The organism is Pontibacter mangrovi, from assembly GCF_006385705.1.
Lineage (GTDB): Bacteria > Bacteroidota > Bacteroidia > Cytophagales > Hymenobacteraceae > Pontibacter > Pontibacter mangrovi.
The window spans coordinates 115,344-173,014 of sequence record NZ_VFRQ01000002.1 but is presented as its reverse complement, the minus strand read 5'-3'; the positions used below and the strand labels follow the sequence as shown (position 1 = coordinate 173,014).

Here is a 57,671-nt window from a genome sequence, read left to right as displayed (position 1 = left end):
AGCTCCCGCTCGAGCCCGGCCACCTGCCGCGCCTCGCAGTGGGAGTAGCCGTTTTCCACCGCGTTCAGGTAATCATAGTATAGTTGCGCCATCTCCAGCGAGTCGTCTTCAAAACAGCCTGTCTGCTCTTCGGCAGCCTGCTTCTCCGGCTCAAAAACTTTAGAAGGGTATAGCTTGTCGAGTTGGTAGATGAGGTATTTCTGGCGGGTTTTGTTTGGCTTGCCTCCGAACAGGTGCTCGATGGGCATCTCCTCGTCGTTCTCGTCATACTCTTCCAGCCCGTCCTCCACAGCCAGCGGCTCATACACAATAATGTCGTGGCCGGTAAGCTCCAGGTACTCCCCAAACTTCTCCTTCACCGGAATAAGCGTAGGCGAGTCGTAGGGCTTGTCCAGCACCTCGGCCAAATGCAGGGCCACCTCGCGGCCTTTGTCGCCGGCGGCAAACAGGATCTGGTTCAGCTGCCCGAAATCGCAGCCCAGGTAAACGAACTTATACTCGTCATCCAGCACCGTAAAGCACCAGAGGGTTATGAACTCCGTGTCATCTATCACTACCGTGTCGATGTACAGCTCGTTTATTTGTATGTAGCGAGGCGTGTAATCCTGAGCATCCATGGTGTTACGGCTTAAAGGTTTGGGCGCAGTTAGGCACTATTACTGCGTATACGGAGTTTATCTGCACATGGCAAATAATCTATATACAAATTTCACCTCAAATCTAGTCGTCGTGGCGCCGCAGGTAGTAAATCACGCCTCCTAAAACCGTTACCCCAATGCGGATGGCCCAGCTTGCGGTTTCGCCGAACTGGCTTAACCAATTGAGAACTATTAAGTTAGCGCCAGTAAACTCCAGCACCAGCGATACAAGGCCCGCTAACAGCAGAAACAGCCCGAGAAACTTCATGTAAATAGGATTTTTAGTGAAAGTATCTATTTAACAAGGCAAGACTGCGACAAATCGGCAATCTATACTTCTACCTTCACTAAATATAGAAATTTTAAAGTATAAACCAATCCTTTCTGATTTATACTTTGCGGACAGCCTGATAATATAAAAGGTTCTTGCATGGAAACCCGCCGCGGTTTTAGCGCCAGATGCGCTCGATAAAGTGTAGCGCGTTGCCATAAGCCAGCTGCTGCAGCTGCTCCTGCGGCAGCTGGGCTTTTAGGCGGTCCAGGAGGTAGGCGTAGCTGGTGCCGGCCTGCTCGTGGGCTTTGTAGTAGAAAGGGTAGCGGCTTTGGTCGGGCTCATCGGCAAAGTAAAAATAATCCGCCCCAAAGCAGATGGCGTTTTCCGCGCCGTGCGCAAAGCCATACCTTATGTGCTGCAGCAGTGCCTCCGGGTCCTCGGTGTTCACAAACTTGCGCAGAAAATTCATCCCGATCAGGCCTTGCCGGCGAACGATCTCCTGCGTTAGCTCGTCGGGCAGGTTGCGCTCGTGCGGCCACACCGGCCTGAAGTTAGAGTGGCTGGCGATAACAGGAATGTCCAGGTTCTCGGCGTCGATGTGCGTCAGGATGTCGAAAGCCAGGGCATCGCTGGTGTGGGAGAGGTCCACGGCAATGCGCCGGCCGTGCAGGTAGTCGAGCAGCATGCGCCCGTCGGTGGTGATGCCATGCGTGGGGGCAGAGGAGTTGCCGCCGCCAAAGCGGTTGGCGGTGTGGTGGGTAAAGCTGATGTAGAGGATGCGGCCGCATACTTCTATCATCTTTTCCAAGCGTTTAAAGCCCTCTTCCAGCGGCTCGTCTTCCTCGCAGAAGCCGGTAGCGTTCTCGATAGCGGCCACCATGCCGGTGCTTCCTGTCTGCTGCATAGCCTGCCGTAGCTGCGGCACGTCGGTAACGGCGGTGAGGCAGTTGTCGGCATCGGCCAGTTGCCGGAACATGTCGCGCTGCAGCCCGGCGTAGCGGGTGCTGCCGGGGCCCGTGGCCGAGTAGATGGCCATTACCTGCAGCTTCACGTTGCCCGCCACCAGCGAGGGCACGGCACAGCCGATCTCCTCTACATGGTTCATGTCGGAATTGGGCACATCGGTCAGGTATACCAGTAAATCGCAGTGCAAATCTATGATAGGGAGAGGAAAGGCTGTGGTCGGGTTCATCTGAATCTGGTTTTACAGCCTAAGATACGGCAAACTAGCCAGTGGTGGTGCAACAGGCAGTGCCAAAGTATAAAGAGCGGCTCAGGAAAAGGGTTTTACAGGCGGCTGGTCATGGGGGCTTCTTCCATGCGGGCCACGCCCTCCACCATCCAGCAGCCTTTGTAGGAGCCTTTGCGCTGCTTGGTAAGTATAAACATGAAGGCCTGCTGCTGTCCGTCTTTGCCTTCCAGCACCGCCAGTTGGTACGCATGCTTGCCATCCACCACAAGCTGCCCTGTTTTGTAACTTTTAAAGTTGATGATGGTACTGTAGGCAGGCTCGCGCACCATCAGCCGGAAATGGTTGAGGGAGCCGAGGTGCATGCGGTTGGTGGGCGAGGAGAAGTTGAACAAGGTGATCACGCCGCTGTCGGCAGGGTCGTTCTGCTGCAGGGCGCGCAGCTGTATGCTTACTACCTGGCGCGGCGAAAGCGCCTTGTCAGGCTTCATGTAGGTCCATTTGGAAGTATGAGCGATGTTGGGCCCGGCAGAAGTATAAGTGGTAAAGTAATGTTCCTCGGCAGTGGGTAGGGCCGGGAACCGCGCCCAGAACAATACCAGCAGGAGCGCCCCCAGCACCAGCATGATCTTATCAAACACATTGTCTCGCTCCTTCATAGTAAATATGTACTTTATTTAGGCCGTGAATGTTGTGGAAGACCTTGTTTTTAGGGTGGAGGTGTGGCAATTGCAGGCTAAGACCGGAAAAAGTAAAACAAAGGATACGGGCTGCGTATATGCTCATCAGGTCGTGCTTATGAAAAAAAACATACTTATAGACAAGGTAAGAAGTATAACCAGCGAGGTGCTGCGCCAACCTGCTGTGCAGCGCCTGTTGCAGCGCTACCCCAAACTGATCTCTTTTGTGGTAGCGCGGTTCGACCCGAACTATTTTATTGGGCTCCCGCTAACCCTGGTGCTGCTGGCCGGCGCGGTAAACGTGGCGCTGCTCTCTAACCTAACCGAAAGCGTGGTGGAGTCGGAGTGGATCGTGACGGTGGACAAGCACTTTACCGAGATGCTTTTCAGTGTACGGACGGAGTGGCTAAGCCAGGTGCTTTATACGATCTCCTGGCTCGGCGACAGGTTGGCGGTTTTCATAGTGGGCGCGCTTGCCTCCCTTCTGCTTTTGCTGCGCAGGCGGTGGGTGGGCTTGGTGGCTTTCTGGCTTGTGATGGGCGGCGTGGGGCTGGTGGTGCAGTATGGCAAGAAGATCATCAGTCGCAACCGCCCCGGCGCTGATTTTGCCTACTATGTCGTAGACCATTTTTCTTTCCCGAGCGGGCACGCTACCACGGCCATGGCGCTGTATGGCATGCTGGCTTACCTGCTGTATCGGCACCTAAATGTTGCCTGGCAGCGGCAACTGCTGGTTTGGGCAGCGCTGCTGTTTATCCTGCTGGTGGGCTTTAGCCGCATCTACCTGGGGGTGCATTACCTGTCGGATGTGCTGGCAGGGTACCTGCTGGGCGTGCTGTGGCTGCTGGTTGGGGCTAGCATCGTAGAGGTAGCCCAGTACCATAGGGCGAGGGAGCGCGAGCGACGGTAGTTGGCCTACTTTTTAGCTGTATCTCCGTATCAGGGAGGTATGAAACAGAGCATATATAGCTGGTCGCTGTGGCTGGCTTTGTTGGCACTTGCCCTGGTGCCCACCTCTCCTGCAAAAGCCTACGGCGTGCTGACGCACCAGGCCGTGATAGACGCCTCCTGGGAAACCAGCCTGAAGCCGCTGTTGCAGCGCCGCTACCCCTACGCCTCTGAGGCCGACCTGAAAAAGGCGCACGCCTATGCCTACGGCGGCTCCATTGTGCAGGACATGGGCTACTATCCTTTCGGCAACACGTTTTTTACAGACCTTACCCACTACGTGCGCAGCGGCGACTTTGTAGAGAGCCTGCTGCGACACGCTGATACGGTAGAGGAACTCGGGTTTGCGCTGGGTGCCATGGCGCACTTCTACTCCGACACATACGGCCATCCCATCGGCACAAACCGGGCAGTGCCATTGGTTTACCCTAAGGTCAGGCAGGAGTACGGCGACACCGTAACCTACGCCGATGATGCCATATCGCATGTAAAAACAGAATTTGGCTTTGATGTGCTGCAGGTGGCCCGAGGCAGCTACGCCCCGGAGGCCTACCAGGATTTTATAGGCTTTGAGGTGGCAGAGGAGCTGCTGGAGGAGGCATTTCTGGAAACCTATGGCCTGGAGCTGCAGGATGTGTTCACGAGCCTGAAGTTGGCTATCGGGAGCTACCGCTATACTATCCGGGGGCTGTTTCCGGAGCTGACGAAGGCGGCCTGGCAGGCCAAGAAAAGCAAAATCCAGGAGGAGGACGCCAGCATGACCCGCCGCAAGTTTGTATACCGCATGAGCAGGGCCAGCTACCATGCGCAGTGGGGGCAGGAGTATGAGCGCCCGCACTTTTTTGCGCGTGCCGTGGCCTGGGTGCTGCGCGTGCTGCCCAAGGTGGGGCCGTTGCGCCCGCTGGCTTTTGTGCCGCCACCACCGGCTGCCGAAGAGCTGTACCTAAACAGCTTCAACGTGACGGTGGATAACTACACTGCACAGGTAAAGCAGCTACGGCCTAACGCGCCGCAGTTGCACAACATTGAGCTGGACACAGGCAAGCCTTCACACCCAGATGCTTACCCGCTTACCGACGAAACGTACCACAAGCTGTTGAAGAAACTGGCGAAATCGGATTTTGAGCAGGTAAGGCCTCCGCTGCAGCAGCACATGTTGTCTTTTTTTGCACAGGCCAAAGCCCCGGCAGCGCAGGACGAGGACGATCAGAAGGAGTGGGAGGAAATACAGGAGTACCTGGTGCAGCTAGAGGGGCTTCAAGCCAACAGGTAAAAAATCCGGCTTTTGTGTTTTTTGTACTTGTTTGTGTAAGCGCCAAGACCTGGGGCGAAAGGTGCAAATAAGTTAGGCAAACCCGTTTTAGCGTAAAAATATAGCACTTAATGCAACTAAGCTCTGGATTTAACGATAAAATATACCTAAGACTTTGCTGATCGCCCTGCATGCAAGGCTGTGAAGGCACGGTCTAAATTGTATCATTTTTAAATTAGACATAAAAACTAGACCCATGGAAACAAACAAGAATAATAGCACAACCACGCAAACACAAGCGCAGGCTAAATCCAATACAACACCATCTAGCGGCACGCAGAGCAGCACAAATGCTACAACTGGCAGCACATCCTCTTCAAACAAGAGCAACAGCAGCCAGAACATGCAGGGCCGCAGCAACCAGCAGGCCACTACCGGACAGGGCGGCATGAAGAACATTCAGGACAAACTGTCGAATTTCGGTAGCTCTGCGGCCTCCACTATCAGCAACATGAGCACGAAGCAGAAAGCCATGGTAGGCGGTGCCGTTTTAGCGCTGGGCGCAGGATGGGTGGCCTTAAGCCAGAAAAACAAAAACAAGATTAAGAACCAGATCAGCTCGGCTGCATCTACTGCCAAAAATGCCATGCACGAGGCCAATGCCAAGCACCAGCAAAGCAGTAGCTCCAGCAACTCATCTGGTAACATGACTGCTAGCCGCTCTGGCTCATCTTCCGGCACAAACGCTCGCGTAAAGTAAGCTGAAGGCCTGAGGGCAATAAAGCCGGCTTCCTGATTCAGGAGGCCGGCTTTTTTATGCCGCAGAAAGTAGGAAACGGGCTAAGAAGCACGGCGGGACGATTGCCCATGCTTCAGGAGGTAATGCTGGTGGTGCTCCTCTGCCCTATAAAACGTATCGGCAGGCACGATCTCGGTTACAATCTGCCGCCCGCTAAACTCCGGCGACTGCTGCCAGTTCTCTTTCGTGGTTTCGGCCATCAGGCGCTGCTCGTTATCGTGGAAAAACACCACCGAGCGGTACTGCGAGCCAACGTCCGGCCCTTGCCGGTGAAACTGCGTGGGGTCGTGGGCCTGCCAGAATACCTGCAGCAGCTGATCGTAGCTTACCTGCTTCGGGTCGAACCTGACCTGTACCACTTCGGCATGGCCGGTGCGGCCGGAGCAGACGTCCTCATAAGTGGGGTTCGACGTGTGGCCGCCCATGTAGCCCACCTCTGTGCCTATTACGCCCGGCGTGTTCCGAAAGGCTTCTTCTATGCCCCAGAAGCACCCGGCGCCAAAGGTGGCCTTCTCTAATTGGTTTTTCTCTGATGATTCCATACTTCCTGAATGGTTATTTGTAGTGTTTGCGTTACATACGGAGGTAAGGGCTCGTACACAGCCATACCTACTATCTAAAAACTGCAGAATGAAAAAGAAGGTTATACTTCAGTTTGACCCTGCCCTGAGCCTGAGCCCGGGCGGCGACCATGTGCGCGACGGGCTCTCCACGGTACTTTGTACAGGCAACAACCTGTGGCTCAGCTGCGATGAGCGCACCACCATTGAGCGCCTTACCCTGCAGCCCGACGGCTCCTATGGCGACCACCAGTCTTTCGACCTGGAGAAGTTTATCGATCTGCCAGCCAAAGGGGACAGCGAGATAGACATCGAGGGCATGGGCATGGCCAACCACTACCTCTGGATCATGGGCTCGCACAGCCTGAAACGCAGCAAACCCAAGCGCCACCAGTCGGTGACAAAGCAGATGAAACGGCTGGCGCACGTAAAGAACGACCCGAACCGCTACCTCCTGGCACGCATCCCCATCCTGCAGGATGCCGGCACCGGCCTTTATACTTTATACCGTGAGGTGGAGAACCCCGATAGGGCAGGCCATACCTTAAGGGCAGCGCAACTGCACGGCGATAGCCACAGCAGCATCCTGACCGAGCTACTCGCCCACGACGAGCACATCGGTCCTTTTATGAGCATCCCCGGCAAGGATAACGGCTTTGATGTGGAAGGCCTGGCCATACATGGCGAGCGTATCTTTATAGGTTTGCGCGGGCCGGTGCTGCGCGGCTGGGCCATGGTGCTGGAGGTGGAGGCCGAAGAGGACAAGGAGGGGCAGCTGCACCTGAAGAAGCTGGAGAATGGCAAGCCTTACAAAAAGCACTTCCTGAACCTGCGCGGCAAAGGCATCCGGGAGCTTCGCTTCTTTGGCAAAGACTTATACTTGCTGGCAGGCCCCACCATGGACCTGGACGGCGTAATAGCCATTTACCGCTGGCCCAACGCGGTAGGGAAGCAGGAGCAGATGGTGCACAACAAGGAACTGGAGCGCCTGCAGGAGGTGCCCCACGGCACCGGCGAGAACAGCCGAAAAGACAAAGCCGAGGGCCTGGCCGTGCTGGACGAGCACCATGTGCTGGTGGTGTTCGATAGCCCCACAGACGAGCGCAAGGAAGGGGAAGATGCCGTTTGGGCCGATGTGCTGCGCGTGGTAACGTAACCTTAAGCCGGCAAAGCCCCTATACTTGTAAAAAGCCTGAAGCAGGCAATATAAACAGATAAGACTATGAACAACGCAATAAAAGCAGTGGCGGGCGGACTGGCAGGGGCCTGCGTCCTGACGCTGGTGCACGAAACGGTGCGCCGCCTGGTGCCCGATGCCCCACGCATGGATGTGCTGGGGATGCGTGCCATCTCCAAGCTAATGAAAATGTCGGGAGAGGAGCCCCCGCAGGATAAAGGGGAACTGCACAACTGGTCGCTGGTAGGCGATATCCTGTCGAACTCGGTATACTATAGCCTGGCCGGCACGGGCAAGGACGCCTGGTGGCGGGGAGCTGTGCTGGGCGCGGCTGCCGGAGCCGGAGCCGTGCTGCTGCCCGGGCCCTTAGGCTTGGGCAAGGAGCCAAGCAACCGCACCTCACAAACTCAAGCCATGACGATAGGCTACTACCTGTTGGGAGGTATGGTGGCGGCAGCCGTAGGCTATGCCCTCAGCGGCGACGAAGAAGCCGGAGAAGAAGTATAGCACATCAGCAAAAAAGAAACAGCAAAGGCAGGCGCTTAGTGGTGCCTGCCTTTGCTGTTCTAAAGTATAAAATACTCTGTATACTAATCTTGATTGATTATTGCGCATGGATTGGCTCCAAAGTTTGCCAACAGCCTAAAACCCGCCCCTAGCCCCTCCAAGGAGGGGAATCAGCCTGTAAATCTGTAAAGGCACTGCGCACGAACTAACTGATATTGGTATTATTGATTCATGTCGGTGCTGATGGTGTCGCCCATGGTTCCGCTGCCGGCGTTGTTCATGGTGTCGGCTGTTACTTCGTCCATGCGGGTGCTGTTGTCCATGTCCTCTGCCTGGGTGGCGCCGTCGGTGTCTACGCCGGTAGTGTTCTCGTTGCTGCAGCTCGTAAAGGCTGTGGCGGCCATCATGGCGGTGGCCATCACAAATGCATATTTACTTTTCATAGTTTCCGTTTTTGTTGATTAAGGTATCTTTTACGGAAGAAATCAAAATAAGTGGTAGCGGTGTTTACTCGGGCTGGTTGGCGCAGCTGCAAAGCACCTCGCGGGTAGGGTCGGCCAGTTCATAATCGGGCAGGGAGGGCTCCTTCATGTACACAACCTCCAACTGCCGGATGGGGTGCTGCGGGTGGGCCTCGTTCCAGCGGCGCATGAGGTAGTTGCAATAGTATGGCCGCATGTAGGCGTTGTGGATGAACAGGTAGTTCTCAGAGTACTTACGCCAGCGGTCGTTCTTGAACAGCGACACCACAGAAGCCGGTTTGGTGTAATCCACCTCTTTGCCTTGCTGGTTCAGGTCTATGCGGTTGCCGCCCGCTGTGTAGCCTTCCAGCACATACCAGCCATCATCCTTAAACACCACAGGCGCAAACATTCCCCAGTGCTGGTCCAGGCGCAGGAGGTAGCCAAACCAGCGGCTGCTGTCGGGGAGCTTGTAAAGCGACAGGTTAGTGGTGCTCAGGTTCCACCAGAGGCAGTAAAACAGCATGGCCGCCACCAAGCCGTTGCGCATGGGGGCCAGCAGGTGCCGGGGCAGGAGCGGCTTTCGCCAGTTAACCTGCACCTTTATACTTACTGGGCTGCTAAGCCTGCCGAAGATGTTTTTGAACTGCCCCAGCCCTGGCCTTCGGAAGGAGCCCAGCACGCGCCTGTCGAGCCAATCCATAACGGGAGCAGGCAGTAGGCCGGCCACTGAGGCAATGTTAATGAGGTAGAATAGCCCCACGAAAAGTGTCAGGCTGATGCCGATATGAAAGCCGGTGAGCACCAGCACCACCACTATCCGGAAGAAATTGTTGTAAAAAGGGATGAGCAGCAGGAAGGGCAGCAGCAGCTCGGTATACCAGGTGGTAAGGGTAAGCATGCGCAGCAGCTCGGGGTAAGGGTAAATAAGGCGCCCCAGCGGCATCAGAATCTGGTCCAGGCTGAGGGCATAGTATAAAGCGGTGCCATCGGTGTGCCATTCGGGGGAGTCTTTGAGCAGGGCGGTGCAGACGTATACCAGCCCCACCTGCACAATATACGCGATGGTGGCGGCGCTGAAGTAGGAGGTTTGCTGCGGAACCACGCCTTGTTGGCGCGCATGCACGGCATCAGCAGAATAGAACCTGCCCCAGGGCAGAAAGATACCCCAGAAAAGCAGCATCCGGAGGAGGTCGTCGCCGCCCTGCTCTATAAGCGGGTTACGGTTTTGCAGCGAGAGCAGCAGCAGCCAGGTAGCTATTGTTGAAAAGCGCGTCTTATACCCTAGCAGCAGGCTGATGGCGAAAGCGGCGGCAAGTATAAACAGGAGCGCCTGCACCTGCCAAAGGCCGCTAAGCGCGTGCAGCGAGAAGAACTGCGGCAGCCACAGGTGCTGGTGCAGCACGTGCAGCGGCAGCACGCCCATGTTGGAGTAATGGGCCTCCAGGTCGGTGGCCCGTATCGCCAGGTCCAGCAGCACAATGCCTGCTACCCAGATGCGCATCAGGGCAAGCGCCCGAAGGTCTACGGTAAAAACTTTTCGCAGGTATTGCTCCAGGTACTTCATAGGCGGCAGAGGATGCTGTTTAAAAGCGGAAAGGCAAATACCTGCCGGTGCCTGCCTTTCCTAAATATAACTGTGCGGCGTCAAGATGGCTACATGGTTGTAGTGCCTGTTGTCGTGCCCGTCGTTGTTCCTGTGGTAGTGCCGGTAGTTGTGCCGGTAGTGGTACCCGTTGTTGTACCGGTGGTAGTGCCAGTAGTCGTGCCGGTAGTCGTACCAGTAGTAGTTCCGGTTGTTGTACCAGTAGTGGTGCCGGTAGTAGTACCAGTCGTCATGCCCGTCGTTGTGCCGGATGTGGTGGTACCTGTAGTGGTGCCGGTCGTTGTGCCAGTGGTCGTACCTGTCGTTGTTCCCGTTGTTGTGCCGGTGGTGGTACCCGTTGTTGTACCGGTGGTTGTTCCGGTTGTGGTACCATAATCATCCTCGGTTGTGTCCATACCTTCGCTTTCGGTGGTGGTGCCGTCCGAGGTGGTGCAGCCTCCGATAGTTAGAGCAGCTACTGCAAAGGCAGTGGCACAAAATGTAATTAAGTTCTTTTTCATAGTCCTGAATGTTTGTTGTACAAAAGTTATATAACCATACTTTTACGCTCTATTCCGCAAAAGGTATAACAATGTGCTCCAATATGTGCGTAGTTTTAACCAGAAGGGCAGTTGAACATTTAGAATGTTGCAGGGTTGAACAGGGGTAAATGAACTATCGAGATATGAAAATAGAGAAACTATACTATGTGCAGGACGCCCTGTGCGGCTGGTGTTACGGCATGAGCCCGGTGATAGCGCGGCTGTACGAGGAGCACCGGCAGGACTATACTTTTGAGGTGCTGAGCGGCGGCATGATCCGGGGCAACAATGTGCGGCCTATCAGCGGCATGGCTGATTACATCAGGCAGGTAGAGCCAAGGCTGCAGGAGATAACCGGCGTAAAACTAACTGACACCTACCACCGCGAGGTGCTGGACAAAGGCACATACCTGACCAATTCGGAACCGCCCGCTGTGGCCATGGCCATACTTAAAGAGCAGTATCCGGAACTGCAGGTGCCGCTGGCGGCGGCCATACAGAAACTGCATTTTGAGGAAGGCAAGGACCTGAACGAAGTAGAGGCCTACATGACCGTGGTGCGCGCCTTTGGGGCCGACGAAGACGGTTTCAGGGAGAAGTTTAATGACAGCAATTACCTGGAAAAGGCACGGCGGGAGTTTGAGTTGGTGGAAAACTGGGGGATAAACGGGTTTCCGGCGGTAGTGTGCCAGGCGGGCGAAAAGCTATACCTGGTGGCGCGCGGCTACCAGCCTTACGACCAGCTTACGCAAACGCTGGAGCAGGTGCGACAGGAGGCCGCGGCGGCAGGCAAATAAGCTCTCTTATTCTAAAGAAGCGGACATCAGCCACTCGTAAGCGGAGGTAAGGTCTTCAAACACCTCAACCTCAAAGGGAAAGGGAACAACCTTCTCGTTATCTACAAAATAGCGCAGCTGCTTTTCGGCAATGGGGTCAAAGGAGTTGATAAAAGCAAAGCGCTTGAGCGGCAGCTTCCGGAAATCCGACAGGAACTCTCTCAGGGTCCAGCGCGTGTCCTCGATAGGGATGGGAGGCAGCAGGCGCCGGTCTGAAATAGCGTATGGCACACCCATAGAAGTAACCAGGTGCAGAAAGTGCCTGAGCGTGTCGCGGTATTCCTGGCTGGTGCACGCCCCATACCACTGGCTAACGATGACGTTATGGGTAGGGTAGTGCTCTATGTGGTGATAGGGAGTAGAGGATAGAACCATAGGCTACTGATTTAGAGCTACGTTTACGTTCCATAATTTTAACAAATTATCTACTGATATACAAGGAGTAAACTATAATAAAACAGTAAGATTTTAATATATAAACTCATGTCGTAACGCAGATAAAGGCTTTTAAAACCAATGCCCCAGCACGCAGCCGTTGCATTGGTTTTGTACTTTTTACAGCGCTTTACTTGGTGCGCAGGTTGTTGGCGTTGCTGCCGTCCAGCTCGCGGGTTACTTCCTCGTTTTTAGCCGCCACGTTGCCGCCTTCCTCCACGCCTTCCTGCTCTTTGTCCAGAATATCCACTCCCTCTTTCTTCACGCCGGTCAGCGGCTCGGGGTTCTCGTCTGGCAACTTTTTGCTTTCATCTGCATTGGTGATGATATCGTCTTCTTTCGGGTTTTTCATAGCTTTCTGTGTTCTGGTTATACTTGTATTAACTGCCAAAGCCGCCGCATTGTTGGCCTTTGCCGTAGGCTTTTCTGTAAAATAATCCGGCTCCGGGGCTTTTACTTTTGCGAGCCCCAACATTTTGCCTTAACTTTGGGCAATTTATACATACCGAACCATGCCTAAAGACACCTCTATTAAATCCGTTTTGATTATTGGCTCTGGTCCCATCATCATCGGCCAGGCTTGCGAATTCGATTACTCCGGCTCCCAGGCCGCCCGCTCTTTAAGGGAGGAAGGGATAGAAGTGATACTGATCAACTCCAACCCGGCCACCATCATGACTGACCCCGTTACGGCAGACCATGTGTACCTGAAGCCGCTGGAGAAGAAGTATATAATAGAGATCTTAGAGAAGCATAAGATTGACGCCGTGCTGCCTACCATGGGCGGACAAACAGCCCTGAACCTGGCCATCGACTGCGACAAGGCAGGCATCTGGAAGAAGTATGGCGTCAAGATCATCGGCGTAGACATCAAGGCCATCGAGACGACCGAGGACCGTGAGGAGTTCCGCCTGAAGATGCTGGAGCTCGGCGTAAACGTTTGTAAAGGCGAAACAGCTACCTCGTTTTTGGAAGGCAAGGAGATTGCCCAGGAAATAGGTTTCCCGTTGGTGATTCGTCCTTCGTTTACACTGGGCGGCTACGGTGGCGGTTTTGTGAACACACCCGAGGAGTTTGACACCGCCCTAACCCGCGGCCTGCACGCAAGCCCGGTGCACGAGGTGCTTATTGAGCAAAGTATACTTGGCTGGAAGGAGTATGAGCTGGAGCTGCTGCGCGACAACATCGGCAACGTGATCATCATCTGCTCCATCGAGAACTTCGACCCGATGGGCGTGCACACCGGCGACTCCATCACTGTGGCCCCGGCCATGACGCTGCCGGACACGGTATACCAGCACATGCGCGACCTGGCCATCAAAATGATGAACGGCATCGGGCAGTTTGCCGGCGGCTGTAACGTACAGTTCTCCGTTAACCCGGAAGACGACACCATCATTGCCATCGAGATCAACCCGCGCGTGTCGCGCTCTTCGGCCCTGGCCTCTAAAGCCACCGGTTACCCGATTGCCAAAATTGCCGCCAAGCTGGCCATCGGCTATAACCTGGACGAGCTGAAGAACGCCATCACCAAAACAACCTCTGCCTTCTTCGAGCCTGCCCTGGACTACGTGATCGTGAAGATCCCGCGCTGGAACTTCGACAAGTTCCCGGGCGTGAACCGCACCTTGGGCCTGCAGATGAAATCGGTGGGTGAGGTGATGGGCATCGGACGCACCTTCCAGGAGGCGCTGCAGAAGGCCTGTCAGAGTTTGGAGATCAAGCGCAACGGCATCGGTGCCGACGGAAAGGAGATGACAGACTACGATAAGCTGATTCACGGCCTGTCTAACCCAAGCTGGAACCGCCTGTTCAACATAAAAGATGCCATGCGCATCGGCATCCCGACCAGCACCATCCAGAAGCTGACAAAGGTAGACCCGTGGTTCCTGAACCAGATTGAGGAGCTGGACCAACTGGAGAAAGAGATTGAGAAGTATAACCTGAGCACGCTGCCGGCCGAGCTGCTGCGCGAAGCAAAGGAAAAAGGCTACGCCGACCGCCAGATTGCGCACCTGCTGCGCTGCCTGGAGAGCGAGGTGTTTAACGTGCGCCAGGAGTTGGGCATCCGCCGCGTTTATAAGATGGTGGATACCTGCGCCGCTGAGTTTGAGGCTCGCACGCCCTACTACTACAGCACGTTTGATGGCGAGAACGAGAGCATCGTATCTGACAAGAAAAAGGTAGTGGTGCTGGGCTCCGGCCCGAACCGCATCGGGCAGGGCATCGAGTTCGACTACAGCTGCGTGCACGGTGTGCTGGCGGCCAAGGAACTGGGCTACGAAACCATCATGATCAACTGCAACCCGGAAACGGTAAGTACAGACTTCGACATCTCGGACAAGCTATACTTTGAGCCGGTGTTCTGGGAGCATATCTACGAAATTATACTGCATGAGAAGCCGGAGGGCGTGATTGTGCAGCTGGGCGGGCAGACGGCCCTGAAGCTGGCCGAGAAACTGGACCGCTACGGCATTAAAGTAATGGGCACCAGCTACCAGGCCCTTGACCTGGCTGAGGATCGTGGTTCATTCTCTTCCCTGCTGCGCGACCTGGGCATACCTTACCCGCCGTTTGCCGTGATCGAGACTGCTGAGGAGGCGCTGGAGCTGAGCAAGGAGCTGAAATTCCCATTGCTGGTGCGCCCAAGCTACGTGCTGGGTGGCCAGAACATGAAGATCGTGATCAACGAGAAGGAGCTGGAAGCCCATGTGATCGACCTGCTGAAGGACCACCCGGGCAACAAAGTGCTGCTCGACCACTTCTTGGACAACGCCATCGAGGCCGAGGCCGACGCCATCTGCGACGGTGAGGACGTATACATCTGCGGCATTATGGAGCACATCGAGCCGGCCGGCATCCACTCCGGCGACTCGTACGCCGTGCTGCCTCCGTTCGACCTGAGCGAGAACGTGCTGAACCAGATCGAGGAGTACACCAAGAAGATTGCCGTGGCCCTGCAGACAGTGGGCGTGATCAACATTCAGTTTGCTATTAAGAACGAGACGGTGTACATCATCGAGGCCAACCCAAGAGCTTCCCGTACGTTCCCGTTCATTGCTAAGGCCTACCGCGAGCCATACATCAACTATGCTACCAGAATTATGCTGGGAGCAAACAAGGTGAAGGACTTCGACTTTAAGCCTTACAAGCACGGCTATGCCATTAAGGTGCCGGTGTTCTCTTACAACAAGTTCCCGGAAGTGAACAAGGAGCTCGGCCCGGAGATGAAATCAACGGGCGAGGCCATCTACTTCATTGACGACCTGTACGACGACTACTTCACCAAAGTATACTCCGAAAGGAATCTGTACCTGAGTAAGTAAGACCTCCCCCTGCCCCCTCCTAAAAACAGGAGGGGGTAAGTATAAAATCATGAAAGCCCTTTCCTGAAGAACAGGAAAGGGCTTTTTGTTTTTGCCTGAGTATCGTTTGGCTAAGTATGGCGCAAGCGGACGCTTGTGTCTCCCAAGAGAATAAATTCACTCCTGACCACTCAGCGTTATGGTCGCATTTACCTACAGACCTCGTGGTGTCCGAAGGTCCCGCGAGCGTCTAAAACGGTGTCTTAAACAGCACTGCCCTCTCCCGAAACAAGTTCGGGGTCTACAACTTGTCTAAGGAGGGGAGTCAGTAAATACTAATGCTGAAGTATAAATTTCAAGATTTTGTTTCTATCAGCAAAAGTAGGAACCCACCCCTCCCCCCAAGGCGAAGCCTCCCAGCCTTGAAGGGCACCAAAGCCTGAGATGCAACTATAGGTTTATAAGACTGAGCATGAACAGGAGATAGAGAGTATAGCTTGGTTCATGTTGCAGCAAACCGTAGCTAAAGTAAAGGCACAAGCGGACGCTTGCGCCAGAGATATAACCCGCAAGTATAAACCACACAACAAAAGTATAACGCACCATATCAAACAAGCCGGAACTAACCCGGAGAAACCTGCATTTCAGAACTATACTCCTTATCTTTGCACGGCACCGCCAAAAAGGCATACAACAAAAGTTTGGCAAAGGAGTTGTAAACATGTATAGGTACTGTTTTTGCAGTATACATTGCATACCTATTAAAGAGATTTCACGACGATGATCAAGTTCATATTTACCACGCTGCTCATTATTTTCTTTATCCGCATGGTGGCGCCTACACTTTTCAGGTGGCTGTTGGGGATGTTTATCCGGAAAAAGATGCGCGACGGGTCCTTTTATACCAATATGCACCAGCAGCAGCGCCAGGCGCAGCAGCAAAGCCAGAACAGCAACGGCCGTACAAAAGGCGGCGTCAAGATCGACTACATACCGGAGCAGCCAGAGCGCAAGACTTTCAACGGTGGCGAGTACGTGGATTATGAAGAAGTAAAATAAAACTGCTATCTTTCAAGCTCTATTCCGGGTTTTTGAAAGATTATGACAACTTCCTTCAACTTTAAGCGCGATGTGCTGCCACATGCCATCGCCGTACTAATTTTCCTTTTTCTAACGGCGGTGTACTTCTCGCCGGTCCTTTTCCAGGACAAAGGCCTTGCCCAGCACGATATTCTGCAGTTTAAGGGCGGCGCCAAAGAGATACAGGATTACCGCGAGCGCACCGGCGAGGAAGCGCTTTGGACCAACTCCATGTTCGGCGGCATGCCCGCTTACCTCATCCAGACGCACTTTCCCGGCGACTGGTCGGGCTACATACACAAAATCCTGACATTCGACCTGCCGGCGCTGGCAGGTAACATTTTTATCACGCTGATCTGCGCCTACATCCTGTTGGTGGCCATGGGCATGAGCTCGTGGCTGGCCATTATAGGCGCAGTGGCTTTCTCCTTCACCTCGTATAACCTCATCATCCTGGAGGCGGGGCACAACACCAAATCCCTGACCATTGCCTACATCCCGATGGTGCTGGCCGGCCTTATTTACGCGCTGCGCAAGAACCTGTGGGTGGGCGCAGCCCTGTTTGCCGTGGGCCTGACGATGAACCTGCACTTCAACCACCTGCAGATGACCTACTACATGCTGCTGTTGGTGCTGGTTTTTGCCGTGGTAGAGATCATCTACGCCGTAAAACATGGCACTGTGGCAGAGCTGCTGAAGCGCGGCGCGGTGCTGCTGGTGGCGGCCATACTAGCCGTAGGCGTAAACTTTGGCAGGTTGTATACTACCGCCGAGTATAGCGAGTACAGCATCCGGGGCAAATCGGAGCTGACGCAGCCAAATAGCGGCAACAATGTGGGCAGCGGCCTGGACCGCGACTATGCCTTTAACTGGAGCTACGGCGTGGGCGAAACGCTTACCATGCTGATCCCGGATATGTTTGGGGGCAGCAGCACTGCCTCGCTCGATACGGATTCTGAAACATACAACGCATTCCTTAAAATGGGGGCCGCACCGGCACAGGCAGAGCAGCTGGTAAAGCAGGGGCTGCCGATGTACTGGGGCGCGCAGCCCATGACGAGCGGGCCGGTTTATGTAGGTGCCATTGTGGTGTTCCTGTTTGTGCTGGGCCTCTTTATTGTGGATCGCCGCTGGACGAGCTGGCTGGTGGCCGGAACCATACTTTCCATTGTGCTGGCCTGGGGCAAGAACTTCGAAGCCTTTAACTACTTCATTTTCGATCATTTTCCGCTCTACAACAAGTTCAGGGCAGTGGCGTCGGCCTTGGTTATCGCGCAGATCACTATCCCGTTCCTGGCCATACTTGCCCTTTGGAAGCTGATAAACGAGCGCAGCGAGGTGAAGAACCTGGACAAAAAGCTGTTGATCTCGGGAGGTATAACGGCGGGCGTTTGCCTGCTGGTGGGGCTGTTTGCCGGCACTGCCAGCTTCATGTCCGACGCCGACCAGCAGCTGATTCAGGCGCAGTTCCCGATCGATGCCATCCGTGCCGACCGCGCAAGTATGATGCGCTCCGATGCCTTCCGCTCTTTGGTGTTTATACTTTTGGCCGCCGGGTTGCTATACTTCTACGTGAAGAACAAGCTGTCTGCCACAGTGGCTATAGCCGGCGTGGGCATACTGGTGCTGGTAGATCTGTGGTCGGTAGACCAGCGCTACCTGAACAACGGCGACTTTGAGCGCCGCGTGGAGGCCAACTTCTTCCAGCCAACCCCGGCCGACCAGATGATCCTGCAGGATACAGAAGACAAGGAAAGAGGCCTGAGCTACCGCGTCATCAACCTGCCGAATCCGTTTAACGATGCCCGCACGTCCTACTTCCATAAATCGGTGGGCGGTTACCACGGGGCTAAGCTGCGCCGCTACCAGGACCTGATCGACCGCCACATCTCGCAGAACAACCTGGAGGTGCTGCGCATGCTGAACACCCGCTACGCCATTACCGGAAATCCGAAGCAGCCGGTGCAGCGCGTGCCGGATGCTCTGGGCAACGCCTGGTTTGTGGAGGAGGTGAAGCCGGTACAGTCGCCGGACGAGGAACTGGAAGCCCTGACGATGTTTGATGCCGGTGCTACGGCGGTGGTAGACGTGAGCAAGTTCCCGATAGAGCGCCGCCACTTTAACCCGGACAGCGCCACTATTAAGCTGACGGCGTACGAACCAAACGACTTGAAATATGAGTATGAGGCAGCCAAAGAAGGTGTGGTGGTTTTCTCGGAGATCTATTACCCAGAAGGCTGGCAAGCATACTTAGACGGCGAGCCGGTGGATCATTTCCGGGCTGATTACGTGCTGCGCGCCATGGAGGTGCCGGCGGGCAAGCATACCATCGAGTTTAAGTTCGCGCCGAAGTCGTACTACACCGGCAATACCGTGTCGCTGATCTCTTCTATCCTACTGGTGTTGGTGGTGGCCGGAGCCATCTTCTACGCCGTAAAGAAAGAGCCGGTGGAGGAGCCGATTGTCGAGAAAGTGTAAATCGAGTTACGAGTGCTGAGTCACGAGTTCAGAGTTAAAAGAATATAAACAGAGCCTCAGCAATTGCTGGGGCTTCTTTTTTTGAAGTATAGAAGTATGGAAGAGGCACCGTTACAGAAACTGGAGGATGAGCTGCTACAGGAGAAGGGGGTGGAGCTATGGGTGAAGCGCGAGGACTTGCTGCACCCGCACATCTCGGGCAATAAGTGGCGCAAACTGAAGTATAACCTGCAGGAGGCGAAGCGGCAGGGGCACCATACGCTACTTACCTTCGGCGGGGCCTACTCTAACCACATCTCGGCCACGGCGGCGGCGGGTAAGGAGTATGGCTTCAAGACCATCGGCATCATCCGGGGCGAGGAGCATTTGCCGCTCAACCCCACCCTCCTCTTTGCCACCTCCTGCGGCATGCAGCTGCACTACATCTCCCGCGAAAAGTATAAATCTAAAGCCGAGCCGGATTTTCTGGAAGAGCTGCAGCAGCAGTTCGGCAACTTATACCTGCTGCCCGAGGGCGGCACCAACTTACTGGCTGTAAAGGGCTGCACCGAAATTGTGCAGGACATCGACCTGAAGTATGATTACCTCTGCTGCGCCATGGGCACCGGCGGCACGCTGGCAGGTATTGTGGCTGGTTTGGCAGGAGAGCGGCAAGTGCTGGGTTTCCCGGCGCTAAAAGGCGGTGAGTTTCTGAGGCGGGAGGTGGAGGAGTTGGTGCAGGCTTACAGCGGCCATGCGTACAGCAATTGGCAACTCATCACGGATTATCATTTCGGGGGCTATGCCAAAGTGAAGCCGGAGTTGCTGGCCTTTATGGAGGAGTTCAAGCAAAAGCATCATATCCCACTGGAGCCTATCTACACCGGCAAAATGATGTACGGCCTCTTCGATCTGATAGGGCAGGGATACTTTGCCCGGGGCAGCCGTGTGGTGGCGGTGCATACAGGCGGGCTGCAGGGCAACGCGGGCTTTAAAGAGCGGCTGGGGGTGCAGATTTTGTAGCATAATATTTGCATCCCCGTATCTGTACCTGAAATCATACTGGCATCCGATGCTTTTACTCCGTTTCCTTATCAAGATCTTACCCTGGGTTATACTTATCTCGCTCGGCATCTTCCTGTGGCGCACCGTGAGCGATTACTTCGATAAGCCGGAGGAAAAGAAGGAGCCGGAGGTGGTGGTGAACTTTAGTACGGTGCTGACCTCGGTGGAAGACCTGGGGCGCATGGAGTTGGTGCGCTATAACTTTAAGGATGTGGTGGAGTATGAGAAGAGCGTATCGCGGTGGGTGCCCAACTCCAAGGTGGTGCTGATCGTGACCGGTGAGGCTGTTGGCTGTGTGGATTTCACTAAAATAACGCAGGCCGATATACAGTTTCAAGGCGACTCGCTGGTGCAGGTGGCGCTGCCGGAGCCAGAGATCTGCTACTATAAGATAGACCACAGTAAGACCAAAGTCTTCAGCAAGGAAAACACCTATTTTCAGGATGCCGATCTGGTGCAGGAGAGCTACAAGTATGCCGAGGCCAACGTAAAAAAAGCCGCCCTGAACTCTGGTATACTGGACCAGACGAAGGTAAATGCTGAGAAGGTGCTCAAACCGATTTTAGAGGAAGTAACCGGCCGCCGCGTGGTGCTGGTGCCCCAGCGCAGAATCCAGAACCCGGAAATGGGGCCGAAGCGGTAGAGGATTAATTTGTAGCGGTCAAGTGTATGGAAAGTAAGCGATTTCGTAGCGCTTTCCTCACAAACCGAGATAAAGTTTGAGCGGCATAAAACCATTGGCTTAAACTATCACGCTTATTTTCTGTGCACATCGTTGTGCTTAGTACTTATTTTCTGAATGTCATTTTTAAAATTCTTTACCATTTTCCCAAAGGACTTTTCCTTCTTCCTTTTTTCTGCAACAGTAAGGTCAAAATGGTCTTTTTCTTTCTCTATCTTTAAGAAGTTATCATAAGATTTCCGATCTATCTCACCCCGCTCTACTGCTTCAATTACCGCACAACCAAGCTCGCTGGTGTGTGTGCAATCCGTGAATTTGCATTTCTGTGAAAAACTGGAAATTCTATCAAACGCAGTCTCTAACCCATCAGCGGAATCAACTACTCCAATTTCTCGCATACCAGGGTTATCAATGAGTATTCCTCCGTTTTCTATAACAGTTAACTCCCGGTGACTAGTTACATGCCTGCCTTTGTTTGTGCTTTTACTTATTGTATCTGTTTTCATCATGTTCTTGCCTGACAGGTTATTCATCAAGGTTGATTTACCTACACCCGAAGAGCCAAGCAAACAGTATGTCTTCCCTTTTTTGATTAATCCCTTAATGGAGGCGTAGCCGTCTTTCGTTTCATTGCTTATAGCAAAAATTGGAATATCCTTTATCCGTAATTTAATGTTTTCAATTATCTCTTTGAGCTTTTGAGGTTCGATCAAGTCAGTTTTGGTGAGAACGATGATTGGGCCTACTTTTGATGAATAGCAAATAGTCAAATACCGCTCAAGGCGGTTAATGTTAAAGTCTCTATCAACTGCCTGAACTAAAAGCGCAAAATCAATATTTGTTGCGATGATTTGTCTTTCAGCAAACTTTCCAACTGCTTGTCTTGAAAGAGTGGATAATCGGGGTAGGACGCTATGAATGATTGCAAGGTCAGAACCATAGTTTACCAAAGCTACCCAATCTCCAACAGCAGGAAAGTCTTCGCGGCTTTTGGCTGAAAATATGAGATTTCCTGTAATCTCAGCTTCAAATTCACCCTTTTCGCTCTTTACAATATATCTTTCCTTGTGTTCGGCTATTACTCGCCCAATTTCAAAATCCTCAAGATGATTTTCTTTTCTTAGCTGTTCGAAAGTGTCATTATATCCTAATTCTTCTAGTGTCACTTTATTTTCCATTTTGTACAGTGTGTTCTTGTACTAAGCACAACCATGAGCTAGACGGAAGCCTGTTCGGCTTATCTGCACTACATAGGTAGTACTTTATACAACTGTATAACGCTCAGCCAATAGCAAGAAGTTCTACTTCTCCTCCAGCCCCTTCAGCGCATCCTGAATGAGGTAATGTATAGGCCGAGAACTGGCACGAAAATGATAAGCACAAGCCAGGTAAGCTTTTAGAGGTGCTTTTGGATTTGCTTGGCTTGGGATCAATTAAGGCCCCAAGCCAGAGTGGCTAAAAAGATCATCAGTACAAGACAGGCTTGAAAATCATAATTTAGATAAAGTAGAATTGATTCTGACATATTTGAAGACACAAAAAATTATCTTCTTTTAAAAATAATTTCGGCCTCCTTATAGCCAGTCCAGTAGGCGGTAGGTTGGGTTACAGTAAGACCTGAAGAGGTAAGCGACTTAATAGTCCAGATGGCACCGCTGCCAAACTTTATCTTCGTGTCATCTTCAATCAGCTCATACGTGTCTTCCTGTTCTTGTGAGCCTGGTTCACAAACTTTACTTCCTTCTTTTAGATAGTATTTCTGGTCTTCTGTGAACTGGAACAAATTGTCTTTCTGACATTCCTCATAAATTGCAAAACTATCATGCACTCTTTCTCCTGATGGGCTAATTAAGTATTCCCCAGTCCGTACCCATGTGCCAACCAGAGTTCTGGGCCCATTTTTGTCTTTAGCACAAGAGGTAACGATTAAAAGTGTAACCAGGCAGAGAAGTATGTTTTTCATATTGTCGTATATATTATCTAAACAATATATAAAATAATACAATATGATTCATGTTCTGGAAGCTAATCTTTCTCCAGCCCCTTCAGCGCATCTTGTATTAAGTCATTTTCATAGCCTTTGCTCATGAGGAAGTAGGTCAGCTTTTGGCGGCGGGCGAAGGGGTTTTTCTCTTTTTCGGTGGCGTTTTTCTTCTCCAGCAGCTGTAACAGGTTCTGTTCATACACCTCAAAGTCAATTTCTTTCAGGCCTTGCTTAATGCAATAGTCGGAAATGCCCTTGCTTTTGAGGCCCTGCATGATTTTGCGGCGGCCCCACTTCTTCAGGCCATACTTGCCGCGCACGTAGCTTTGGGCGTAGCGCTCCTCATCAATCAACTTTTCCTGGCTCAGGCGTATGATCAGCTCCTCCACATCGTCGGGCTCCAGGCCGTAGGAGTAGAGCTTGTCGCGCACCTCCTGTTGGGTGCGGTCCTGGTAGGCGCAGTAGGCGGCGGCTTTTATCAGCGCCTCTTTGGGGGTATAGGTCTTCTTTTTCTTGTCGCGTTCCAAAAGTATAAATCAGCTTTTACTAAAGTATAAACAAAGATCTAAGTTAGAAAGTTGAGTTGGGATAGAAAGCTAGAAAGTTAAGAGAGTTTAAGAGTTAGAGAGTTGAAAAGTTTGGGAGTTAAAGTTTTATAGGGACAGTTCGCGACCTGCCCGAACTGCGCACACTTTCCTAATCCTGTGCATCCTTTCATCCTGCTAATCCTGATTCGGACAATCAACAATTTAACAATTAAGCCATCCAACAATTCAACTTACCTTTGCGGCGAGAGAGTACAATATGAAGCTATCAAAAGGAGTGATGTACATGCTGCTGTCGACGTTCTTTTTTGCGTTGATGCAGGTGTGCGTGAAGTGGGTGCCGCATATCCCGGCAGAGGAGATCATCGTGTTCCGGTCGCTGGTGTCGCTGGCGATAAGCTTGGTGTTTCTGCGCAGGGCGGGCGTGAGCGTGTGGGGCAACAACCGCAAATGGCTGTTCGCACGCGGGGCGTTCGGGGCAGTGGCTTTGATCCTGTTCTTCAACGTGCTGCAGAATATTCCGCTGGCCACGGCGGCCACGTTGCAGTACCTGTCGCCTATCTTTACGGCCATCATGGGTATCTTTATCGTGAAGGAGCGGGTGCGGCTGTGGCAGTGGTTCTTCTTTCTCATATCCTTTGCCGGCATACTTGTCATCGAGGGTGTGGAGACGAACGTGGACAGTTTATACTTGTGGCTGGGTGTGGTGAGTGCCGTGTTTACCGGCGTAGCCTACAGCATTGTGCGGCGGCTGAACGTGCAGGAGCATCCGCTGGTCATCATCTTCTATTTTCCGCTGGTAACGCTGCCGGTGGTGGGCATTTATACTATTTTCAACTGGGTGCAGCCCGAGGGCTGGGACTGGCTGGCGCTGTTGCTGGTGGGGCTGTTCACGCAGTTGGGGCAGTACTACATGACACTCTCGTACCAAAACGAGGAGATCTCCAAAGTAGCCAACCTGACCTATATCGGCATTATTTACGCGTTGCTGTTCGGCTTCTTTTTCTTCGGGGAGCTGCTGCACGTATGGACCTACGTGGGCATGGCGCTGGTGCTGCTGGGCGTGATCCTGAATGTGCAGTACAAAAATAAACTCAGTAAGAAAGCAACCCCGGCCGCTGAATCCGGCTCTAAGTAAATAGATACCTTCAACACGTATCATACGCAAGTTGTGGTTGACCCACCCCAGCCCCTCCGAGGAGGGGAATTTGGTAGTGTCCTATTCCCCTCTTGGGAGGGGTAGGGGTGGGTTTGCTCCGGCACGTCATTTATAAATGGCATCTTGATTAAAAGTATAAAAAGTATAGTTTATGCTGATGATTAAGCCTTTCCTGCGTATCTTTTTAGCCGATATGTCTGCTACTAACCCTTTAGCACATGCGCCATACCTACCTGCTACTGCTGCTGCTCTTTTCGCCTGCCCTAAGTATGGCGGGCATCCTGCGCGGCCGCGTCACCGATGAAAACAACAAAGGCCTGCCCTTTGCCAGCATCTACATCAAAGAAACGGCTAGCGGCACCGCCACCAACGACCAGGGCCTGTACCAGCTGCAGCTCAGCCCCGGCACCTATACCCTGGAGTTTAAGTACGTGGGCTACCGCGCCCATACCCAAACCGTAACCATAGGCGAGGCGGCCCAGGAACTGAACGTGCAGCTGCAGCCCGAGGTACTCAACCTGAAGGAGGTGGTGGTAAAAGCCTCCGACGAAGACCCCGCCTACGCCATCATGCGCAACGCCATCCGGCTGCGCAGGTACCACCGCGACGAAGTGAACGCCTGGAGCGCCCGCGTGTACATGAAAGGCGTGGCCCGTATGGATAAAGTGCCCTCTAAAATCTTGGGGGTAAAGATCGTGGATGTGGATACGGGCATCGTGTACTTGTCGGAGTCGGTGTCGGAGCTGGCGTTTAAGAAGCCGAACAAGATCCATGAGCGGATGATCTCGAGCAAGGTGAGCGGCCAGAAGAAAGGCTTCAGCTTTAACCAGGCCTCCGAGATGAACATCAGCTTTTATGACCCGCTGCTGAAGGTGGAGGGGCTGAGCGAACGCGGTTTTGTGTCGCCGCTGGCCAACAACGCCTTCATGTTCTACCGTTTCGAGTACCTGGGCACCTTCCAAGAGAACGGCCGCACCATCAACAAGATAAAAGTCATCCCCCGCCGCAAGCACGACCCGGTGTTTGCAGGCAGCATTTACATTGTAGACGGCAGCTGGCGCATCCACAGCACCGACCTAAAGCTCACCAAAGATGCCGGGATTGAGTTTGTGGACTGGATACGGGTGCGGCAGGTATACGCGCCGGTGGCCGAGGAAGTATGGATGCCGGTATCGCAGCGCTTCACCTTTGAGGCCGCCGGACTTGGTTTTAAGGGCGGCGGCTATGCCATGGGCGTGTACTCCAACTACAAAGTGCAGCCCGCTTACGCCCGTCCGCCCAAGGTGGAGGAGGTAGCGCCAGAGCCGACACCGGAAACAGAGGTAGCCGCAGCCAAACCAGCCAAAAAGCCAAAGTATAAGGTAGTAGAACCAGAAGAGGCAGCGCCGCCAGCGCAGCCCGTGGTAAGCGATGCGCTGTTCAGCAAGGAGGTGCTGCTGGTGGAGAAAGACGCCAACAAGCGCGACTCTGCCTATTGGGCCTCGGTGCGACCGGTGCCGCTGACGCAGGAGGAAGTAGTGGATTACCACGAAAAAGACAGCCTGGAGGTGATCCGAAATTCCCGGCCTTACCAGGACTCGCTGGATGCGGTGCGCAACAAGCCCTCCTTCGGTAGCTTCCTGCTGGGCGGCTATACTTACTCGAATACTTTTGAGCGCAAATACTACCAGTTCGACCCGCTGCTAAGCCTGACGGGCGGGCCAAGTATACTGCAGTACAACACCGTGGAAGGCGTGGCGGCCGATGTGCGGGTGAACTACCGGAAAAGCTTTGAGAATAGGACCTATTACCAAATTGAGCCCGGGGTGCGCTATGGCTTCAGCAACCAAAAGCTGAACGCCAAGCTGCTGCTGCGCTACCAGTACGACCCGATCAAGAACAGTACCATCAGTGTGGAAGGAGGCCGCTACGTAAGCCAGATCAATAACCTGGACCCGATCTCACCTTTCGTGAACACGCTCTATACCTTGCTGGCCGAGCGCAATTATATGAAACTCTACCAGCTGGACTTTGGCCACATAAGCTACCGCAGCGAGCTCTGGAATGGTCTTCGATTCAACACCTCAGTAGATTATGCCCACCGTATGCCGCTGGAGAACACCAATGATTTTAGCTTCCGGGACCGGGGCACCGACGAACCAAGCCGCTTTACCTCCAATGTGCCGGAGAATGCCGAGCTGGCAGATGCCTCTTTCTCACCGCACCAGGCCCTGACAGTAACTGCCGCGCTAAGTATAAAGCCGGGCATGCGCTACATCTCCCGCCCCGATAACAAAATTAACCTGGGCTCGAAGTACCCTGCCTTTACCCTGAGCTACCGTGGCGGCATCAAGGCTTTCGGCGGCGATGTAAAGTATGGCACGGCAGGCCTGGCTATCAGCGATGACGTGAGCTTTGGTCTGCTGGGCCGTAGCAAGTATAATGTGCTAGGAGCCACCTTTTGGGGCAAACAGAATATGCGCCTGATGGACTACAAGCACTTCAACGGCAACCGCACCCTCATCGCGGGCACCTATGAGGGCTTCCAGTTGCTCGACTATTACCGCTACAGCACCAAAAACCGTTACCTGGAGGCGCACTATGAGCATCATTTTAATGGATTCCTGTTCAACAAGATCCCGCTGTTCCGCAGGCTGAAGTGGCAGGAGGTGGTGAGCCTGAACTACCTGAACACGCAGGAGTCGCGGCATTACCTGGAGCTGGGGCTGGGCATCGAGCACATCTTTAAAGTGCTGCGCGTGGATTTCGTTACCTCGTTCCAGGAGGGCAACAAAGCCAGAACGGGTGTGCTGGTTGGTTTCGGGTTCTGAGGCAAAAGGTCGTCTGATTGCCGCTGTATAACCTAATTAGCACAGAGGCCGTTAGAAATAGCCGAAGAACTAATTAATCAAGAAACATGAAGACATCATATATATTAAAAACCGGCATGGCGCTGGCATTTGCGAGCGTTGTTAGCTTCGGTTGCAGCCAGAGTGCTGAGAATATGCAGGAAGAAAAAGACACTGGAACCTCTGAGGCAGTTGTGGAAGGTGACGAAGACGCTGCCAACCTGAGCAACCCACGTCCGGCACCTATCGGCGACACAGCCGTAACAGGTGAGCAAGCCGACCAGTTCGGCAATCTGCCTTCTAACGTAGACACCGCTGCCCGCGAGATGGAACAGCTGGATGAGCGGAAAGAAAAAGGCACCACCACGAATTAAATTATAAAATCACACATGAAGCGCCTCCCCAGTTAGGTTTGGGGAGGCGCTTTTGTTTGCGGGATGTGCTACCCCACCCCAGCCCTCCCTTAAAAACAGGGGAGGGATTCTGCAGTACCGGATCAAACCACCCCTACCCCTCCTTGTCCAAGGAGGGGAACTCTGTTCCAGTTGCATCAGCCGTGGCTATCGAATTTGATCCCAGCCTTTGGGTTGAGCGCCTTGTGCATGTTGCGGTGCCGCGCATGCGGCAGCCGGAGCAGAGCGGAGGCAGCTTCAGGCACACAGCGCGATGCCCGAAGGCGAGGCCTCCCGGCCTTGAGGGCACCAAACAGAAATGAAACAACAGCCCATGTAAGACTGCGGATGAACAGCAGCTAGAAAGTATAGCTTGTGTCAAAATGTAAGCAGCAGCGGCTATAGAAGTATAAAGGCACAAGCGGACGCTTGCGCAAGCATAATCCATGACAAACCTACTTCCCCACAGCCGTAGTCCCCACAGGCGGTATCACTAGTCCGTCGCCCCGTTTCTTGCGGCCTTTCAGGTTAAGGTTATAGATGATCACGGAGATAAAAATTAGGGCGTAGGCCGCTACCTTGGTACCAGTAGTATGCTCACCGAAGTATAAAAAGGCCATCACGAAGTTCAGGATCGGGTTGATGTACATCAGGATGCCGATGGTGCCAGAAGTAAGTTCTTTCAGGGAGAACAGGTTCAGGAACAGCGGCAGCACCGTAAAGCCGGCGCTCAGCAAACCCACCTGCAGGAAGAAGTGCGTGTCCAGCTGCGCATTGCCGCCGGTAAAGAAAGTATAAAACGGCCCGATGAAGGCAAAGGCAAGCAGCAGCTGCAGCTTCAGGAGCACGATCTTGTCGTAAGCTTTCAGGATGCGCTGTGTGATGAGGTAAAAGGCGTAGCTTAGGGCAATCAGTAAACTGAACAGCAGGCTGGTGATCTCGCCGCTTCCTACCAGCGCACAGCTCAGGGCGCTCAGTCCGATGGCCAGCCACTGATTCAGCCGCAATTCCTCCTTCAGCAAAAGAAAGCCTAAAACAGCCGTAAGGATAGGGCAGAGCAGGTAGGAGAAAGAGCCGGTCTGAATATCGATGTGATTGACCACATAAATGAACGTCAGCCAATTGGTGGTAAGCAGCGCCCCGCCCAGGAAAGTATAAAGTATAAACAGGCGCTTCTCGCGTGGTGCCGATGCCTTCAGTTGCTCCAGCGTGGCCAGCAGTTGCTTGCGCCGAAACAACAGCGAGATAACCAGCAGCAGCCCCACCGACAGCGCCACCCGAAAGTACAGAATCTGTCCGCTAGGGTAAGCCGCCAGCGCCTTCAGCGGAAACGGGATAAAGCCCCAGATTATAAACGCCGCCAGTCCCGCCGCGTAGTATGGTTTGGTGTTGGTAGTGCCCATGGTAAAGAACTGAAAAGTATAAAAGTGCGCAAAGGTAAGTTTAATTGTTGGATGCTAATGGTTGATTGTTGGATGGTTAAATTGTTAATTGTCTGAATGAGAGTTTGCCGGATGAAAGGATGCGCAGGATTGAAAGGATGCACGATTCGGACAGGTTGCGACCTGTCCCTACAAACAAAACTTTCTAACCTTCTAACTTTTTAACTTTCTAACTTCCCCGCCTATCTTTAGTGCCCGAAGTATAAAGTATAACGCATGCTCACGTTTCAGCAGCTACCAAGTATAACCCAAGGCAAACTGGTGCAGTTCACGCAGCCACTGCCTGTGGTGCACCTGCTCACCGACAGCCGTAAGCTCTCGCAGCCGGCGGGCTCAGTGTTTTTTGCCATCCGGGGCAAGTATAACGATGGGCATAAGTACCTGCCGCAGCTGTATGCGCAGGGTGTGCGGGCTTTTGTGCTGGAGCAGGGCGAGCCGGAGGAACTGAAGCGGCTATACCCGGAGGCAAACATCCTGCAGGTAGAAAGCAGCCTGGAGGCGCTGCAGCAGCTGGCGGCGTGGCACCGGGCGCAGTTTTCTATCCCGGTGATTGGTATAACGGGCAGCAACGGCAAAACCATTGTAAAGGAGTGGCTCTCGCAGCTGCTGAGCCCGGATGAACTGGTGGTGAAGAGCCCGCGCAGCTATAACTCGCAGTTGGGCGTGCCGCTGAGCGTGTGGCAACTGCAGCCGAATCATACCCTGGCTATTTTTGAGGCTGGCATCTCGCAGCCCGGCGAGATGGAGAAACTGCAGCCCATCATCCGCCCAACCATCGGCATCTTCACCAACATCGGCACCGCCCACGACGAAGGCTTTACCTCCCGTGAGCAGAAGGTGCAGGAAAAGCTGAAACTGTTTAAGGAGGTTGAGCTGCTGTTTTACTGCTCCGACTATGAACTGCTGCATCAGGCCGTGCAGGCGCAATGTATAAATTCCTTTACCTGGAGCCGACAAAACAAGGAAGCCGAACTATTCATCAGCGCCACCACGACGGCCGGCCATAAAACCATAGTGGTCTATACTTTTGATGGTGAGAAACAGCGTTTGGCTATTCCGTTTACCGACGAGGCCTCGGTTGAGAATGCGCTGCACTGCCTGGCTATACTGTTGCACCGCCGCCTGCCGCTTTCTGAGATTCAGGACCGGCTGGACCGCCTGCACCCCGTGGCCATGCGCCTGGAGATGAAGGAGGCTATCAACGGCTGCTACCTCATCGACGATACTTACAACTACGACCTGGCCGGCCTTGCCATCGCCTTGGACTTGCAGGCAAGTCAGCCGCAGCGGGGGCAGCATACGCTTATACTTTCGGATGTGCTGGAGTCGGGGCTGCCGGAGCAGCAGCTGTACCAGAAAGTGGCAGAGCTGGTGCAGGCGCACAGGGTGCAGCGGTTGCTCGGCATCGGGCCCACCATCAGCAAGTATAGCCACCTTTTCCCGCGGGCAGTATTTTATACTTCCACCGCTGATTTCCTGAAGGCGTTTAGCCCTGCTGAGTTCCGCAATGAGGTGATTTTGGTGAAGGGTGCGCGCGTGTTCGGGTTTGAGAAGATCGTGCAGGCCTTTCAGCAGAAGGTGCACGGCACGGTGCTGGAGGTGAACCTGGATGCGCTGGTGCACAACCTCAACTACTACCGCTCCAAACTCGCCCCGGACACCAAGCTGATGGTGATGGTAAAGGCCTTCGCCTACGGCAGCGGCAGTTTCGAGGTGGCCAACCTCTTGCAGTTCCACCGCGTGGATTACCTGGCCGTGGCATACGTGGATGAGGGCGTGGCGCTGCGCGAGAATGGTATCACGCTGCCGATCATGGTCATGAACCCCTCGCAGGATAGCTTTGTGAAGCTGCGGCAGTACAACCTGGAGCCGGAGATTTACTCGCTGGAGCAGCTGCAGGACTTTGTAAGTATACTGGAGCCAAACGCAAAGTATAAAATCCACCTGAAACTGGACACGGGCATGCACCGCCTGGGTTTTGTGCCGGAGGATTTCGAAGCGCTGTTTGCCTTGCTGGAACAGCACCCGCAGCTGCAGGTGGCCAGCGCTTTCAGCCACCTGGCCGGCGCCGATGAGGCCGTGCACAACGATTTCTCGCAGCTGCAGATCTCCAGGTTCAGAAGTATGGCCGCTGCGCTGGAAGAGCGCCTGAAGTATAAAGTCATCAAGCACATCCTCAACTCGGCGGGCATCGTGCGCTTTCCGGAGCACCAGCTGGACATGGTGCGCCTGGGCATCGGCATTTACGGCGTGGAAGCCACAGGAGCAGAGCAGGAGGCGCTGCGGCCGGTAAGTATACTTAAAACCACCGTATCGCAGGTGAAAGGTATAAAACAGGGCGAGACCGTAGGCTATAGTCGCAAGGGCATAGCTGATACCGACAAAACCACGGCCACCATCGCCATTGGCTATGCCGACGGCTACGACCGCCGCTTTAGCAACGGAGTGGGGCAGGTGCTCATCAACGGCCGCCGCTGCCCCATCATCGGCAACGTGTGCATGGATATGTGCATGGTGGATGTGACGGGCGTTCAGGTTAAAGCCGGCGACACGGCTGTTGTTTTCGGGCCGGAGTTGACGCTGACGGAGCTGGCGCAGCGCATCGGCACCATCCCTTACGAGCTGCTCACCAACGTCAGCACGCGGGTAAAGCGGGTGTTTTATTCGGAGTAAGTTTAATTGCTACATTGTTAAATGGCTAAACTGTTTAATTGTTGGTTGTTGATTGTTAATTGTTGAAAAGCAGACTGGAAATGCGTGCTTCTAGTTCCCCCTGTGTTTACAGTTGCGGAATAAGCTAGTAGTTCGAAATAGCAATTTAACAATTAAGCCACCCAACAATCAACGATTAACCACCACCACTAACAATCAGCAATCAACAATTAAACAATTTTGCAATTACTCCCGCCATTAAATCAAATCTTTTGCTTTAAAGTTGAACACCTTGTAACTTGCGATTGTTTATAAACAGTCTAAATAAAGAGAGGAAACAGGTGCAGCACATGGCAGAGAAGCACGAAGAGCGCAAATCGGTACGCGACATGAAGATAGGAGAGCGGGGCGTGATCTGCTGCCTGCAAGACCCTGAAATGGGCCTGAAACTGCTCGAAATGGGCTGTATTCCCGGTACGGAGATCAAGATGAACAGCCGTGCGCCGCTCGGCGACCCTATCACCATCATCGTGAACAACTACACCCTCTCCCTGCGCTTAGACGAAGCCGAGACTATTTTACTCAAGCAGTAGACTTTTTCATGACTGTAGCTACCCAACCCGAAATAAAACCGGCAGAGCGTACTTCTGCCAGGCCGGAGGAGGTGAAAATTGCCTTGATCGGCAACCCCAACTCTGGCAAAACATCGCTTTTTAACCAGCTTACCGGCCTCAACCAAAAGGTGGGCAATTTTCCGGGTGTTACAGTTGATAAGAAAACAGGTTACAGCCAGCTTACCCCGGCTATCCGGGCCGAGATCATCGACCTGCCGGGCACCTACAGCCTGTACCCAAAATCGTTGGATGAGCGCGTTATCACGGACCTGCTCTACGACCCTACCTCCAAGCACTTCCCGGACCTGGTTATTGTGACCGCCGACGCCTCTAACCTGAAGCGCAACCTGCTGCTGTTTACGCAGCTGGCCGACCTGCAGCTGCCGGTGGTGCTGGCCCTGAACATGGTGGATGTGGCCGAGCAGGAAGGGGTGAAGATTGACGTGGAGCTGCTGCAGCGCGAGCTGGGTGTGCCGGTTATCCCCATGAATGCCCGCAAAGGCGTTGGGGTGGCTGCCCTTAAAATTGTGATGACCCAGCAGCTGAACGCAGTGGAGCGGCCTTTCTTTACGATTCCCGCTGATTTGCAACCGCTGCTGCAAAGTATAAAAAGCCGCTTCAGCCTGAGCAACGATTACCTGGCCCTGCAGTTTGCCCACCAGTATAAAAGCCTCAAGTTCCTGAAAGAGGAGGACCTGGCCTGGCTGGGTGAGCAGTTGGAAGCTGCCGATTTTAAGTCTAACGCGCGGCAGGCCGATGAAACCATCGCCCGCTACACCCGCATCAACGAGCTGCTGCTGGATGCTGTGCGCGTGGAGAAGGCGGAGAAAGACGAGAAGTTCAGCAACCGCCTGGACCAGATCCTGACGCACCGGGTGTTTGGCTACCTCATTTTCTTTGCTATACTTTTTCTCATCTTCCAGGCTATCTTTGCCTGGGCCAGCTACCCCATGGATCTGATCGACGGCGGCATTGCCGCCCTGAACAGCCTGATCCAGGAGAACTTTAGCGGACCGTTGGTAAACCTTTTAACTGAAGGCGTGATTGCCGGCCTGGGTGGCGTGCTGGTGTTTGTGCCGCAGATTGCCATACTTTTCGCCTTTATCGCCATATTGGAGGAGACCGGCTACATGGCCCGCGTTACCTTTATGATGGATAAGATCATGCGCAAGTTCGGGTTGAACGGCAAAAGCGTGGTGCCGCTTATCTCGGGTGTGGCCTGTGCCGTGCCTGCCGTTATGTCGGCGCGTACCATCGAGAACTGGAAAGACCGGATGATCACGATCTTCGTGACGCCGCTCATGAGCTGCTCTGCCCGCATCCCGGTGTATACCGTGCTGATTGCGCTGGTGGTGCCCGATAAGTACTACCTTGGCTTCCTGAACCTGCAGGGCCTGGTGCTGATGGGCCTCTACCTGATCGGCTTCCTGGCAGCCATATTTTCGGCGCTGCTGCTCAAGGTTATCCTGAAGGCCCGCGAGCGCAGCTACTTCATCATGGAGTTCCCGACCTATAAGATGCCGCGCTGGAAAAACGTGGGCATTACGATTGTGGAGAAGGTAAAGGCATTCGTGTTTGAGGCCGGTAAAGTGATCGTGGCCATCTCGGTTATACTTTGGGTACTGGCCTCTTATGGTCCCGGCGATAATTTTGAGCAGGCCGAGCAGCGGGCGCTGCGCGAGGCAAAAACAGAAGGACTCACGGAAGTGCAGACCGAGAACAGAATCGCATCCCACCAACTGGAGTCTTCTTACGCAGGCATTGTGGGCCGTTCCATAGAGCCAGTCATCAGGCCGCTGGGCTACGACTGGAAGATTGGCATAGCGCTGCTTACCTCCTTTGCCGCCCGCGAGGTGTTTGTAGGCACTATCTCCACTATCTATAGTATAGGTGAGGAGGAGAACGTGACAACGATAAAGGAGAAGCTGATGGCGGAGAAAGACGCCAACGGCGACCCGTTCTTTACGCCGGCCCGTGGCTTCTCGCTCATGATCTTTTACCTGTTTGCCATGCAGTGCGCCAGTACGCTGGCTATTGTCCGCCGCGAGACGAAAAGCTGGATGTGGCCTGCCGCCCAACTGGTGTACATGAGTGGGTTAGCCTATGTTATGGCGTTTATAGTCTTTCAGTTATTTAGTTGATTTTATTTTAAATAAAAATAGTTATATATTAAACCAAAGAGCCCGGAAAGTAAGTCCGGGCTCTTTGGTTTTACAGCCATTCTTAACCTGCTCCAACCAGCAAATTGCTATCCTACAGCCACTTACTCTCTTAAGAATTAAATAAAACTGCAACCGCAGAAAGCTTAATATACGTATAAAACAAGTGTAACTATAATAACTAATAATTGTAATATATTGTCGGTTATTTATAGCAAAATGCTGATTATTAGTTTATTATGTGTTTTGCTGTGCGGAGTGCAACAGGAAGCATGAGAAGACTTTGTGAAGAGGTTGCACCAGTGTTATATTTAAATATTTATATTATTTAGGGGTTTCAGTTGTTTAGAGATGAACGTATGAAACAAACTTTACTTCTTTGTCTGGTGCCTTCTGTGCACCATGTGTAGTTATCTGCTTAGTATAAGTCTTCGCTGTAAAACTCTTATTACAAAAGACATACATGGTTAAGGTGCAGCCTTAGCGGGACAGCAGCCTTTATCCCTCTGTCGAAAACAGTATCTTTTTCACTTGCCCGAGTGCCGCATGGTGCGGCTACTGAGGTGCTTTTCTTCCCTTGGCACTTATGTGCCTCTGCGCTTACGTTGCGCCCAGACCTCCCCCTTGTCTTGTGCTGATTAGCTACTGATTTTTTACCGCCTTATCTAAACTACACTTTAATCTAAAACACAATGAAGAAAGTTCTATTCCTGAGTCTTTTGCTTGTGTCGGTCCTGCTGCATCAGGCCATGGCACAGGTTAGGACCATCACTGGTAGGGTAATGGATGCTACTACCAACCAACCGCTGCCTGGCGTAGCGGTGATCGTAAAGGGTACCACGGTGGGCTCTACAACCGGAGCCGAAGGGGAGTACTCTATCAATGTGCCGGAGGGAGGCAACACGCTGGTGTTCCGCTTTATCGGCTATCAGACTGTTGAGCGTGCCATTGGCAATGAAAACACAATTGATGTAACACTGGCCACTGACACAGAGCAACTGGAAGAGGTTGTGGTAACGGCCCTGGGTATCGAGCGAACCAGAAACGAGCTGGCATATTCGGCCCAGGAGGTTAGCGGAGACCAGGTAACCCGAACCAGAAGCAGCGATTTTGTGAACACGCTATCAGGCAAGGTGGCCGGCCTGGACATTCGGTCCAACAACACCATGGGCGGTTCCACCAACGTGATTATTCGGGGTTACTCCTCCATCACCGGTAATAACCAGGCCCTGTTCGTGATAGACGGCGTGCCGGTAAGTAACGCCAACAACAACACCGCTGACCAGCAAACAGGTAGGGCAGGTGCCGACTTCGGTAACGCCGCTGCCGACCTGAACCCGGACAATATTGAGTCGGTAAACGTGCTGAAAGGTGCGGCGGCAACAGCCCTCTACGGTTCGCGCGCAGCCAACGGTGTGATCATGATCACCACCAAAAAAGGCCGAAAGAACGATCTGAACATAACCGTGAACAGTGGCGTAACCTGGAGCCACATAGATGAGAGCACTTTTATCAGGTATCAGAAGGAGTATGGCGGTGGATATTTTCAGGGCTTCCGGGCACCCCAGGACTTAGGCAGCGGCGAGGCACCGGTAGTGCGCTTCCAGGATGATGCCTCTTACGGCCCCAGGTTCGACCCGAACCTGCAGGTGTACCAGTGGGATGCCATCGATCCGTTTCACCCGAACTTCGGTAAAACAAGGCCATGGGTAGCCGCCGACAATGACCCCAGTACTTTCTACGAAACAGGGGTTAACTCCAACCAGAGCATTATTGTGAGCGGCGGTGGCACCAACACCACCTTTAACGTTGGCTATACCCGCAACGACATTAAAGGCAACCTGCCAAACAGCACCATCGACAAGGACCTGTTCAACTTCAACGGCACGTTCGACGCTACCGAGAAGCTGGCCGTGAGTGCCTCCGCCAACTATACACGGGTAAAAGGTGTAGGCAGGTATGGTACCGGCTATAACGGACGTAACCCAAACCAGCAGTTCAGGCAGTGGTGGCAAACCAACGTGGACATTAAAGAGCAGGAAGAGGCTTATTTTAGGAACCGGCAGAACATTACCTGGAACTGGAATGCCAGCAACACCGGGCCTATCTATTCTGATAACCCCTACTGGTCTAGGTTCGAGAACTTCTCTAACGACAGCCGCGACAACTTCTACGGTTATGGTACTACTACCTATAAGTTTACCGATTGGTTTAACGTAATGGGGCGTGTTGCCATCAACACCACCACCGACTTTCAGGAAGAGCGTGTGGCGATAGGCAGTGCAGACTTGAGCGACTATACCCGGTTTAACAGAGATTTTAACGAAACGAACTTTGACCTCATGTTAAACTTCAAAAAGGATATCACCGAGGATATCAGCTTTACGGGTTTGCTGGGGGGAAACCTGCGCAGGGAGCGCATGAACTCTGTGAGGGCATCTACGAACGGTGGCCTTGCAGTGCCAGAGCTGTACTCGCTTTCGAACACAGTAAGCCCTATTGAGCCTCCTGTGGAAGACTCCTGGCGCAGAGGGGTTGACGGCATCTTTGCCAATGCGAACTTCGGCTACAAAGAGATGCTGTTCCTGGAGCTATCCGCTCGTCAGGATAAATCCACCACATTGCCGGAGGATAATAACTCATACTTCTACCCTGCTATTGCGGCCAACTATGTCTTCTCTAACGCGCTTGATGTAGACTGGCTGTCGCATGGCAAGGTGCGTGTAAACTATGCAGAGGTAGGCAACGATGCGCCTCCTTTGAGTATCCTGAGCGTGTACGACAAACCAACCGGCTTCGGCTCGGTGCCGCTGTTCTCTCTTCCTAACATTAAAAACAACCTGGAGCTGAAGCCTGAGCGGCAGAAAAGCTTTGAGGCTGGCGTGGAAGCAGAGTTCTTCAACAGCCTGTTTGGGTTTGATTTTACTTGGTACAAGTCTAATACCGTGGATCAGATCATACCTGTAAGCACTACCTCGGCAAGTGGTTATACACAACGATTCGTGAATGCCGGAGAGGTGGAGAATAGGGGCTTTGAGGTAACAGCTTTCGTCACTCCTTTTCAGGGCGACTTTACCTGGAACTTAAACCTGAACTTCTCGCGCAACAGAAACGAAGTGCTTAGTTTGTACCAGGACGTGCAGAACATATCGTTGACAACTTTATCTCTCCAGGGTGGCGTTTCGCTCAACGCGGCAGTAGGCGAGCCTTACGGCATCATCAGGGGCAACGACTTTGTTTACACCAACGGGCAGCGCACCGTTAACTCGGATGGCTACTACTTGGTTACTCCGGGCTCCAACGCGATCATCGGTGACCCTAACCCCGATTGGTTGGGCGGTATCAACAACACACTTAGCTACCGGGGCATTTCCCTTGGCTTCCTGATCGATATTCGCCAGGGCGGCGACATCTTCTCGCTGGACCAGTGGTACGGCGAGGCAACTGGCTTGTACCCCCATACGGCAGGTCTGAACGACAAAGGCAATCCTTCCAGGCTTCCTGTTGCAGAAGGCGGTGGTATACTTTTACCAGGTGTTAAAGAGGACGGCTCTCAGAACGACATCTATGCAGAGAACCAGAATGGCGACGGCCTGACTCCTTTCGGATACGCTGCTAATAACTATGTAGGCGCCCCAAGAGCCTGGTATGTATTTGATGGCAGCTTTGTAAAGCTACGCGAAGTGGCTCTGACATATTCGCTGCCTCAGTCGCTTCTCGAGAGCGTTGACTTTATAAAAGGTGTGGATCTGCAACTTATAGGCCGCAACCTGTGGATCATCCATAAGAACATGAAGTACTCTGACCCGGAAGAAGGCCTGAGCTCAGGCAACGCTGCCAGAGGCTACCAGAGTGGTGCTTATCCGGCTGTAAAAACTTATGGATTTAATGTTAGGTTAAATTTTTAAAGATCAGGAAATGAAGAAGTATCTAATATGTATATTCTCGCTGGTGCTGATATCATCATGCGTGGATAGCCTGGACGACTATAACGTAGACCCGAAGCGAGCCACCGAGGCGCCGCCGGCTACCTTGTTTACAAATGCTGTAAAGAACCTGACGGATGTGCTGACAACGCCCAACGTAAACACCAACAACTACAGGTTCTATGTGCAGCACTGGACCTCGACCCAGTACCTGGATGAGCCAAGGTATAACATGACCTCGCGCATTATCCCGCAGAACATGTGGCAGACCTTATACCGCGACGTGCTGGCAGACCTGAAAGAGGCCGAAAGAATACTGGCGGAGGATGAGCTACTTGCTCTTGCTGTTAAAAACAACCAGTTGGCCCAGATAGAGATCATGCAGGTGTATACTTGGTCTGTGCTGGTAACCACGTTCGGCGACGTGCCTTACTCACAAGCGCTGGACCCGGAAAATGCCCTGCCGGCGTATGATGATGCCCAGACCATATACAACGACATCCTGTCAAGGCTAGACACGGCTTTGGGGCTTATTGACCCCACTGTCCCCGGGATTGATCAAGGGGATGTACTGTACGGTGGAAACATGGATCAGTGGGTGAAGTTTGGCAATTCGCTAAAGCTAAGGTTAGCGATGGTGATTGCGGATGTAGACCCGGGCAAAGCCCAGACGCTGGTGGAGGAGGCTGCACCAAATGTGTTTGAGTTTAATGAAGATAATGCCGCCTTCCCATACATGAGTGGTCCGCCAAACAACAACCCTGTTTCCGCGAACATAAACCCGATCTTTACTTCCAGGCAAGACTATGTAGCAGCCAGCACCCTAGTGGATGTGATGAATGAACTGGACGACCCCAGAAGACCGTATTACTTTACTACCGTAGACGGTGAGTATATAGGAGGCAGGTATGGCTACCCCAACTCATACTCTAGCTTCTCCACAGTGAGTGATCTTATCATAGAACCATCGTTTGAGGCTTTGCTATTGGACCTCTCAGAGGTTGAGTTCCTGCTGGCAGAGGCTGTGGAAAGAGGCTATAACGTGGAGGGCACTGCGGAAGAACACTACAATGCTGCCATTATAGCCTCTATAACCTATTGGGGAGCCTCAATGGCTGAGGCTGAGGCCTATTTGAACCAGCCTGGTGTGAACTACAACACTGCCCCCGGCGATTGGCGAGAGAAGATCGGCACGCAGAAGTGGATTGCGCTGTACAACCGCGGGTACGAAGCATGGCTGGAGTGGAGGAGGCTGGATGCCCCAGACCTGCAGCCACCGGTTATTGAAGGAGCTTCCCAATTAACGATACCCACCCGCATGATCTACCCCATAAACGAGCAAACGCTTAACCCGGAAAACCGTGAAGCAGCTGCATCAGCCATTGGCGGCGATGAAAGCAGCACGAAGCTGTTCTGGGATGTGAGGTAGGCGCTGAACCAGATGTCATTTAAAAATACGATTGAATACTAGGTAGTAGTCTTCTTCATTGGAAAAGGCTTCCGGGTTCCGGAAGCCTTTTCTTTTGCCTGTAGTTGGAGGAGCGTGTGCTGTGCTGGCCCGGCGCTGCGATTAGGGCAGAAGGGGAAAAGCCCCTAAAATAGGGTGGATGTGCTTCTAATAAGGAAGTTAGGTGTAAAAGTATGGGAATAATACGTCCCTTGTGTTGCTTAGCAACTTATTTCCCCTAGTTGCTGTATAAGCATAAATCAAAAAAAAATATGTTTTGTTCTGTATTGTTGCCACGCAAACCATATTGCTTCAATAAAATTATTATTGCCACTATCGGAGGTATAAAATGTTGGGATATAACGCATTGTGCTGGTTTATAGCCGATTGGCGTTAAAACATTAATATGCGACTATAAATAAATCTACGGATAAGCATTTGTTAATTTGAAGCCTTTTTGATAAACTTGTTGATAAGTCTCACCTTAAACAAACATTTTATGACAGAAGCTTTACTACTTGGGGCGCCCCTAGGGTGCTGTACACATCCCCCCTCTTTAACACCTATATCGTAACGGTTCGCTGCTTGCCAGGGTAATCCCTGCGCACGGGCAGTTATACCTGATGTTTGAAAGCATTGGCGTTGTTCCTGCTGGCTTTGCCGGCCAGGCAATACCCCGTTTTCGGACAGGGACAGGTATGCCTTATGCCTGCTGTTGCGACCGCTGAAGATTTGAACCTCCACTAAGGCTTAGCGCCTTGCTTAGAATTTTTAACCTAAACTCTCACTTTAAACTAACACACAATGAAGAAAATTCTATTTCTGAGTCTCTTGCTTGTGACTGCCCTGATACATCAGGCCATGGCACAGGTTAGGACCATCACTGGTAAAGTGACAGATGCTGCTACCAGCCAACCACTGCCAGGTGTTGCGGTAATCGTTAAGGGGACCACTGTGGGCACCACAACCGGTGTTGACGGTGCTTACTCCATTAACGTGCCACAAGGAAACAACACGCTGGTTTACCGCTTTATCGGCTACACAACTGTAGAGCGTGCCATCGGCAATGCGAACACAGTAGATGTGGCTCTCTCTACTGACACGGAGCAACTACAAGAGGTAGTAGTAACAGCTCTTGGTGTAGAAAGAGAAAAAAGAACAGTAACGTATGCTACGCAAGAGGTTCAGGCGCAGGACCTGAACATTACACAGAACGTAAACATCAAGGATGCACTTGCCGGTAAAGTAGCGGGTGTGCAGATCAACGGACAGGCCGGTTCTAAGCTGGGCGAGTTCGGTAAGATCCGTATCCGTGGTGCCATCTCCCTGACAAGCGACAAAGATCCGTTGTACATCGTTGACGGCGTGCCTTCTGACCCTAACCAGGTGGATATGGAGAACGTGGAGTCTGTGAACGTACTGAAAGGACCAAACGCGACTTCACTTTACGGCCAGCGCGCTGAGGCCGGTGTAGTAGTTATCACTACAAAGAAAGGCTCAGGCAACATATCTGTAGAAGTTGCCAGCTCTACTACGTGGGATAAAGTAGCTTACCTGCCTAAGTATCAGAACCAGTACGGTGGTGGTTACGATGGTGAGGCCTCTTTCGGTACATTCAACTATGGTGCCGGTGCGGAGGGCGAGCCTTACCCATCAGAGTGGCAGGTGTTTGACGGCAAGCGTTACCTACTTTGGGATAACAACTATGCTGACGAGAGCTGGGGACCAAAATTCGACGGCCAGGAGTATGTGCCATGGTATGCATGGTGGCCTGGAAGTGAGGAAAACCCGAACCCATACTTTGGCCAGACTGCTAAGTATGAGGCGCAGCCAGACAACATCAAGAACTTCTACGACACAGGTGTAACAAAGAAAAACACTATCTCTTTTGGTGGCGGTAACGACAAGTATAACGCTCGTCTGTCTTACACTAACCTGGATCAGCAGGGTATCACACCTTATACTGACCTGAAGAGACACTACATTACGACTAACTTCGGTTTCAACGCTACTGAAAAGCTGCGTGTAGATGCCAACATTCGCTACACAAACTCTATCGTTAGAGGCGACCAGGAAGACGGTTATGGTAACCAAACTTCCGGCTCATTTAACTCCTGGTTTAACCGTAGCGTAGACACTGATAAGCTGCGTGAGTTGAAAGACCTGCAGACCCCAGGTGGTTACTCTGCTTCTTGGAACTGGTGGGGACCAGACTACTATACTTACTATGGTGGTGGTTTCCAGAAGCCAGCTTTCTGGTTCAACCCATATACCTTCCTGGATCGTTATGACCAGAAGAAAACCCGTAACAACGTTACCGGTAACCTGACTGCAGCTTACAGCTTCAATGATAACTGGACCCTGTCTGCTTCAGCAGCTAGAACCTCTACAGAGTACCTGTCTGAGTTCTACTTCCCGTTCTCGCTGTCTAACTCAGCCGCGCCAGAACTGTACAACGCGTGGAGCAATGCTTTCGGCCGTACCGAAATTGCTGAGGCAGAAAACAACCTGAGCTCTAGCTTGCGCTATGAGAATGAGTTCGGCGACTTCGACGTGAGCGCTTTTGTAGGTGGTAACCTAAGAAAAGATACTCGTGATGATTTTTACGCTAACATGTCTCCAGGTGCTAAAACTGGTGGCCTGATCATCCCTGACACATATATCTTCTCGAACGCAGGTATTACGCCATCGCCGCAGACTTACCTTGAAGACAAAGAAGTACGAAGCATCTACGGTAGTGCCTCTATTGGTTTCAGAGACATGTTATATGTGGATGCAAGCTTAAGACAAGACTGGAGCTCTGCACTGCCAACAACCAAGAATGGCTACAATTATCCAGGTATCGGTGCCAGCTTTATCTTCACTGAGCTGATCGACGGCTTCGACGCCCTGTCATTCGGTAAGGTAAGAGCAGGTTGGGCACAGGTTGGTAGCGACGTAGATGCGTTACGTATCAACCCAGTTTATTCTCTTGGCGCTCAGCCTTGGGGTGGCTCTAACCTGTTAGCTTATGTGCCAACCCTGCTGGTTGATCCGAAAATCAGACCTGCGACAAACACCTCTTTTGAGGCTGGTTTTGATGTACGTTTCCTGAGCAACAGAATTGGCGGTAGCTTCACTTACTATGATGAAACTCGTGAAGATGAGATCATCCCTGTAAGTATCTCTACAACTACTGGTTACTCATATTACCTGACTAACGCCGGTGCTTCTTCCAGAAAAGGTGTTGAAGTTGCCATTGACGGTGACGTGTTTAAGTCTGACAACGGCTTTAACTGGAACATCCTCGTGAACTATGCCCGCAACAGAACTAGTGTAGATGAGTTGCCAGAAGGCTTGGACGCTATTTCTGCGCCAGGTGGTAGCGATGACTGGCAGTTTGTATCAGTTATACATGAGCTTGGTAACAACTGGGGCCAGCTAAGAGGTATTGGCTTTGCTACTGACGACAACGGCAACCGCATCGTGAACTCTAACGGCCTGTATGTAACGGAGTCTAACAAATACTTTGGTTCTGTACTGCCAGACTTTACTGGTGGTGTGCTGAACAGATTCAGCTACAAAGGCCTGTCGCTTACTGCGGCTATCGACTTCCAGAAAGGTGGCAAGTTCTTCTCGCTGTCTGAGCAGTGGGGTTACTACTCAGGTCTGTTTGAAGAAACAGCCAGCACAAACGACAAAGGCAACAACGTGCGTGACGCAGTTGCTGACGGTGGTGGTGTGCACGTAGTAGGTGTATCTCCAACTGGCGAAGCCGTGGATACTTATGTAGAAGGCCAGAGCTATTATCAGCAGTTTAACGCAAACTCTATCGCCGAGCCATTCATCCACGATGCCAGCTTCATTAAGCTGAGAGACATTAACCTGTCTTACGACCTGTCTAGCCTATTTAAGGACGGTGGCCTGAAGAACAACGTGATCAAAGGCGCTACCATTGGCGTAGTGGGCAGAAACCTGTGGCTGATGTCTGTATCTGACGACAACTATCACCGTTGGGATCCATCTGAGCTTTCTCAGACTTACGGTGAGAACGCGCAGCTGCCAGGTACAAAGAGCTATGGTGTAAACGTTAGACTGACATTCTAAAAATTACGAATAATGAAGAAAAGATTTATATACATGGCATTAGGGCTTGTGCTTGCGCAAGGTTTTAGTGCCTGCGAAACGGTAGACTTCGGAGATATCAACGAAAACCGTAACGGTGCTAGTGAGGCGTATCCGGCAGGTTTGCTGGCTGGTGCGATTCAGACATTCGCAACTCAAACTGGCCGCCAGGGTGTTCTGAACCCAACCCTTTATGTGCAGTACCAGTCTCAGGTAACGTATACAGACGAAATGCTGTATGCCGAGACTCCGGCTTCCTGGGCTACATACTATAACCGTATACTGCCAAACCTTACCACAGTAATTAACATTGCCCGTGATGAGGAGCAGCGTACGCCAGAGTTGGCCGCGCAGGGCGATCCGGACAACCAACTAGGTGTTGCCCTGATCTTCAGAGCGATGGTGCTGAAAAGGCTGACGGATAACTGGGGCGACGCTCCATTGTCTCAGGCACTGCTGGGCATAGAGAACCTGACGCCGGCGTACGATTCGCAGGAGCAGATCTACATGCAGCTGATCGCTGACCTGCAGGAAGGCCGCGATCTTATTAAAACAGGCGCCGATGCTCCGGTGGGAGATATCCTGTACGGCGGTGACATGGCTAACTGGCAGAAGCTGGCTAACTCTTTGCTGATGCAGGCTTCCCTGCAGCTTTCTGAGGTAGACGCAGAGTCTTCTATCGACGCGGTAGGTGTGTTTAACGATGCTTTGAATCACGAAGCTGGTGTGATAGACGAAGTAAGCGAGGAAGCATGGTTCAAGTATGAGGCACTTACTGCGTACCAGAACCCATTCAACCGCAACAGAGCGGCTGACTACTTCCTGGCAGACGAGTTTGTGGATGCCCTGCAAGGCGACCCAATGGGTGCGGAAGGTTCTCTGAACCCAACCTCTAACACTACCTTTGATGCCCGTATCTATGCTTACGCTACCGACGCTGAGTTGGAAGGTGTACCTTACGGCTACAACGATGAGACTGGTGCAGGCAGAGCGAAAGCATCAACTTACGTTTGGTCGGCAGAGGCTTCGCTTCCTGCAATGACGGCAGGTTATACTTACCTGAACAGAGCTGAGGCAGCACAAAGAGGCTGGACAAATGAGGTAGCTGCAGATATGCTTGTAAAGGGCATTGAGCTGTCTTTCCAGACTTGGGATGAAAGAACCGGCGAGGATATTGCCAGCGGTGCAGAAGCTTACGCTGTAGCCCGCGTAGCCGATGCTTTAACGGCTGAAGGTGGTATGCTGCAGGTAATTGCAGAAGAAAAGTGGAAGGCGCTGTTCCCGCAAGGCTTTGATGCCTGGGCAGAGTGGAGGAGAACAGGTTATCCTGAGCTGACTCCTGCTGCTGACGCGCTGAACGACGGTGCTATTGCCAGAAGATACGATTACCCAGTTGAAGAGACTACGCTGAACAACGCGAACCTTCAGGGTGGTATCTCCGGCCTGGCTCCGGCTGCAGACAAAAATACTTCCCGCGTTTGGTGGGACGTTGCTGAATAGTCTGCCAACGCATACTGTTTAAAACCATGAGAAATAAAGTAGATAGATTAGAATACTAGGTAGTAGTCTTCTTCATTGGATAAAGGCCTTCGGTTTCCGGAGGCCTTTTCTTTTTGCCCACAAAAAAGCCTTAGCTAACTTTATAGCTAAGGCTTTTTTATTTGCTTCAGCTCTCTTATCTATAAATCAAAAAGACAGTCGGTTGTTTATGGATGTCGGGCAGCTTGCCGCGCCACTGGCTTATACTTTTGGTTTGAATAAACTCATGCTCTGGGGAGGTGATGTTGGCGGCGATGCAGAGCTTGGTGTCGGGGTGGAGGGTGGCGAGCAGGTCATCGAGCAGCTTGTTGTTGCGGTAAGGCGTTTCCATGAAGATCTGGGTCTGGTTGCGCTGCTGCATTTCCTTCTCCAGTTGCCGCAGCGCCTGCAGCCGGTCGCGCTTATCAATGGGCAGGTAGCCGTGGAAGCAGAACTGCTGTCCGTTAAAGCCGCTGGCCATCAGGCTCAGCAATATGGCCGAAGGGCCGGCAAATGGCACTACTTTTATACTTTTCTGGTGCGCATGCTTCACTACCTCCGCGCCGGGGTCGGCCACGCCGGGGCAACCCGCCTCCGATATAACGCCGGCATCCATGCCTTGCTCCAACAATGGCTTTAGTGAGGCCTGCACCTGTGCCGCTGTGGCGTCTTTGTCTATCTGCACAAACTTCAGCTGCTCAATCACCAACTCCGGGCAAATGCTTTTTACGTAGCGGCGGGCGGTGCGCAGGTTCTCCACAATAAAGTAGGTCATTTGCTGCACCGTTTCCTTCACCTGCGGCGATATTACCTGGTCTTGCGTGTTGTCTGCCAGTACAGTGGGGATTAAGTATAAAGTGCCAGTTTTCTTCATGGGGCAAAGGTAGCTGTTAATTGTTGGTTTGTTTAATTGTCAAATTGTTGTGAACGCCAGCAACTGAAACTGCCACGGCTTTGGAGCAGTGGCAGTTTCATGTCTGAATACATATATAGGGGCCCTACCCCAAGGATTTACAGGTTTATAGGATGGACAGGATTGCCTGCTCATGACTCTCCGGCAAAAGTAGAGACGCATTATTTTGCGTCTGTCATGCTATAGGAATAGATGAATCAGTGTGAAATCAGGTTCTACAGTTTAATCCTATACATCTTTCTAATCCCTTTAATCACCGGGCCTAGTCGGCTTCCAGGAAAGTGGTAACAAGATCGTATACTTTGTCTGGCGCCTCGGCGTGAACCCAGTGGCCTGCCTCCGGTATGGTTTCTACCTCTACCAGCGTAAACAGGTGCTCAATACAGCCATAGATGTCCTCCTGCTTAATATAGCCAGACCTGCCGCCTTTAATAAACAGCGCATGCTTTTTAAACGGTACGTCAGCGGTGATGGCGGCGGCTATGTGCTCGTAATTCTTCTCCAGGGCATCAAGGTTCATGCGCCAGCCAAAGGTGCTGTCTTCCTTGCGGTACAGGTTTTTCATCAGGAACAGGCGCACTTCCTCCTCGCTTATACTTTTAGCCAGTTGGGCGTCTATCTCGCTGCGGCTGGTGGCAGTGCTCAGGTCCACCGACTGCAGCGCGTCGATGATCTCATCGTGGTGCGGCGGGTATGCCTTGGGGGCAATGTCTACTACAATCAGTCGGGTGAGGCGGGTGGGGTATTTAAGCGCATACTGCATGGCAACTTTACCGCCCATAGAGTGGCCCATAATAGCCGGTGTCGGAATGCCTAGCTCATCCACCAGTTGCAGCACGTCGTCGGCCATGACGTCATAGTTATGATCTTCGCTGTGCGGGGAGCGGCCGTGGTTGCGCAGGTCCACCAGAAAAACATTGTAATGCTCTGCCAGCCGTTTGGCCAGCGTTGCCCAGTTATCCAACGTGCCAAACAAACCATGCAATATCAGCAGCGGTTGGCCATGGCCCATTTCTTTATAGTGTAGTTTCATTTGTTCAGGTGCTATTTAACTTTAATAATTTAAGCCACAGGGTTTAGAGTAGGGTATAATTCTTTACCCACCCCTGGCCCCTCCAAGGAGGGGAATTTTCCTCATGATGTAATTCCCCTCCTTGGAGGGGCCAGGAGTGGGTTTTATCTTAAATGCCAAACCCCAGGGCATAATTCTAGGAAGTACGGAAGCAGGAGGCAGGGAGATATTGTTATACCACCCTTATCAACTTCTCTCCATTTTCCCGCTTCTTCAGCACACCCAGCGGCTGCAGTTGCAGGTTATACTTCTCAAAAACCGCCAGCACCTCATCCCTGCCAGCCGGGTCAACGGCTACCAGCAGGCCGCCGCTGGTTTGCGGGTCGCAGAGCAGGTGCTTCTGGTCCGGCGCAAGGTCGGCGAGTTTGTGGCCGTAGCTGTCGAAGTTGCGGTGGGTGCCGCCTGGTATGGCTTTTTGCGCCAGGTACTCCAATGCCTCTGGTATCACCGGCACTTTGTCAAAGTATACTTCGGCGCTCAGGTTGCTGCCTTCGCACATTTCCGAGAGGTGCCCCATCAAGCCGAAACCGGTTACGTCGGTCATGGCCTTTACCTGCGGCAGCTGGCCTAGTTCGGCGCCTATCTTGTTGAGCTGCATCATCTGCTGCGGCGCCAGTTGTACGTGCTCCGGTTTTAGGATGGCTTTTTTCTGTGCCGTAGAAAGTATGCCCACGCCCAGCGGCTTGGTTAAGTATAGCTCGCAGCCGGCGGTGGCAGTGTCGTTCTGCTTCAGGTTTTGGATGTTTACCATGCCCGTTACGGCCAAACCAAAAATTGGCTCAGGGCTGTCGATGCTGTGGCCGCCTGCTAAAGGTATGCCTGCCTCGTGGCAAATGCTGCGGCTGCCCTCAATCACGCGCTTGGCTACTTCCGGAGCGAGTTTATCGATAGGCCAGCCCAGCACGGCAATGGCCATCATGGGGGTGCCGCCCATGGCATACACATCCGAAATGGCGTTGGCCGAGGCAATTCTGCCGAAGTCGTAGGCATCGTCCACAATCGGCATAAAGAAGTCGGTGGTGCTGATAACGGCGCGGCCCTGGCCGATGTCGTACACGGCAGCGTCGTCGCGGGAGCTGTTGCCCACCAGCAGGTTCTTCTCCTCGGGGTAGCTGATGTCGGAGTGCAGGATGGCATCGAGCACTTTGGGGGATATTTTACAGCCGCAGCCGGCGCCGTGGCTGTATTGCGTAAGTTTTATACTTTCGGTGGATGTCTCTTCCATGGTTAAAGCAGGTTATGTTGTTTAGCAAAAGCCACCACCAGGGCAGCGTTTTCTTCCGGGTTCAGGCCGGGCAGTTCCAGCGGGAGCACCCGCTGCTTCCTGGCCAGTTCGTATGCGTAAGCTTTGTCGTAATAGGTCAGGGCAATTTCTACCATTTTCTCCATATCGCCATCCGAGATGGCCGACAGTGCCTCTTTGGTAGCCAGGCCGCCCAGGCGCTTCTTTATTTTGAGGATAGCGGTGGCAAGTATGGCCTCGCTGGTGTGGCAGTATTCCTGGGCCAGCTTTTGCACCCGCAGCCTGTGCGGCACCTGCAGCACAACTGTTGGCGCCTGCTGCATCTGGTCGAAGAGGGGCTTGGGCATGTGCACGCGGCCTATATTTATACTTTCGTCCTCCAGCCACAGCGGCAGCTTTTCATCTAAGTGTAACAACTGCATGCCCAGCAGGTTCTCAAAGTGCTCGGTGCTGGGTTGCGGGTCCATGCCAATGCTGCCGAAGGCGGAGCCTTTGTGGTTGGCAAGTCCTTCCAGGTCTATCGTTTGTTGCCGGAGCTGTTGCAGGTGCGGCAGCAGGTCGGTTTTGCCGCTGCCCGTCAGGCCGCCTAGTATGATGAGCTTGCGCGGCTTTTCAAACTCCTCGTGCATGCGGTTCCGGTAAGCCTTGTAACCTCCCTGCAGCAGATGCACTTTAAAGCCTGCAAAATCCAGCAGCCAGGCCATGGCCCCGCTACGCATGCCGCCGCGCCAACAGTGCACCAGCAGCTCCTTGTTTTTGGAAAGCTTGCCCGCCTCCTGCACAAAGCCCGCCATGCGCGGCCCAAACAGGTCCAGCCCGATCAGAACCGCCGGGTCGTGGCCCTGCTGCTTATAGGCGGTGCCCACCCTGGCGCGCTGCGCATCGTCAAAAATCGGGAACGACAGCGCCGTGGGCATGTGGCCTTCCGCATACTCTTTGGGGGCGCGCACATCCAGCACTGGCAGCTTTTCCGCCTTCTGCAGAAACTCGTTTATACTTATGCTGTTTACCATTACTTGAGCTGGCGCAGGTAAAGCTGAATCGTATTCTCCAGGCCAAGGTACAAGGCATCGCAGATAAGGGCGTGCCCGATGCTTACCTCCTTCAGGTTAGGCAGCGTGTCGTGCAGGTACTTGAGGTTATCCAGGTCCAGGTCGTGGCCGGCGTTTAGGCCCAAGCCATACTCCTGTGCTTTTAAAGCGGCTTTCAAGTATGGCGCGATGGCCTTCTCGCGGTCTGTATGGTAATTGCTGGCATAGGCTTCGGTGTACAGCTCCACGCGGTCGGTTTCTACCAGCGCAGCGCCTTCAATCATCCCTTCGTCCGGGTCCACAAAAATGGAGGTGCGGATGCCCAGCTCCTTCAGCTCCAGAATCACATCCGTCAGAAAGTCTTTGTGGCGGATGGTGTCCCAGCCGGCGTTGGAGGTGATGGCATCGGGCGCGTCGGGCACCAGCGTGGCCTGCTCCGGGCGCACCTCTTTTACAAGTTTCAGAAAGTCGGGTGTGGGATTTCCTTCGATGTTGAATTCTGTCGTTACCACCTCCTTCAGATCGTACACATCGCGGTAGCGGATGTGGCGCTCGTCGGGGCGCGGGTGCACGGTAATGCCCTGCGCGCCGAAGCGCTCGCAATCTTTGGCCGCCTGCACCACATTTGGCCTGTCGCCGCCGCGGGCGTTCCGCAGCGTGGCTATTTTGTTTATATTTACACTCAGTTTCGTCATGGCTCTGTTTTGCGGGCTGCAGCCCTGTCATCGTCTTACGTAATAGAATGACTAAATTAGTGGAATTTTGTTTAAGATGACAGTCTCTTGCGGTGGCCGCAAAAGCCTGCGGATGCGTAAGCAATAGCACCTCAACCAAATAAAAGTATAAACCAGAAAAACTATGACATTAAAACAACGCATTGATGCCGACATTAAACAAGCGATGTTGGCCAAAGATAAAGCCCGTTTGCAGGCGCTCAGAAGTATAAAATCGCTGATCATGCTGGCCGAGACGGAGAAGGGCGGCACAGAGGGCATCACCCAGGACACCGAACTGAAGCTCCTGACCAAGGCTGCCAAGCAGCGCCGCGAGTCGGCGGAGCTGTATGCCAAGCAGGGCCGCGCCGACCTGGAGCAGGTAGAGCTGGCGGAGCTGGCAGTGGTGGAGGAGTACCTGCCCAAGCAGCTGGACGAAGGCGATTTGCGCACCCGTCTGCTGGAGATCATCCAGCGTGTGGGCGCCACCGGCCCTTCGGATATGGGCAAGGTGATGGGCGTGGCTTCCAAAGAGCTGGCCGGGCAGGCCGACGGGCGCGCTATCTCGCAGGCCGTAGGCGACTTGCTGAGCAATACGGATTTTTAAAGTTATCTTTGCAGCTGCCGCCGCTGCTCTTCCAAAGCGGCGGCGGCTGTACCTTCACGCACAAGTATGGCCTGGCTGTGCTGGCGTGGTACGAAGTGTAGCAACTTCCACCTTTTTATAGATTATGAGTACGTTTGATATTTTTCTGGCTATCCCGATTGCCTACGGAGCTTTCATGGGCTTTCGGAAGGGGCTGCTGCTGGAACTGGTGTCGTTGGTGGCGCTGGTGCTGGCCATACTTGGCGGCCTGAAACTGCTGGACACGGCCCTGCCCCTGATGGCCGGTTTTATTGGCGACGCGCACGGGCTGCTGCCCTACGTTACCTTCCTGGTGGTGTTCGTGGGCATTATCCTGATCATCCATTTGGGCGGCCTCTTGCTCAAGAAGGTCATCGATTTCACACCTTTCGGCCTGTTCGATAATGTGCTGGGAAGTATACTGGGCGCCCTGAAGTGGTGCCTGGCCCTGAGCCTGCTGCTCTATGTGTCCGATATGGCCGGCATCAGTGTCTCGAAAGATACAGCCGATGCCTCGATGGTCTACCCGGTAGTAGTCAAGACAACGCCCTACGCCCTCGACATCCTGAGCTACGTGCTCCCGTTCATCAAAGCGCTCATCACCTCGCTGCGGCAACACTTTTAGGAGTTTAGGAGTGGGGGAGTTTGAGAGTTTAGGAGTTAGTTAAGTAAAAGTGGATTTGATCAGATAGCGAAGTTCGGCAGAGCGACCAGTTAAGTATAAACTCTTCTAAAAGGTATCACTCCTAAACTCCCAAACTCTATAACTCCCCAACTCCCATGCTTCTCCTGCTCGATAACTTCGACTCGTTTACCTATAACCTGGTAGACTACTTTGGTAGGCTGGGGGTGGAGGCGCAGGTGGTGCGTAACGATGTGCCGCTGCGGGAGCTGCAAAAGCTGCCGGTAGAGGCGGTGGTGCTTTCGCCGGGGCCGGGCACGCCGCAGGAGGCCGGAAGTATGATGGAGGTGATCAGCCACTATCACAGCCGCGTGCCGATGCTGGGCATTTGCCTGGGGCACCAGGCGCTGGGCGAGTTTTTCGGGGCTAAGCTGGAGAAGGGGCTGCGGCCGATGCACGGCAAGATCTCCGAGATCAATTGTGAGGAGGATCCGCTGTTTAAAGGCCTGCCAACAAGTATGGCTGTGGTGCGCTACCACTCGCTGGTGCTGCGGCACACGCCCGAAAGTATAAAGCCGCTGGCACACACGCAGGAGGGCGAACTCATGGCGTTCCGGCATAAAACGCTGCCGCTGTACGCCCTGCAGTTTCACCCGGAGGCGGCGCTCACCACTTATGGCCTGCAAATGCTTCAAAATTGGCTTACAATTGCTAATATTGCACAGGCAGCGGCCTGGTAGCGCCCGCCGCGCAGTGGCAGGCGCTTGAACATACAAGCCACGCTTTTGTTTTCTGAAGACAGGAACCGGTAACCGGCTGCACCTGGATAAAGTATAAGCAAAGGCGCAAACACGTTATTACATTTTTTTCGATTCATGGATTTACAAGTCAGACACGAAGGAGAATATCAGTATATTGATGAAGGTGAAGGAGAAGTACTGTTGCTGCTGCACGGGCTTTTTGGCGCGCTCAGCAACTGGAACGGCGTTGTAGACCATTTCTCGAAAAACTACCGTGTGGTTATCCCGCTGATGCCGATCTACGAAATGGCGCTGCACAAGGCCGGCGTGCCGGGGTTGTCAAACTTTGTGGAAGGCTTCGTGAAGTTTAAGCAACTAAAAGACCTGACGTTGCTGGGCAACTCGCTGGGCGGCCACGTGGGGCTGGTGTATACGTTGAATAACCCGGGCATGGTGAAGCGGCTGGTGCTTACCGGCAGCTCCGGACTGTTTGAGGACTCCATGGGCGGCTCTTTTCCGAAGCGCGGCAACTACGAGTACGTGGAGGAGCGCGTGGGCTATACGTTCTACGACCCGAAAACGGCCACCAAAGAGCTGGTAGACGAGGTGTTCTCCATCACCAACAGCAACGCCAAGTGCCTGCGCATTATCGCCATTGCCAAGTCGGCGCAGCGGCATAATATGGCCAAGGATATCACAAACATTAAGGTGCCGACGTTGTTAATCTGGGGACTGAACGATACCATCACGCCGCCGCTCGTGGCCTATGAGTTTAACAGGCTCATGGAGAACTCAGACCTATACTTTATAGATAAGTGCGGGCACGCCCCAATGATGGAACATCCGCAGAAGTTTAACAGTATCTTAGAGAAATATTTAGAAAAGACACCGATAACCGCCTCATCCGTATGATCGCAGAAGAGCTCATCAACCAAATGATTCCGCCGCTGAAGCTCTACGACACCGTAGACAAAGCTTTGCGTTGGATGGATGAGTTCCGCGTAAACGAGTTGCCGGTGGTAAGCAACCGCAAGTACATGGGCCTGGCCACCGAGCTGAGCCTGATCGAGCTGCCCGACCGCACCCGCCAGCTGAAGGAGCTGGAGCTGGAGTACAAGGAGGTGCACGTGCAGGGGCAGCAGCATTTCTACGATGTGATGGAGGCCGCCATCAAGAACAAGATACAAGTGGTGGCCGTGCTCGACGAGGAGCAGGACTACATGGGCGTGATCACGATAAACGACACGCTGGCGGCTTTCGGGCAGATGTCGGCCTTGCAGGGCTCGGGAAGTATACTGGTGCTCTCCATGCCCGAGCGCGATTACTCGCTGGCCCAGATCAGCCGCCTGATAGAGGAGGAGAACACCAAGATCCTGAGCGCCTACGTGTCGCCCGACGAGCTGGACCCCTACAAGATAAAGCTGACGCTGAAGCTCAACACCACCGACCTCAGCCGCATCATCGCTACTTTAGAGCGCTTCGAGTACCGCATCACCGCACAATTTAACGATAACACCGAGTACGACGTGGGCAAAGACCGCCTCGATATGCTATTTAAGTACCTCGATATCTAACGCTTGCGCCAATGCCGCTGCGAGCTTTCCTTTTTATACTTATACTTGTAACAGGCATTGAATCGCTGGCGAAGCCCTGCGAGGTGCCTGCCGTCGTGATCGACAGCATCAGCCTGACCGGCAACGAGAGCACCCGAAGCCAGGTAATGCTGCGCGAGCTCACCTTTGCCCCCGGCGACAGCATACCTGCCGAGGCGCTGGAGCCGCTGCTGCAGGAAAACCAGAAACGCCTGCTCAACCTCCGCCTGTTTCACTTTGTGAACTATACCTATACTTGTGCCAAGGGGCAGGTGCGGGTGCAGTTTGCGGTGCAGGAGCGCTACTATCTCTATCCCATTCCCATCTTTGACTTTGCTGACCGTAACTTTAATGCCTGGCTGGAGAAGAAGGACTGGAGCCGCATAGACTATGGCCTGAACCTGATTCGCCGTAACTTCAGGGGGCGCAACGAGGAGGTGCGCGTGCGGGTGCAGCGCGGCTTTAACAAGCGGCTGGAGCTGGGCTACCGCATTCCGTATGTGTGGCGCAAGTATAACTTAGGCGCTGATTTTCTGGTGGCCGATTACCGCAGCCGCACCATCAGCTACACCAACGTGAACAACAGGCAGCGCTTTTATGAGCAGGAGGAGGGCATGCCCATTAAACGGACCTCTGTGGCGGCGGCGCTGGTGCACCGGCAGGATGTGCAGCGGCAGGCGGGGCTGCGGCTGTCTTTCCACGATGAGGATATATCAGACTCGGTAACTTTGCTGAACCCGGAGTATTACCAGCGGGCCCTGCAGGAGCGGCAGTACATGCGCCTGGAGCTGTACAAGGCCATTAACCGGCGCAATAACTTTGCTTACCCCACGGCTGGCAGCTACCTGGAGGCGGGCGTGGCGCAAACTTTTTTCCTGCACCGTTCCGGTAGTCCTTTCACAACGCTGCGCGCGAAGTATGTAAAGTATGTGCCCCTATCCCAAAAGTATACCTACATGGCTGGCGGCGAGGGGCAGCTGCGCCTGGCGGGCAAGTATGCCTTTGCCGACAACATCGCCCTGGGCTACCGCTCCCTGGTGCGCGGCTACGAGCTATACGTGGTGGGGGGGCAGCATTACGCGCTCTTTAAGCAGGGTTTAACCCGCCAGCTGCTGGATATTAAAAGTATAAAGCTTAAATTTATAGATAACCCCAAGTTTAACAGTATACCTTTGTCGCTGTACCTGAACGGCTTTACAGACGCTGGCTATGTGGCAGACCATGCCTTTGAGAAGGGTAACCCGCTGACAAACCGGCTGTTGCTGGGCAGTGGACTGGGGCTGCACGCGGTAACCTTTTACGATATTGTGCTGCGGCTGGAGTATACTTTAAACCGGGAGGGCGACCGTGGCTTATACTTTAGCGCGCGCTTTCCGTTTTAACCTGACAGAATATGAAAATAGCGATACTTGGAAAACCTTTCACCGACAACATACAGCCCTTTATTCAGACGCTTTTTGATGAACTGCAGCGGCGCAAGGCGGCCCTGTGCCTGGTAGAGCATTTCGAGCTGTACCTGAAGAACACCATCAACCTGCCCACAGGCATAGAGACCTTCCGGCGGGGTGATGTGCTGCAGGGCGTGGATGTGGTGCTGAGCATAGGCGGCGACGGCACCCTGCTGGATACGGTGACGTATGTGGGGGCGCAGCAGATTCCTATACTGGGCATCAACACCGGCCGGCTCGGCTTTCTGGCCACCATCCCCTACGACAGCATCAACCTGGCCCTGGATGCGCTTTACAAAGGGCATTATACGTTAGACGACCGTGCGTTGATCCATGTAGACTCCGATCAGGAGGTATTTAACGGCATTAACTTTGGCCTGAATGAGTTTAGCATACTAAAGCGCGATACGTCGTCCATGATAGTGGTGAATACGTATATAGATGGTGAATATCTGAACTCATACTGGGGGGATGGCCTGGTGGTGGCAACGCCTACCGGGTCTACGGGGTACTCGCTTAGCTGCGGGGGGCCACTAGTGCTGCCGCAGACCAACAATTTTGTCATTTCACCCGTATGCCCGCATAACCTCAATGTGCGGCCCATGATTGTGTCTGATCGCAGCGTGATTTCTTTTGAAGTAGAGGGCCGCAGCAGCAGTTACCTGGCGGCTTTGGACTCCAGGTCTACCCCGGTAGACATGAACGTGCAGTTGGCGGTGCGGAGGGAGAGCTTTGTGGCCAGGCTGATAAAGCTTCACCATGTAAATTTCCTTTCGACCCTGAGAAACAAGCTGAACTGGGGGCTGGATAAGAGAAACACGCAGATAAAATAATATTAAATATACCTGTTATATTATTTTATTAACTCGTAAATCTGTTTATTTTTGTCTTCTATTAATTTGGGGTGAATGCTAGCCATTTGATACGCCACAACTTATACTTTTTCTATTATGAAGAAACTTTGTACCCTTGTTTTGTTGCTTACTTTTACCTCTATCCTGCTGGCGCCGGGTGCCGAAGCGCAGCGCTGGACCAATCGTAAGCAGTACGGTTCTGTTGGCGTAACCTTTGGCGCCATGAACTATTTCGGGGACATTGTGCCTCAGCCGGACTTTACGAGCTTCCGGTTTAAGTCCACCCGGCCAAACGTAGGGATCAGCTATACCTACCGTTTTGCCCCGCGCTTCTCTTACCGCGTAGGGTTTAACTGGGGCCGCATCACCGGCGACGATGCCCTGAGCGCGTCACAGAGTGAGGGTGAGAACGCTGGCCGTTATGCCAGAAATCTTTCTTTCCGGAATGATATTAAAGAACTGAGCGCCGTGGCGGTGGTGGACCTTTTCGAGAACCGCAGCACCTATCAGCGTCGCCCGGATTTTGTGCCGTATGCTTTTTTAGGCGTAGCTGTACTGCACCATAACCCTAAGGCTTACTATGAAAGCGGCTCCCGCCCTGATGTAAGTGACGGTGAATTGCCAACAGGTTGGTATGAATTGCAACCTTTAGGTACCGAAGGACAGTATGCTGCTGGAGGTGACTATCCCGATCCATACAAGCGTGTGCAGATTGCCATCCCGTTTGGCCTTGGTGTGCGCTATAAGATAGACCGCTACTGGGACCTGAGCCTGGAAGTGGGCTGGAGAAAGACCTTTACAGATTACCTGGATGACGTAAGCGGTAGCTATGCCTCTAAGAGAGCTATCTTAGACGGGGGCGGCGCTAACCCTGCAGCTGCAGCCATACTTTCGGATAGAAGTGCCGGCTCCGACCTGGCTACGGACAACCCGAGCAGTAAGTATTACCTGCGGAGCGATCCAGATCCGAGTGTGACTTACAAGTACTTAAGAGGCTATGGCACTGATGGGCAGCAGCGCGGCGAGTTGTCAGACGATGACTGGTACATCACCACAGGCCTAACATTAAGTTATATTTTATCACCACGCGTCCGAAGTCCGAAGTTTAGATAATAGAACGGGCAACGACTGCGTTGTTCAACTAAACTTTGACCAGAATACATGACGTTAGATATCTTTAAACAGGCACTCCTTATTTGTCTCTTTCTGCAAGTAGGGAGTGTTTTTTTGTGTAGCAACGCCAGTGCCCAGTCTAACATGCCCGTAAATACTTCCGAAATAGGCATAGGCATTGGCGGCGGAAACTACAAAGGCGAAATATCCCCTAATTATCGCTTTCTAAACAACCAGCCAGCCCTTACCATCTTTTATCGCCGCGATATGTCTAACGCCATAACGCTGCGCGCCGGGCTAATGGGTAGCCACCGCATCGCTGATAACAACACGTTCAGCGACGAGGCGTTTGATGATCGCCCGTTCCATGCGTACCGGCAGGCAGAGCTGCGCCTGAGCCTGCTAGAGCTGTCGGGCGTGGTAGAGTATAACTTCCTGGACTATTATGACCCCAAGCAGCACC

49 protein-coding genes (2 of these 49 cut by a window edge) are annotated in these 57,671 nt (G+C 53.0%); 30 read left to right on the top strand and 19 right to left on the bottom strand.

What is annotated here, in order from left to right; genetic code table 11:
• From FJM65_RS04275 to FJM65_RS04260, 4 genes are all read right to left on the bottom strand, one after another.
• Positions 1-617: the 5' portion of a hypothetical protein gene (locus tag FJM65_RS04275; RefSeq protein ID WP_140619807.1), read on the bottom strand. The gene continues 43 nt to the left of window position 1, outside the view; only the first 617 of its 660 coding nucleotides appear in the window; the start codon lies at positions 615-617; its stop codon lies off the left edge, out of view.
• 103 nt (positions 618-720) lie between these two features.
• Positions 721-906 carry a hypothetical protein gene (locus FJM65_RS04270; protein ID WP_140619805.1) on the bottom strand — a complete coding sequence of 62 codons (186 nt, stop codon included), beginning with the start codon at positions 904-906 and terminating at the stop codon, positions 721-723.
• 181 nt (positions 907-1,087) lie between these two features.
• A complete protein-coding gene (locus FJM65_RS04265; protein WP_140619803.1) occupies positions 1,088-2,104 on the bottom strand; it encodes a dipeptidase in 1,017 nt (338 codons plus the stop codon).
• A 95-nt stretch (positions 2,105-2,199) separates the two neighbouring features.
• Positions 2,200-2,760 carry a DUF4864 domain-containing protein gene (locus tag FJM65_RS04260; RefSeq protein WP_140619801.1) on the bottom strand — a complete coding sequence of 187 codons (561 nt, stop codon included), beginning with the start codon at positions 2,758-2,760 and terminating at the stop codon, positions 2,200-2,202.
• Between the two features lie 139 nt (positions 2,761-2,899).
• On the opposite strand from FJM65_RS04260, the gene FJM65_RS04255 reads away from it, so the two are divergent.
• The 3 genes from FJM65_RS04255 (at position 2,900) to FJM65_RS04245 (ending at position 5,741) form a co-directional block, all read left to right on the top strand.
• Positions 2,900-3,691, top strand: a complete 792-nt coding sequence (locus tag FJM65_RS04255; RefSeq protein ID WP_140619799.1) for a phosphatase PAP2 family protein — start codon at positions 2,900-2,902, stop codon at positions 3,689-3,691.
• A 39-nt stretch (positions 3,692-3,730) separates the two neighbouring features.
• Complete coding sequence (locus FJM65_RS04250; RefSeq protein WP_140619797.1) at positions 3,731-5,002, top strand: zinc dependent phospholipase C family protein; 1,272 nt, start codon at positions 3,731-3,733, stop codon at positions 5,000-5,002.
• A 235-nt stretch (positions 5,003-5,237) separates the two neighbouring features.
• Positions 5,238-5,741, top strand: coding sequence for a hypothetical protein (locus tag FJM65_RS04245; RefSeq protein WP_140619795.1), 504 nt, complete (start codon positions 5,238-5,240; stop codon positions 5,739-5,741).
• An 80-nt stretch (positions 5,742-5,821) separates the two neighbouring features.
• Here the strand turns inward: FJM65_RS04245 and msrA are convergent, their stop codons facing one another.
• Positions 5,822-6,322 (bottom strand): peptide-methionine (S)-S-oxide reductase MsrA, encoded by a 501-nt coding sequence (gene msrA / locus FJM65_RS04240; protein WP_140619793.1) that lies wholly within the window; start codon positions 6,320-6,322, stop codon positions 5,822-5,824.
• Positions 6,323-6,410: 88 nt separating this feature from the next.
• Here msrA and FJM65_RS04235 point away from each other — a divergent pair, with 88 nt between their 5' ends.
• Positions 6,411-7,496 (top strand): DUF3616 domain-containing protein, encoded by a 1,086-nt coding sequence (locus tag FJM65_RS04235; RefSeq protein ID WP_140619791.1) that lies wholly within the window; start codon positions 6,411-6,413, stop codon positions 7,494-7,496.
• A gap of 66 nt (positions 7,497-7,562) precedes the next feature.
• A complete protein-coding gene (locus FJM65_RS04230) occupies positions 7,563-8,024 on the top strand; it encodes a hypothetical protein (protein WP_140619789.1) in 462 nt (153 codons plus the stop codon).
• 221 nt (positions 8,025-8,245) lie between these two features.
• Here FJM65_RS04230 and FJM65_RS04225 read toward each other — a convergent pair whose 3' ends face one another.
• From FJM65_RS04225 to FJM65_RS04215, 3 genes are all read right to left on the bottom strand, one after another.
• Positions 8,246-8,467, bottom strand: coding sequence for a hypothetical protein (locus FJM65_RS04225; protein WP_140619786.1), 222 nt, complete (start codon positions 8,465-8,467; stop codon positions 8,246-8,248).
• 64 nt (positions 8,468-8,531) lie between these two features.
• On the bottom strand, positions 8,532-10,052 hold the full coding sequence (locus tag FJM65_RS04220) for an HTTM domain-containing protein (protein ID WP_140619784.1): 1,521 nt from the start codon (positions 10,050-10,052) through the stop codon (positions 8,532-8,534).
• Between the two features lie 89 nt (positions 10,053-10,141).
• Positions 10,142-10,591 carry a hypothetical protein gene (locus FJM65_RS04215; protein ID WP_181163633.1) on the bottom strand — a complete coding sequence of 150 codons (450 nt, stop codon included), beginning with the start codon at positions 10,589-10,591 and terminating at the stop codon, positions 10,142-10,144.
• Positions 10,592-10,755: 164 nt separating this feature from the next.
• Between FJM65_RS04215 and FJM65_RS04210 the strand changes: the two genes are divergently transcribed.
• Complete coding sequence (locus FJM65_RS04210; protein ID WP_181163632.1) at positions 10,756-11,409, top strand: DsbA family protein; 654 nt, start codon at positions 10,756-10,758, stop codon at positions 11,407-11,409.
• A gap of 6 nt (positions 11,410-11,415) precedes the next feature.
• Here FJM65_RS04210 and FJM65_RS04205 read toward each other — a convergent pair whose 3' ends face one another.
• The gene (locus FJM65_RS04205; protein ID WP_140619780.1) at positions 11,416-11,823 is read right to left on the bottom strand and encodes a hypothetical protein; all 408 of its coding nucleotides are present in this window, start codon (positions 11,821-11,823) and stop codon (positions 11,416-11,418) included.
• A 190-nt stretch (positions 11,824-12,013) separates the two neighbouring features.
• Positions 12,014-12,235, bottom strand: coding sequence for a hypothetical protein (locus FJM65_RS04200; protein ID WP_140619778.1), 222 nt, complete (start codon positions 12,233-12,235; stop codon positions 12,014-12,016).
• A 160-nt stretch (positions 12,236-12,395) separates the two neighbouring features.
• Between FJM65_RS04200 and carB the strand changes: the two genes are divergently transcribed.
• The 5 genes from carB (at position 12,396) to FJM65_RS04175 (ending at position 20,433) form a co-directional block, all read left to right on the top strand.
• A complete protein-coding gene (gene carB, locus FJM65_RS04195; protein ID WP_140619776.1) occupies positions 12,396-15,209 on the top strand; it encodes a carbamoyl-phosphate synthase large subunit in 2,814 nt (937 codons plus the stop codon).
• A 759-nt stretch (positions 15,210-15,968) separates the two neighbouring features.
• On the top strand, positions 15,969-16,247 hold the full coding sequence (locus FJM65_RS04190) for a DUF4834 family protein (RefSeq protein ID WP_140619774.1): 279 nt from the start codon (positions 15,969-15,971) through the stop codon (positions 16,245-16,247).
• A gap of 42 nt (positions 16,248-16,289) precedes the next feature.
• Positions 16,290-18,746, top strand: a complete 2,457-nt coding sequence (locus FJM65_RS04185) for a YfhO family protein (RefSeq protein WP_140619772.1) — start codon at positions 16,290-16,292, stop codon at positions 18,744-18,746.
• 96 nt (positions 18,747-18,842) lie between these two features.
• A complete protein-coding gene (locus FJM65_RS04180) occupies positions 18,843-19,748 on the top strand; it encodes a 1-aminocyclopropane-1-carboxylate deaminase/D-cysteine desulfhydrase (protein WP_140619770.1) in 906 nt (301 codons plus the stop codon).
• 49 nt (positions 19,749-19,797) lie between these two features.
• Entirely contained in the window at positions 19,798-20,433 is a 636-nt protein-coding gene (locus FJM65_RS04175) for a DUF4230 domain-containing protein (protein WP_140619768.1), read from the top strand.
• Between the two features lie 113 nt (positions 20,434-20,546).
• On the opposite strand, the gene rsgA is transcribed toward FJM65_RS04175, so the two are convergent.
• From rsgA to FJM65_RS04160, 3 genes are all read right to left on the bottom strand, one after another.
• Positions 20,547-21,650: a ribosome small subunit-dependent GTPase A gene (gene rsgA, locus FJM65_RS04170; protein ID WP_239022817.1), complete on the bottom strand. Its 1,104-nt coding sequence runs from the start codon at positions 21,648-21,650 to the stop codon at positions 20,547-20,549.
• Positions 21,651-22,015: 365 nt separating this feature from the next.
• Positions 22,016-22,435, bottom strand: coding sequence for a hypothetical protein (locus FJM65_RS04165; RefSeq protein ID WP_140619766.1), 420 nt, complete (start codon positions 22,433-22,435; stop codon positions 22,016-22,018).
• A 62-nt stretch (positions 22,436-22,497) separates the two neighbouring features.
• Positions 22,498-22,983: a regulatory protein RecX gene (locus tag FJM65_RS04160; protein WP_140619764.1), complete on the bottom strand. Its 486-nt coding sequence runs from the start codon at positions 22,981-22,983 to the stop codon at positions 22,498-22,500.
• 277 nt (positions 22,984-23,260) lie between these two features.
• On the opposite strand from FJM65_RS04160, the gene FJM65_RS04155 reads away from it, so the two are divergent.
• From FJM65_RS04155 to FJM65_RS04145, 3 genes are all read left to right on the top strand, one after another.
• Positions 23,261-24,139: a DMT family transporter gene (locus tag FJM65_RS04155; RefSeq protein WP_239022816.1), complete on the top strand. Its 879-nt coding sequence runs from the start codon at positions 23,261-23,263 to the stop codon at positions 24,137-24,139.
• Positions 24,140-24,378: 239 nt separating this feature from the next.
• Entirely contained in the window at positions 24,379-26,970 is a 2,592-nt protein-coding gene (locus FJM65_RS04150) for a DUF5686 and carboxypeptidase regulatory-like domain-containing protein (protein WP_140619762.1), read from the top strand.
• A gap of 86 nt (positions 26,971-27,056) precedes the next feature.
• Positions 27,057-27,362, top strand: coding sequence for a hypothetical protein (locus FJM65_RS04145; protein ID WP_140619760.1), 306 nt, complete (start codon positions 27,057-27,059; stop codon positions 27,360-27,362).
• Between the two features lie 473 nt (positions 27,363-27,835).
• Here FJM65_RS04145 and FJM65_RS04140 read toward each other — a convergent pair whose 3' ends face one another.
• Positions 27,836-28,783, bottom strand: a complete 948-nt coding sequence (locus FJM65_RS04140; protein ID WP_140619758.1) for an EamA family transporter — start codon at positions 28,781-28,783, stop codon at positions 27,836-27,838.
• Between the two features lie 255 nt (positions 28,784-29,038).
• Here FJM65_RS04140 and FJM65_RS04135 point away from each other — a divergent pair, with 255 nt between their 5' ends.
• The 7 genes from FJM65_RS04135 to FJM65_RS04105 all read left to right on the top strand — a co-directional run bounded on the left by FJM65_RS04135 (position 29,039) and on the right by FJM65_RS04105 (position 45,224).
• On the top strand, positions 29,039-31,495 hold the full coding sequence (locus FJM65_RS04135) for a bifunctional UDP-N-acetylmuramoyl-tripeptide:D-alanyl-D-alanine ligase/alanine racemase (protein WP_140619756.1): 2,457 nt from the start codon (positions 29,039-29,041) through the stop codon (positions 31,493-31,495).
• Positions 31,496-31,824: 329 nt separating this feature from the next.
• A complete protein-coding gene (locus tag FJM65_RS04130; protein WP_140619754.1) occupies positions 31,825-32,067 on the top strand; it encodes a FeoA family protein in 243 nt (80 codons plus the stop codon).
• An 8-nt stretch (positions 32,068-32,075) separates the two neighbouring features.
• Positions 32,076-34,229 (top strand): ferrous iron transport protein B, encoded by a 2,154-nt coding sequence (gene feoB / locus FJM65_RS04125; RefSeq protein ID WP_140619752.1) that lies wholly within the window; start codon positions 32,076-32,078, stop codon positions 34,227-34,229.
• 710 nt (positions 34,230-34,939) lie between these two features.
• On the top strand, positions 34,940-38,155 hold the full coding sequence (locus FJM65_RS04120; protein ID WP_140619749.1) for a SusC/RagA family TonB-linked outer membrane protein: 3,216 nt from the start codon (positions 34,940-34,942) through the stop codon (positions 38,153-38,155).
• A 10-nt stretch (positions 38,156-38,165) separates the two neighbouring features.
• Positions 38,166-39,602, top strand: coding sequence for a SusD/RagB family nutrient-binding outer membrane lipoprotein (locus FJM65_RS04115; RefSeq protein WP_140619747.1), 1,437 nt, complete (start codon positions 38,166-38,168; stop codon positions 39,600-39,602).
• Between the two features lie 822 nt (positions 39,603-40,424).
• On the top strand, positions 40,425-43,706 hold the full coding sequence (locus FJM65_RS04110; RefSeq protein ID WP_140619745.1) for a SusC/RagA family TonB-linked outer membrane protein: 3,282 nt from the start codon (positions 40,425-40,427) through the stop codon (positions 43,704-43,706).
• Positions 43,707-43,739: 33 nt separating this feature from the next.
• Positions 43,740-45,224: a SusD/RagB family nutrient-binding outer membrane lipoprotein gene (locus FJM65_RS04105; protein WP_181163631.1), complete on the top strand. Its 1,485-nt coding sequence runs from the start codon at positions 43,740-43,742 to the stop codon at positions 45,222-45,224.
• A gap of 175 nt (positions 45,225-45,399) precedes the next feature.
• Here FJM65_RS04105 and FJM65_RS04100 read toward each other — a convergent pair whose 3' ends face one another.
• The 5 genes from FJM65_RS04100 to FJM65_RS04080 all read right to left on the bottom strand — a co-directional run bounded on the left by FJM65_RS04100 (position 45,400) and on the right by FJM65_RS04080 (position 50,196).
• Positions 45,400-46,116 carry an SAM-dependent methyltransferase gene (locus FJM65_RS04100; RefSeq protein WP_140619741.1) on the bottom strand — a complete coding sequence of 239 codons (717 nt, stop codon included), beginning with the start codon at positions 46,114-46,116 and terminating at the stop codon, positions 45,400-45,402.
• Positions 46,117-46,417: 301 nt separating this feature from the next.
• On the bottom strand, positions 46,418-47,188 hold the full coding sequence (locus FJM65_RS04095) for an alpha/beta fold hydrolase (RefSeq protein WP_140619739.1): 771 nt from the start codon (positions 47,186-47,188) through the stop codon (positions 46,418-46,420).
• Between the two features lie 211 nt (positions 47,189-47,399).
• Positions 47,400-48,452, bottom strand: coding sequence for a selenide, water dikinase SelD (gene selD, locus FJM65_RS04090; protein WP_140619736.1), 1,053 nt, complete (start codon positions 48,450-48,452; stop codon positions 47,400-47,402).
• A 2-nt stretch (positions 48,453-48,454) separates the two neighbouring features.
• A complete protein-coding gene (mnmH, locus tag FJM65_RS04085; protein ID WP_140619734.1) occupies positions 48,455-49,483 on the bottom strand; it encodes a tRNA 2-selenouridine(34) synthase MnmH in 1,029 nt (342 codons plus the stop codon).
• Positions 49,483-50,196, bottom strand: coding sequence for a pyridoxine 5'-phosphate synthase (locus FJM65_RS04080; protein WP_140619731.1), 714 nt, complete (start codon positions 50,194-50,196; stop codon positions 49,483-49,485). Before FJM65_RS04080 ends, mnmH begins: the two co-directional genes overlap by 1 nt.
• 163 nt (positions 50,197-50,359) lie before the next feature.
• Between FJM65_RS04080 and FJM65_RS04075 the strand changes: the two genes are divergently transcribed.
• The 9 genes from FJM65_RS04075 to porG all read left to right on the top strand — a co-directional run.
• The gene (locus tag FJM65_RS04075) at positions 50,360-50,821 is read left to right on the top strand and encodes a GatB/YqeY domain-containing protein (RefSeq protein ID WP_140619729.1); all 462 of its coding nucleotides are present in this window, start codon (positions 50,360-50,362) and stop codon (positions 50,819-50,821) included.
• A gap of 124 nt (positions 50,822-50,945) precedes the next feature.
• The gene (locus FJM65_RS04070) at positions 50,946-51,464 is read left to right on the top strand and encodes a CvpA family protein (RefSeq protein WP_140619727.1); all 519 of its coding nucleotides are present in this window, start codon (positions 50,946-50,948) and stop codon (positions 51,462-51,464) included.
• A 155-nt stretch (positions 51,465-51,619) separates the two neighbouring features.
• Entirely contained in the window at positions 51,620-52,201 is a 582-nt protein-coding gene (locus FJM65_RS04065; RefSeq protein ID WP_140619725.1) for an anthranilate synthase component II, read from the top strand.
• 135 nt (positions 52,202-52,336) lie between these two features.
• A complete protein-coding gene (locus tag FJM65_RS04060; protein ID WP_140619723.1) occupies positions 52,337-53,113 on the top strand; it encodes an alpha/beta fold hydrolase in 777 nt (258 codons plus the stop codon).
• Positions 53,110-53,775 carry a cbs domain containing protein gene (locus FJM65_RS04055; protein WP_140619720.1) on the top strand — a complete coding sequence of 222 codons (666 nt, stop codon included), beginning with the start codon at positions 53,110-53,112 and terminating at the stop codon, positions 53,773-53,775. Before FJM65_RS04060 ends, FJM65_RS04055 begins: the two co-directional genes overlap by 4 nt.
• Positions 53,776-53,786: 11 nt before the next feature.
• A complete protein-coding gene (locus FJM65_RS04050; RefSeq protein ID WP_140619718.1) occupies positions 53,787-55,175 on the top strand; it encodes a BamA/TamA family outer membrane protein in 1,389 nt (462 codons plus the stop codon).
• A gap of 11 nt (positions 55,176-55,186) precedes the next feature.
• Positions 55,187-56,074: an NAD kinase gene (locus tag FJM65_RS04045; RefSeq protein ID WP_140619716.1), complete on the top strand. Its 888-nt coding sequence runs from the start codon at positions 55,187-55,189 to the stop codon at positions 56,072-56,074.
• 117 nt (positions 56,075-56,191) lie between these two features.
• Positions 56,192-57,208 carry a DUF6089 family protein gene (locus FJM65_RS04040; protein WP_140619714.1) on the top strand — a complete coding sequence of 339 codons (1,017 nt, stop codon included), beginning with the start codon at positions 56,192-56,194 and terminating at the stop codon, positions 57,206-57,208.
• Between the two features lie 48 nt (positions 57,209-57,256).
• On the top strand, positions 57,257-57,671 hold the 5' portion of the coding sequence (gene porG / locus FJM65_RS04035) for a type IX secretion system protein PorG (protein ID WP_140619712.1). The gene runs 356 nt beyond the window's last position; the window shows 415 of its 771 coding nt (coding positions 1-415); it begins with the start codon at positions 57,257-57,259; its stop codon lies off the right edge, out of view.

Coding starts and splice junctions, on each gene's coding strand:
- FJM65_RS04270 (WP_140619805.1), bottom strand. CDS start 906: ATGAAGTTTCTCGGGCTGTTTCTGCTGTTAGCGGGCCTTGTATCGCTG.
- FJM65_RS04265 (WP_140619803.1), bottom strand. CDS start 2,104: ATGAACCCGACCACAGCCTTTCCTCTCCCTATCATAGATTTGCACTGC.
- FJM65_RS04260 (WP_140619801.1), bottom strand. CDS start 2,760: ATGAAGGAGCGAGACAATGTGTTTGATAAGATCATGCTGGTGCTGGGG.
- FJM65_RS04255 (WP_140619799.1), top strand. CDS start 2,900: ATGAAAAAAAACATACTTATAGACAAGGTAAGAAGTATAACCAGCGAG.
- FJM65_RS04250 (WP_140619797.1), top strand. CDS start 3,731: ATGAAACAGAGCATATATAGCTGGTCGCTGTGGCTGGCTTTGTTGGCA.
- FJM65_RS04245 (WP_140619795.1), top strand. CDS start 5,238: ATGGAAACAAACAAGAATAATAGCACAACCACGCAAACACAAGCGCAG.
- msrA (WP_140619793.1), bottom strand. CDS start 6,322: ATGGAATCATCAGAGAAAAACCAATTAGAGAAGGCCACCTTTGGCGCC.
- FJM65_RS04235 (WP_140619791.1), top strand. CDS start 6,411: ATGAAAAAGAAGGTTATACTTCAGTTTGACCCTGCCCTGAGCCTGAGC.
- FJM65_RS04230 (WP_140619789.1), top strand. CDS start 7,563: ATGAACAACGCAATAAAAGCAGTGGCGGGCGGACTGGCAGGGGCCTGC.
- FJM65_RS04225 (WP_140619786.1), bottom strand. CDS start 8,467: ATGAAAAGTAAATATGCATTTGTGATGGCCACCGCCATGATGGCCGCC.
- FJM65_RS04220 (WP_140619784.1), bottom strand. CDS start 10,052: ATGAAGTACCTGGAGCAATACCTGCGAAAAGTTTTTACCGTAGACCTT.
- FJM65_RS04215 (WP_181163633.1), bottom strand. CDS start 10,591: ATGAAAAAGAACTTAATTACATTTTGTGCCACTGCCTTTGCAGTAGCT.
- FJM65_RS04210 (WP_181163632.1), top strand. CDS start 10,756: ATGAAAATAGAGAAACTATACTATGTGCAGGACGCCCTGTGCGGCTGG.
- FJM65_RS04205 (WP_140619780.1), bottom strand. CDS start 11,823: ATGGTTCTATCCTCTACTCCCTATCACCACATAGAGCACTACCCTACC.
- FJM65_RS04200 (WP_140619778.1), bottom strand. CDS start 12,235: ATGAAAAACCCGAAAGAAGACGATATCATCACCAATGCAGATGAAAGC.
- carB (WP_140619776.1), top strand. CDS start 12,396: ATGCCTAAAGACACCTCTATTAAATCCGTTTTGATTATTGGCTCTGGT.
- FJM65_RS04190 (WP_140619774.1), top strand. CDS start 15,969: ATGATCAAGTTCATATTTACCACGCTGCTCATTATTTTCTTTATCCGC.
- FJM65_RS04185 (WP_140619772.1), top strand. CDS start 16,290: ATGACAACTTCCTTCAACTTTAAGCGCGATGTGCTGCCACATGCCATC.
- FJM65_RS04180 (WP_140619770.1), top strand. CDS start 18,843: ATGGAAGAGGCACCGTTACAGAAACTGGAGGATGAGCTGCTACAGGAG.
- FJM65_RS04175 (WP_140619768.1), top strand. CDS start 19,798: ATGCTTTTACTCCGTTTCCTTATCAAGATCTTACCCTGGGTTATACTT.
- rsgA (WP_239022817.1), bottom strand. CDS start 21,650: ATGGAAAATAAAGTGACACTAGAAGAATTAGGATATAATGACACTTTC.
- FJM65_RS04165 (WP_140619766.1), bottom strand. CDS start 22,435: ATGAAAAACATACTTCTCTGCCTGGTTACACTTTTAATCGTTACCTCT.
- FJM65_RS04155 (WP_239022816.1), top strand. CDS start 23,261: ATGAAGCTATCAAAAGGAGTGATGTACATGCTGCTGTCGACGTTCTTT.
- FJM65_RS04150 (WP_140619762.1), top strand. CDS start 24,379: ATGCGCCATACCTACCTGCTACTGCTGCTGCTCTTTTCGCCTGCCCTA.
- FJM65_RS04145 (WP_140619760.1), top strand. CDS start 27,057: ATGAAGACATCATATATATTAAAAACCGGCATGGCGCTGGCATTTGCG.
- FJM65_RS04140 (WP_140619758.1), bottom strand. CDS start 28,783: ATGGGCACTACCAACACCAAACCATACTACGCGGCGGGACTGGCGGCG.
- FJM65_RS04135 (WP_140619756.1), top strand. CDS start 29,039: ATGCTCACGTTTCAGCAGCTACCAAGTATAACCCAAGGCAAACTGGTG.
- FJM65_RS04130 (WP_140619754.1), top strand. CDS start 31,825: ATGGCAGAGAAGCACGAAGAGCGCAAATCGGTACGCGACATGAAGATA.
- feoB (WP_140619752.1), top strand. CDS start 32,076: ATGACTGTAGCTACCCAACCCGAAATAAAACCGGCAGAGCGTACTTCT.
- FJM65_RS04120 (WP_140619749.1), top strand. CDS start 34,940: ATGAAGAAAGTTCTATTCCTGAGTCTTTTGCTTGTGTCGGTCCTGCTG.
- FJM65_RS04115 (WP_140619747.1), top strand. CDS start 38,166: ATGAAGAAGTATCTAATATGTATATTCTCGCTGGTGCTGATATCATCA.
- FJM65_RS04110 (WP_140619745.1), top strand. CDS start 40,425: ATGAAGAAAATTCTATTTCTGAGTCTCTTGCTTGTGACTGCCCTGATA.
- FJM65_RS04105 (WP_181163631.1), top strand. CDS start 43,740: ATGGCATTAGGGCTTGTGCTTGCGCAAGGTTTTAGTGCCTGCGAAACG.
- FJM65_RS04100 (WP_140619741.1), bottom strand. CDS start 46,116: ATGAAGAAAACTGGCACTTTATACTTAATCCCCACTGTACTGGCAGAC.
- FJM65_RS04095 (WP_140619739.1), bottom strand. CDS start 47,188: ATGAAACTACACTATAAAGAAATGGGCCATGGCCAACCGCTGCTGATA.
- selD (WP_140619736.1), bottom strand. CDS start 48,452: ATGGAAGAGACATCCACCGAAAGTATAAAACTTACGCAATACAGCCAC.
- mnmH (WP_140619734.1), bottom strand. CDS start 49,483: ATGGTAAACAGCATAAGTATAAACGAGTTTCTGCAGAAGGCGGAAAAG.
- FJM65_RS04080 (WP_140619731.1), bottom strand. CDS start 50,196: ATGACGAAACTGAGTGTAAATATAAACAAAATAGCCACGCTGCGGAAC.
- FJM65_RS04075 (WP_140619729.1), top strand. CDS start 50,360: ATGACATTAAAACAACGCATTGATGCCGACATTAAACAAGCGATGTTG.
- FJM65_RS04070 (WP_140619727.1), top strand. CDS start 50,946: ATGAGTACGTTTGATATTTTTCTGGCTATCCCGATTGCCTACGGAGCT.
- FJM65_RS04065 (WP_140619725.1), top strand. CDS start 51,620: ATGCTTCTCCTGCTCGATAACTTCGACTCGTTTACCTATAACCTGGTA.
- FJM65_RS04060 (WP_140619723.1), top strand. CDS start 52,337: ATGGATTTACAAGTCAGACACGAAGGAGAATATCAGTATATTGATGAA.
- FJM65_RS04055 (WP_140619720.1), top strand. CDS start 53,110: ATGATCGCAGAAGAGCTCATCAACCAAATGATTCCGCCGCTGAAGCTC.
- FJM65_RS04050 (WP_140619718.1), top strand. CDS start 53,787: ATGCCGCTGCGAGCTTTCCTTTTTATACTTATACTTGTAACAGGCATT.
- FJM65_RS04045 (WP_140619716.1), top strand. CDS start 55,187: ATGAAAATAGCGATACTTGGAAAACCTTTCACCGACAACATACAGCCC.
- FJM65_RS04040 (WP_140619714.1), top strand. CDS start 56,192: ATGAAGAAACTTTGTACCCTTGTTTTGTTGCTTACTTTTACCTCTATC.